At 27.9% G+C, this 50,836-nt stretch carries 43 protein-coding genes and 1 tRNA gene (1 of these 44 running past the window's edge); 18 read left to right on the plus strand and 26 right to left on the minus strand.

What is annotated here, in order from left to right:
* The 9 genes from C4S76_RS09520 to C4S76_RS09560 all read right to left on the minus strand — a co-directional run.
* On the minus strand, positions 1 to 940 hold the 5' end (the start) of the coding sequence (locus tag C4S76_RS09520) for a transglutaminase domain-containing protein (RefSeq protein WP_105194239.1). Its footprint begins 2,807 nt before the window's first position; the window shows 940 of its 3,747 coding nt (coding positions 1-940); the start codon lies at positions 938 to 940; its stop codon lies beyond the left edge, outside the window.
* Between the two features lie 76 nt (positions 941 to 1,016).
* Positions 1,017 to 2,288 carry a serine hydroxymethyltransferase gene (gene glyA, locus C4S76_RS09525; protein ID WP_105194240.1) on the minus strand — a complete coding sequence of 424 codons (1,272 nt, stop codon included), beginning with the start codon at positions 2,286 to 2,288 and terminating at the stop codon, positions 1,017 to 1,019.
* A 108-nt stretch (positions 2,289 to 2,396) separates the two neighbouring features.
* Positions 2,397 to 3,422 (minus strand): UDP-glucose 4-epimerase GalE, encoded by a 1,026-nt coding sequence (gene galE, locus C4S76_RS09530; RefSeq protein ID WP_105194241.1) that lies wholly within the window; start codon positions 3,420 to 3,422, stop codon positions 2,397 to 2,399.
* Positions 3,423 to 3,454: 32 nt separating this feature from the next.
* A complete protein-coding gene (locus tag C4S76_RS09535) occupies positions 3,455 to 5,359 on the minus strand; it encodes a KUP/HAK/KT family potassium transporter (RefSeq protein ID WP_105194281.1) in 1,905 nt (634 codons plus the stop codon).
* A 145-nt stretch (positions 5,360 to 5,504) separates the two neighbouring features.
* On the minus strand, positions 5,505 to 6,344 hold the full coding sequence (locus C4S76_RS09540) for an endonuclease/exonuclease/phosphatase family protein (RefSeq protein ID WP_181044099.1): 840 nt from the start codon (positions 6,342 to 6,344) through the stop codon (positions 5,505 to 5,507).
* 176 nt (positions 6,345 to 6,520) lie between these two features.
* Complete coding sequence (locus C4S76_RS09545; RefSeq protein ID WP_105194243.1) at positions 6,521 to 7,432, minus strand: rhomboid family intramembrane serine protease; 912 nt, start codon at positions 7,430 to 7,432, stop codon at positions 6,521 to 6,523.
* Between the two features lie 15 nt (positions 7,433 to 7,447).
* A complete protein-coding gene (locus tag C4S76_RS09550) occupies positions 7,448 to 8,227 on the minus strand; it encodes a rhomboid family intramembrane serine protease (RefSeq protein ID WP_105194244.1) in 780 nt (259 codons plus the stop codon).
* Between the two features lie 14 nt (positions 8,228 to 8,241).
* Positions 8,242 to 10,002 (minus strand): DNA mismatch repair endonuclease MutL, encoded by a 1,761-nt coding sequence (mutL, locus tag C4S76_RS09555; protein ID WP_105194245.1) that lies wholly within the window; start codon positions 10,000 to 10,002, stop codon positions 8,242 to 8,244.
* Positions 10,003 to 10,154: 152 nt separating this feature from the next.
* The gene (locus C4S76_RS09560) at positions 10,155 to 10,460 is read right to left on the minus strand and encodes a hypothetical protein (RefSeq protein ID WP_105194246.1); all 306 of its coding nucleotides are present in this window, start codon (positions 10,458 to 10,460) and stop codon (positions 10,155 to 10,157) included.
* A gap of 361 nt (positions 10,461 to 10,821) precedes the next feature.
* On the opposite strand from C4S76_RS09560, the gene C4S76_RS09565 reads away from it, so the two are divergent.
* From C4S76_RS09565 to C4S76_RS09575, 3 genes are all read left to right on the plus strand, one after another.
* Positions 10,822 to 11,250 (plus strand): hypothetical protein, encoded by a 429-nt coding sequence (locus tag C4S76_RS09565; protein WP_105194247.1) that lies wholly within the window; start codon positions 10,822 to 10,824, stop codon positions 11,248 to 11,250.
* Between the two features lie 190 nt (positions 11,251 to 11,440).
* Entirely contained in the window at positions 11,441 to 13,285 is a 1,845-nt protein-coding gene (locus C4S76_RS09570; protein ID WP_105194248.1) for a tetratricopeptide repeat-containing sensor histidine kinase, read from the plus strand.
* An 8-nt stretch (positions 13,286 to 13,293) separates the two neighbouring features.
* A complete protein-coding gene (locus C4S76_RS09575) occupies positions 13,294 to 13,959 on the plus strand; it encodes a response regulator (RefSeq protein ID WP_105194249.1) in 666 nt (221 codons plus the stop codon).
* A 625-nt stretch (positions 13,960 to 14,584) separates the two neighbouring features.
* On the opposite strand, the gene C4S76_RS09580 is transcribed toward C4S76_RS09575, so the two are convergent.
* Positions 14,585 to 14,658 (minus strand) — tRNA-Asn (locus C4S76_RS09580).
* A 247-nt stretch (positions 14,659 to 14,905) separates the two neighbouring features.
* Here C4S76_RS09580 and C4S76_RS09585 point away from each other — a divergent pair.
* Entirely contained in the window at positions 14,906 to 15,427 is a 522-nt protein-coding gene (locus C4S76_RS09585) for a DUF7935 family protein (protein WP_105194250.1), read from the plus strand.
* Between the two features lie 28 nt (positions 15,428 to 15,455).
* Positions 15,456 to 16,133: a RadC family protein gene (gene radC / locus C4S76_RS09590; protein ID WP_105194251.1), complete on the plus strand. Its 678-nt coding sequence runs from the start codon at positions 15,456 to 15,458 to the stop codon at positions 16,131 to 16,133.
* Positions 16,134 to 16,138: 5 nt separating this feature from the next.
* On the opposite strand, the gene C4S76_RS09595 is transcribed toward radC, so the two are convergent.
* Together C4S76_RS09595 and C4S76_RS09600 are read right to left on the minus strand one after the other, a co-directional pair.
* The gene (locus C4S76_RS09595; RefSeq protein WP_105194252.1) at positions 16,139 to 18,172 is read right to left on the minus strand and encodes a M3 family metallopeptidase; all 2,034 of its coding nucleotides are present in this window, start codon (positions 18,170 to 18,172) and stop codon (positions 16,139 to 16,141) included.
* A 65-nt stretch (positions 18,173 to 18,237) separates the two neighbouring features.
* Entirely contained in the window at positions 18,238 to 18,930 is a 693-nt protein-coding gene (locus C4S76_RS09600; protein WP_105194253.1) for a metal-dependent hydrolase, read from the minus strand.
* Between the two features lie 80 nt (positions 18,931 to 19,010).
* Between C4S76_RS09600 and C4S76_RS09605 the strand changes: the two genes are divergently transcribed.
* The 3 genes from C4S76_RS09605 (at position 19,011) to trxA (ending at position 21,448) form a co-directional block, all read left to right on the plus strand.
* Positions 19,011 to 19,610, plus strand: coding sequence for an outer membrane beta-barrel protein (locus tag C4S76_RS09605; protein WP_105194254.1), 600 nt, complete (start codon positions 19,011 to 19,013; stop codon positions 19,608 to 19,610).
* Positions 19,611 to 19,651: 41 nt separating this feature from the next.
* The gene (locus C4S76_RS09610; protein WP_105194255.1) at positions 19,652 to 21,061 is read left to right on the plus strand and encodes a hypothetical protein; all 1,410 of its coding nucleotides are present in this window, start codon (positions 19,652 to 19,654) and stop codon (positions 21,059 to 21,061) included.
* A 90-nt stretch (positions 21,062 to 21,151) separates the two neighbouring features.
* Complete coding sequence (trxA, locus tag C4S76_RS09615; protein WP_105194256.1) at positions 21,152 to 21,448, plus strand: thioredoxin; 297 nt, start codon at positions 21,152 to 21,154, stop codon at positions 21,446 to 21,448.
* Here the strand turns inward: trxA and C4S76_RS09620 are convergent.
* Positions 21,432 to 21,896 carry a regulatory protein RecX gene (locus C4S76_RS09620; protein WP_105194257.1) on the minus strand — a complete coding sequence of 155 codons (465 nt, stop codon included), beginning with the start codon at positions 21,894 to 21,896 and terminating at the stop codon, positions 21,432 to 21,434. The two genes, trxA and C4S76_RS09620, sit on opposite strands and share 17 nt — an antisense overlap.
* A gap of 102 nt (positions 21,897 to 21,998) precedes the next feature.
* Between C4S76_RS09620 and C4S76_RS09625 the strand changes: the two genes are divergently transcribed.
* Positions 21,999 to 22,403, plus strand: coding sequence for a hypothetical protein (locus C4S76_RS09625; RefSeq protein ID WP_105194258.1), 405 nt, complete (start codon positions 21,999 to 22,001; stop codon positions 22,401 to 22,403).
* A 43-nt stretch (positions 22,404 to 22,446) separates the two neighbouring features.
* On the opposite strand, the gene C4S76_RS09630 is transcribed toward C4S76_RS09625, so the two are convergent.
* From C4S76_RS09630 to C4S76_RS09655, 6 genes are read right to left on the minus strand one after another with little or no spacing between them, the layout of a single operon-like run.
* Positions 22,447 to 22,812, minus strand: coding sequence for an MmcQ/YjbR family DNA-binding protein (locus tag C4S76_RS09630; RefSeq protein ID WP_105194259.1), 366 nt, complete (start codon positions 22,810 to 22,812; stop codon positions 22,447 to 22,449).
* A 43-nt stretch (positions 22,813 to 22,855) separates the two neighbouring features.
* On the minus strand, positions 22,856 to 23,938 hold the full coding sequence (gene dinB, locus C4S76_RS09635; RefSeq protein ID WP_105194260.1) for a DNA polymerase IV: 1,083 nt from the start codon (positions 23,936 to 23,938) through the stop codon (positions 22,856 to 22,858).
* Between the two features lie 51 nt (positions 23,939 to 23,989).
* Positions 23,990 to 25,582 (minus strand): MFS transporter, encoded by a 1,593-nt coding sequence (locus C4S76_RS09640; RefSeq protein WP_105194261.1) that lies wholly within the window; start codon positions 25,580 to 25,582, stop codon positions 23,990 to 23,992.
* The gene (locus C4S76_RS09645) at positions 25,582 to 26,736 is read right to left on the minus strand and encodes an HlyD family secretion protein (protein WP_105194262.1); all 1,155 of its coding nucleotides are present in this window, start codon (positions 26,734 to 26,736) and stop codon (positions 25,582 to 25,584) included. The genes C4S76_RS09640 and C4S76_RS09645 overlap by 1 nt, the downstream gene beginning before the upstream one ends.
* A 12-nt stretch (positions 26,737 to 26,748) precedes the next feature.
* Positions 26,749 to 28,050, minus strand: a complete 1,302-nt coding sequence (locus tag C4S76_RS09650; RefSeq protein WP_105194263.1) for a TolC family protein — start codon at positions 28,048 to 28,050, stop codon at positions 26,749 to 26,751.
* Complete coding sequence (locus tag C4S76_RS09655) at positions 28,040 to 28,477, minus strand: MarR family winged helix-turn-helix transcriptional regulator (protein WP_105194264.1); 438 nt, start codon at positions 28,475 to 28,477, stop codon at positions 28,040 to 28,042. The genes C4S76_RS09650 and C4S76_RS09655 overlap by 11 nt, the downstream gene beginning before the upstream one ends.
* A gap of 172 nt (positions 28,478 to 28,649) precedes the next feature.
* Here C4S76_RS09655 and C4S76_RS09660 point away from each other — a divergent pair, with 172 nt between their 5' ends.
* Entirely contained in the window at positions 28,650 to 29,561 is a 912-nt protein-coding gene (locus C4S76_RS09660) for a polysaccharide deacetylase family protein (RefSeq protein WP_105194265.1), read from the plus strand.
* Between the two features lie 9 nt (positions 29,562 to 29,570).
* Here the strand turns inward: C4S76_RS09660 and C4S76_RS09665 are convergent, their stop codons facing one another.
* Complete coding sequence (locus C4S76_RS09665) at positions 29,571 to 30,371, minus strand: S1/P1 nuclease (protein ID WP_105194266.1); 801 nt, start codon at positions 30,369 to 30,371, stop codon at positions 29,571 to 29,573.
* 153 nt (positions 30,372 to 30,524) lie between these two features.
* On the opposite strand from C4S76_RS09665, the gene C4S76_RS09670 reads away from it, so the two are divergent.
* Positions 30,525 to 32,510, plus strand: a complete 1,986-nt coding sequence (locus C4S76_RS09670) for a S9 family peptidase (RefSeq protein WP_105194267.1) — start codon at positions 30,525 to 30,527, stop codon at positions 32,508 to 32,510.
* 142 nt (positions 32,511 to 32,652) lie between these two features.
* On the opposite strand, the gene mutS is transcribed toward C4S76_RS09670, so the two are convergent.
* Both mutS and C4S76_RS11670 read right to left on the minus strand, forming a co-directional pair.
* Complete coding sequence (mutS, locus tag C4S76_RS09675; RefSeq protein WP_105194282.1) at positions 32,653 to 35,241, minus strand: DNA mismatch repair protein MutS; 2,589 nt, start codon at positions 35,239 to 35,241, stop codon at positions 32,653 to 32,655.
* A 464-nt stretch (positions 35,242 to 35,705) separates the two neighbouring features.
* Positions 35,706 to 36,524 carry a DUF6427 family protein gene (locus tag C4S76_RS11670; protein WP_146105727.1) on the minus strand — a complete coding sequence of 273 codons (819 nt, stop codon included), beginning with the start codon at positions 36,522 to 36,524 and terminating at the stop codon, positions 35,706 to 35,708.
* A gap of 45 nt (positions 36,525 to 36,569) precedes the next feature.
* Here C4S76_RS11670 and C4S76_RS09690 point away from each other — a divergent pair, with 45 nt between their 5' ends.
* From C4S76_RS09690 to C4S76_RS09700, 3 genes are all read left to right on the plus strand, one after another.
* On the plus strand, positions 36,570 to 36,752 hold the full coding sequence (locus tag C4S76_RS09690) for a hypothetical protein (protein ID WP_105194270.1): 183 nt from the start codon (positions 36,570 to 36,572) through the stop codon (positions 36,750 to 36,752).
* Positions 36,753 to 36,796: 44 nt separating this feature from the next.
* Positions 36,797 to 37,888, plus strand: coding sequence for a CapA family protein (locus tag C4S76_RS09695; RefSeq protein ID WP_105194271.1), 1,092 nt, complete (start codon positions 36,797 to 36,799; stop codon positions 37,886 to 37,888).
* 256 nt (positions 37,889 to 38,144) lie between these two features.
* A complete protein-coding gene (locus C4S76_RS09700) occupies positions 38,145 to 39,464 on the plus strand; it encodes an alpha/beta hydrolase family protein (RefSeq protein WP_105194272.1) in 1,320 nt (439 codons plus the stop codon).
* 61 nt (positions 39,465 to 39,525) lie between these two features.
* Here C4S76_RS09700 and C4S76_RS09705 read toward each other — a convergent pair whose 3' ends face one another.
* Positions 39,526 to 39,852, minus strand: a complete 327-nt coding sequence (locus tag C4S76_RS09705) for a hypothetical protein (protein WP_105194273.1) — start codon at positions 39,850 to 39,852, stop codon at positions 39,526 to 39,528.
* A gap of 56 nt (positions 39,853 to 39,908) precedes the next feature.
* On the opposite strand from C4S76_RS09705, the gene mfd reads away from it, so the two are divergent.
* The 3 genes from mfd to pth all read left to right on the plus strand — a co-directional run bounded on the left by mfd (position 39,909) and on the right by pth (position 45,050).
* A complete protein-coding gene (gene mfd, locus C4S76_RS09710; protein ID WP_105194274.1) occupies positions 39,909 to 43,271 on the plus strand; it encodes a transcription-repair coupling factor in 3,363 nt (1,120 codons plus the stop codon).
* 445 nt (positions 43,272 to 43,716) lie between these two features.
* On the plus strand, positions 43,717 to 44,454 hold the full coding sequence (locus C4S76_RS09715; RefSeq protein WP_105194275.1) for a glycosyltransferase: 738 nt from the start codon (positions 43,717 to 43,719) through the stop codon (positions 44,452 to 44,454).
* 29 nt (positions 44,455 to 44,483) lie between these two features.
* Positions 44,484 to 45,050 carry an aminoacyl-tRNA hydrolase gene (gene pth / locus C4S76_RS09720; RefSeq protein ID WP_105194276.1) on the plus strand — a complete coding sequence of 189 codons (567 nt, stop codon included), beginning with the start codon at positions 44,484 to 44,486 and terminating at the stop codon, positions 45,048 to 45,050.
* A gap of 5 nt (positions 45,051 to 45,055) precedes the next feature.
* Here pth and C4S76_RS09725 read toward each other — a convergent pair whose 3' ends face one another.
* From C4S76_RS09725 to C4S76_RS09735, 3 genes are all read right to left on the minus strand, one after another.
* Positions 45,056 to 45,676 carry a SanA/YdcF family protein gene (locus tag C4S76_RS09725; protein ID WP_245915825.1) on the minus strand — a complete coding sequence of 207 codons (621 nt, stop codon included), beginning with the start codon at positions 45,674 to 45,676 and terminating at the stop codon, positions 45,056 to 45,058.
* A gap of 76 nt (positions 45,677 to 45,752) precedes the next feature.
* A complete protein-coding gene (locus C4S76_RS09730) occupies positions 45,753 to 47,285 on the minus strand; it encodes a phosphoethanolamine transferase (protein WP_181044101.1) in 1,533 nt (510 codons plus the stop codon).
* Positions 47,286 to 47,549: 264 nt separating this feature from the next.
* Positions 47,550 to 48,467 (minus strand): EamA family transporter, encoded by a 918-nt coding sequence (locus tag C4S76_RS09735; RefSeq protein WP_105194284.1) that lies wholly within the window; start codon positions 48,465 to 48,467, stop codon positions 47,550 to 47,552.
* 1,008 nt (positions 48,468 to 49,475) lie between these two features.
* Here C4S76_RS09735 and C4S76_RS09740 point away from each other — a divergent pair.
* A partial coding sequence (locus C4S76_RS09740; protein WP_105194278.1) for a contractile injection system protein, VgrG/Pvc8 family occupies positions 49,476 to 50,836 on the plus strand: 1,361 nt, incomplete at its 3' end.

Below are 50,836 nucleotides of genomic sequence, written 5' to 3' on the forward strand. Positions count from 1 at the left end.
ATTTTAAATTGGTAAGAGTTTGTTTATTTTCATCTGTGAATTTAGCTAAGAGTACCGATGAATCTGTTAATTCTGATTTTATTAATAATCTGCTTACACCTTTTGGTAATTTTAATTTTAAAAGAACTGATCCTGTTTCTTTATATCCTTTATTGTGGGTTGAGTAAATTTCACAATCATTTAAAAAAGCTTTAAATTCATTGTTGGTACCTAATTGTAAAAACACCGTTTGCTCTATAGGGCTTTCAATAAAACTTTGTGCATAAATAATTCCTGGGGCATACTCTTTTTCATTATCATAGGAATGAAACCCTGCATTTTGATAGTATTTTTGATTATACCATCCTACTTTTCCGTTAGCATTTGCATTAAATAATCTGTCATTTTTAGCATAGATTTCCGGTTCATACTGTATATCGATTCCGCTGCCATTAAGATTCTCAAAAACTCCACAAAATTGCCATTTATCAACATTATTCAATGCTTTTGTATAGTTTTTATAACTTTCTATATCTCCCCTCTTTTTATCACAATATAATTTATATTGAATTATAATATCTTCGGCTTCATACTTTTTGGAAGATGCTAAAACATCCATTTTTTTACATGTATATGTATCTTCTCCTAAATCCGTATTAACAAATATGAATGGTTTATTAATTAATGGATGTATATATGAAGCGTCTGGTGATATTTTCACAAAACTTTTCACAAATTTATCATCAAAAAACATCTGTCCTTCTTCTATACTTATTATTGCATCTAAAAATAAATAATTAAAATTAGAGTCTTTAGTTTTTAAGAATGATTTATCATAAAGTTCGCGAGCTTCTTTTCTTTTATTATTAAGTAGAAAATTCCATATTTTTTCTTCTGTCTTATTTTGGGAAAAAATATTTATGGCTACAAAAAATAAAAAAAAGGATGTGATTCTTTTCATAGTATATTTTTAGTATAAAAAAAAACCGGCATAATTATTTTTATACCAGTCATTGATTGTTATTTGATATTTTTAATTACCATTGAAATAAAGGTCGTGAATTCATCATTGAATTTACTTGAGATTTTATTTGATTGATTTTTATATCATTATGAGGATCTTTTATCACTTCATTTATAAATTCCGCTATTTTACCCATATCTTCTTCTTTCAGACCTCTTGTGGTTATGGCTGCTGTTCCAAATCTAACTCCGGAAGTGATAAAAGGGCTTCTATCATCATAAGGAATCATATTTTTGTTACATGTTATATCTGCTTGTCCTAAAACTTTTTCTGCTTCTTTTCCTGAAATATTTTTATTATGTAAATCAATGAGCATTAAATGATTATCTGTTCCTCCGGAAATAATTTCAAAATCTTTTTCTATCAATGCTTTTGAAAGAGCTTGCGAATTTTTAAGCACTTGCAATATATAGTTAAAATAGCCTTCACTCAAAGCTTCTCCAAATGTTATGGCTTTTGCTGCAATTATATGTTCTAAAGGTCCTCCTTGTGTACCAGGAAATACTGCACTATCTAAAACTTGTGACATTAATTTAATTTCTCCCTTAGGAGTTTTTTGCCCAAAAGGATTTTCAAAATCTTTACCTAACATAATAATTCCTCCTCTTGTTCCTCTTAGGGTTTTATGAGTGGTTGTAGTAACTATGTCACAAAAAGGCATAGGGTCTTTAAGAATACCTTTGGCAATAAGTCCTGAAGGATGGGAAATATCCGCCATTAAAATAGCTCCTACTTCATCTGCCGCTTCTCTAAATTTTGAATAATCAAAGTCTCTGGAATAGGCTGAGGCTCCACAAATAATCAATTTAGGTTTTTCTCTTTTTGCTGTTTCCAACATTCCCTCATAATCTATACGTCCATCCTCCTTGTTAACCTGATAAAAAACTGCTCTATAGTTTATTCCTGAAAAATTAACAGATGAACCATGGGTTAAGTGTCCACCGTGTGCTAAATTTAACCCCATAACAGTATCTCCCGGTTTTAGACACGCTAAAAATACGGCAGCATTGGCTTGTGCTCCTGAGTGTGGTTGTACATTAACATATTCTGCTCCGAATAATTCTTTAGCTCTGTCAATAGCTAATTGCTCTATTTCATCAATAACTTCACATCCTCCATAATATCTTTTCCCTGGATAACCTTCTGCATATTTATTGGTTAACACAGAACCTGCAGCCTGCATAACTTCTTCACTAACAAAATTTTCTGAAGCGATCAGCTCAATTCCTTTAAGTTGTCTTTCTTTTTCCTTTTTTATTAAATTGAAAATTATATCCTGACTCATAATTTAATTTTATTTTATTCAAATATACAATAAGTTGTAAATATAAAAAATGTTTACTTTATATTTAGATATTGTAATGTATTGATATTTTTATTTATAAATTATTATTTATTTTTTACTCATTATATTTTTTTCCCAATTCCAAGAATCCCTAACCATATCATCTAAAGAGAATTTTGCTTTCCATTGTAATTTTTGATTAGCTTTTTGGTAACTAGCATATATACTTTCCACGTCTCCTTTCCTTCGTTGACCTATGATATACGGAATTTTAATTTTATTTATTTTTTCAAATGTCTTTATTATTTCCAATACAGAATTTCCTCTTCCGGTTCCGATATTGAAAACATCAAAATTTAACGAATTTTCTTTTTTCAACAAATAATTACATGCTTTTACATGTGCATTAGCTAAATCAACCACATGTATGTAATCTCTAATACAAGTTCCGTCTGGAGTATTATAGTCACCACCGAATACTGTCAATTTTTCTCTAATCCCTATAGCTGTTTGTGTTATGTATGGCATTAAGTTAGAGGGAATTCCTTTAGGTAATTCTCCTATTAAAGAAGATTTATGTGCTCCTACAGGGTTAAAATACCTTAAAGACAAAACTTGTATGTTATTTGCTATAGATGTTTTTTCTAAAATATCTTCTGCCATTTGTTTAGTACTTCCATATGAAGACAAAGATTTTTGAAGAGGAGAATGTTCATCTACAGGTAACTTTTCGGGTTGCCCATAAACTGTAGCTGAAGAGGAGAATACAATACTATCTACCTTAAATTCATTCATAACCTCTAACAGATTTATTAAAGAAAGTAAATTAGTCCTGTAATAAACAAGAGGAATTTCCATAGATTCTCCAACTGCTTTTTTAGCTGCAAAATGAATACATGATTTTATATCGGAATTTTCTTCAAAAATTTTTTTTAATTTATTTATATCACAAATATCAGAGTGATAAAATTTAGGTCTAATTCCCGTAATTTGTTCTATTCTGTCCAAAATAAATAATTCAGAATTACTAAGATCATCTGCAATAATTGGATTAAAACCTGATTGTATCAGTTCTACAACTGTATGTGAACCTATAAATCCTAATCCCCCTGTTACTAATATGGAATTATTCATAATATAGTTAAATTTAAGTAAACAAAAAATATCTAGATTTGATTTGTTTTTATTCTTTTTATTCTGTTTTTATAAATTACATCTGTAAGCATAGGTACTTCTTCAACCTGTACATTATAAGTATCCAAACCCAATGCTGCTGTATCAGAAATTCCTATATACTTAACTAAATTATAAAATCTTAATATAAACCTTTCTTTTATTGATAACAAATATTCTTGATTAAAAACTCTATCAGTTAAAATATATCTAAAGTCAGAGGGTATATCATATTTCTTTAATGATGGGTAATTACTTATGAGACTAATTTTCCCTGATGCTTTAAGGTCTTCTAATACTTGATTAAAGTATATGTTGATTAAAGGTTCAACTTTAAATCCTAATTTAAAATTCACATTATACAAAGTATTTGGAATTAACTCTAAAACATCATATTCAAAAGTATAGGGGTTAGAATCATTTTCAACCCTTAAAAACCAATAATAATCTGCTCTTTTAGGATTTTTATTTATAATGGAAAAAATAATTTTTGCTTCTATTTCTACAGGTTTTTTTGTTCTGCTTACATATACTAAATTATTTGAATATTTAGGTATTTCTTTATCATTTTTCATATCCTGTATAATAGGTAAATAGGGCTTTAAACTTACATATTGGACATATTTATTTTTAAGTTTTCTACCATTATACCAAATATACATACAAAATGCTATAATTCCTGCCAACAGCATTGTTATCCAACCACCATCTTTAAATTTTAATACATTAGCATAGAAAAAACCACCTTCTAAAGTAATATAAACTACTGCAAATAATAAAATCAAAAATTTATTAACTTTTTTATAATTAAGATAGTAAATTAACAATACTGTTGTCATAAGCATGGTTATCGTTATTGCTAAGCCATAGGCTGCTTCCATTCTTGATGATTCTTCAAAATGAATCACCACTATAATACATGAAATCAATAAACCCCAGTTTATTGCCGGTATATACATTTGACCTTTTTGGTAAGAAGGATATTCTATACGCTGCCTAGGCCAAAAGTCTAATGACATAGCCTCACTAAAAATAGTATAAGACCCTGTTATTAAAGCCTGACTTGCAATAATTGCGGCTAAAGTGGACATTGTAACCCCTATTACTAAAAAACTATGGGGCATCATCATAAAAAAAGGATTCCCTCCACTATTTGCTTCCGCTGGATTTGAAAGAATCCAAGCTCCTTGCCCCAAATAATTTAATATTAAACAAGTCTTAACAAAGAACCAACTAATTCTTATATTTTTTATTCCACAATGTCCTAAATCTGAATATAATGCTTCTGCTCCTGTGGTACAAAGGAAAACCGCCCCCATAATAACAAGAGTTTCTGGTTCTGTTATGATAAGCCTAACTGCGTAATACGGATTTATAGCTTTAAATATGTAAAGATGAGGGATAACTTCTATAATTCCTAAAATAGCCAACATTATAAACCATAAAAACATTATTGGTCCATAAAATTTCCCTATCGATTGAGTTCCAAATTGCTGAACAACAAATAATACCATTAAAATTAAAAGGGTTATAAATATAACCGGAGTATGAGGATTATAAATTTTCAATCCTTCTATAGCAGAAACAATGGTCATTGACGGGGTAATAACTCCATCAGAAACTAAAGCTGCTGCCCCTAAAATTGCAACAATATAAAGCCATTTTTTTTTTAATTTTTTCACTAGTGAATAAAGTGCTAATATTCCCCCTTCTCCATTATTATCTGCTTTTAATGCAATTAATACATATTTTACAGTAGTCTGAAGAGTTAATGTCCATATAATACATGAAAGAGCTCCTTCTACAAAGTCCTGATTTATTCTACCTTTACCTACGGCTACTATGGCCTTCATCACATATAATGGAGAAGTACCAATATCTCCAAATACAATCCCCATGGTAACAATTAAACCTACGAAAGTAAATTTAGCCGTAATTGAATTATTGTTTTGCACCTTATTTATGTTTAATAAACTGATACAAATTTATAATATTTATAGAATAACCATTAATTTTATTTTATTTGATAATTTTTTAAACGAATTATTTTAATTGTAAAAAAGCAAAAACCGGATAATGATCTGAAAATTTTATATTTTTATTTACATAACTGCTTTTAGGAATAAAATCGGGACTCGTAAATATATAATCAATTCTTATTGGATAAAAATAATCATAAAAGGACATTCCTAAGCCTGATCCACATAACTCAAAAACATCTAACATATTTCCTTTTACATGAAAATATTCATAAGATAGAGGTACTGAATTTAAATCTCCACAAACAATAGTAGGATAAGGAGACTCTTTTATATATTTAATTAATAAATCTATTTGAACCTGATGTTTTTTATATCCTGTTGACAATTTTTCAACAACAACCTTTGTTTTATCTTTAGCATCATCTACTTTTTCTATTCTAAATATATTTTTTGTTAAAAACATAGGCTCTAAATAAATATTTATACACCTGATTATGGATTCGTCTTTTTGAATATCTGCCAAACAAGCATAACCATTTCCCGGAAGAATTATCTTTTGTTTATTAATTATAGGATATTTTGAAGAAATTGCTACCAAATCAAATACAGCATTATACCTATCCACTAAAAATGTTTCTTTAGACCTCCACTGTCTCGTATATATTTCTTGAAAAAAAGCTATATCTACATCTCGTTTTATTACAGAATCTTCTAAAGCCCTTAAATCCTTACTTTCGTTGGCATAACGAATATTATAAGTTAAAATTTTAAATTGCTTTTTTGATGTCTTATTTGCAATGATTTTATTTCCAAAATGTATGTATTTTTTTATAGGAAAAAGTAAAAAAATCGTAAATAATAAAAAAGGTATGAATATCAATTCTCTTTTTATTAACCACATTATTGTAAATAAAAGATGAAAAATAAATAAAATGGGAAATATCAAAGAAATAAGCCCCAAATATGGAAAATCTTTGGGCTGGACTATTTTATTAAGATATACTATACATAACAATAAAGCTATTATACAATGTAAACTAAAAAATAAATAGTTTTTTTTATTATGTGTAATAAATATCATAATTTTTTAGAAGAATTAAATAGAAATTCTTTTTCTTCTTTTGTAAGGTTTTCATATCCATATTTAGATATCTTATCTAAGATAGCATCTATTTTTTTCTGATTTTCTATTTTATTTTCATTAAAATTTTTATTTGTATGAACACCTGATTTGGTTGATTGATATTGAATTTTTTCTTTTTTTCTGTTTTTAGAAGAAAAAATCCTTACTTTGATAAACGAAAATATTTTGTAGAAAGTATTAAAATTAGGAACTATTTTTCCTAAAAAATCATTTCCTGTCTGAAATGATTTCATGTAAAAAAAACCGAAAGCTGCTGCAGCTATCCTTGCTATAAATACATTCATTGTAAGAGATGATGAACTCAAAGATGAAAAAGCATCTAATACTATAAAAATTATCCCTAATACATAAATTGGAAACTGAACGGGTAATGGAAATAAAGAAACCGGCATTCTAGGATTATAAGATATAACAGCAAATAGCACACTATATATCCCAACAATAGCACCATTTAAAAAAATATAAGTATATCCGGTAAGTAAACTAGATAATAAAAAAATTATTCCACCGAAAATATTTCCTAAAACAAAAAATTTAATAAAACTATTTCCATTGAAATAAATTCTAAAAATCTTTTCTGTAAAATATAACATTATCATGGCAAAAAATAAATCCCAAAGATTTTTTTGCACTATAGGAAAAGTAAAAAGTGTCCAAATATAAGGGATAAATTTATCTGCTGACAAAAAAATTACTGGTTCTAATGAGAAACCTGTTAGATTCATCAAAATAAAATTGAAAATCCAGTAAACAAAAGAAGAAATTATAAATATGTAGATTATTTTTACTCCTTCTGTACCACTTCTATAATAGTATTTTATTTTATTTATCCAATCATTATACATAAAAAACTTCTTTTTTTAATTCCACCTATATCTATTTTTCACCCAATAACGTGTTAAGAAAAAACCAAATACTGCTCCACCTAAATGTGCAAAATGAGCTACATTATCACCCTGAACTTCTTTTACACCCAGAAATAATTCTATTAATACCATTATAGGTATAAAATATTTAGCTTTCATAGGAATAGGGGGAAATATCAACATTAAAACAGAATTGGGAAACATAACTCCAAAAGCCACTAAAACACCATAAATAGCACCACTAGCCCCTAACAAAGGTGTTACTAAATTTAAATAAAACCTACTCGCTATATTATAATTTGTATTTTTGGGTAAAGTAGTTAACCATTGTGTACCCATTCTCTGAATATCGTTATCTGAGCTATAAATACTTAATTTAGAATATTGCCCAACTTCATTTAAAGGAATATTTTCAGCAAGTAAAGAATCATATAAATGCTTAAATTCAAAAAAATTAACTAGATTAAACAGAGCAAATGCCCCTAGGCCGCAAACAAAATATAAGATTAAGTATTTTTTTGTTCCTAATGCCTGTTCAACTGCAGAACCAAACATCCATAAAGAAAACATATTAAAGAAAAAATGAGCAAATCCTCCATGCATAAACATATGAGAAATAGTCTGATACCAATGAAAATTTGGAGAAAAAGGAAAAAAAGATGCAAAAATTACGTCTAAATCTATGCCATTCATTCCCAATATATATCGCGCAGCGAAAAAAATAGTATTTAATATTAATAAATTTTTAGTTACCGGTGGTATTACTCTATTCATTAGCAAAAAATTAATTAATCAAAATCAATAATAACAGTTTGTTCAAAATTTTTCTTTCCAAATGGATTATATTTTGGACACCCTAAAGACTCAAAATTTTTCCATATAGGATAAAACTGTGAAGGTTGGATAAATTCATTTCTTTTTTTGGCTGAAACTTTAGAAACAGATTTACTAAAAAATGTAGAAAATTCATCTTCAGAATGGTCAGAAAGCTCCATTAATAAATCATCTATAATATCAATTACCTTCTCTTGAGGAACATCTGAAGGAATTGCAGTAATCGTTACAATATCAGATTCTATATCCATATCAAAACCACAAGCAAATAAAGGGGTTTTGATAGAATCTAATTTTTCTTTTTCCATATCATATACTGGACGATTTATAGGGAATAATAACTGCTGGCTTAAAGCATTCCCTTTATAATTTTTTAAATGATTTTCATATAATACAGTCTGATGTATTCTATAAGGATCTAAAAACCATAATTTATTTTCCTTCTCTATGACCCATCTTCCATTTGAAAGCCTTAATAAAGATTGTTCTTCTATTAAAGGAGGGTTAGGTAAATCAAATATTTCAGGAGATAATATTTCCTTTCTTGATGAAGCATAAAGTTCTTGTAAATTTATCTTTTCTTTGGATGTAATAATTTTTTTTTCTTCAAAAGGATTATATGTAGGATTAATTTTGATTTTAGGTTCTGTTATAGAGGTATTTTTGTTTACAGAACTTAAATTACTCCACTCCGGATTCTGATCAAAATCCAAACTGGGAGCAACATTATATACTCCTAAAGATTTTTTTATTGTAGTTCTTAACAACATATAAATAGAGGACTCATCTTCAAACTTAATTTCTGTTTTAGTAGGATGTATATTTACATCAATTTTTTCAGGATCAATCTCTATATATATAAAAAATGACGGTAAATATTTTGACGGAATCAAATTTTCAAAAGCATCTTGTACAGCTTTATTTAAATAATTTGATTTAAAAAAACGATAATTTACAAAGAAAAATTGTTCTCCTCTTATTTTTTTCGCACTTTCCGGTTTTCCTATAAACCCACTTAAACGGATCCACTCTAGTTGTTCTGAAACAGGAATTAATTGATGCTGAATTTTACGTCCAAAAATTTCAGATATTCGTTGTAATACTCCCCCCGAACGTAACCTAAACAATTCTTCTTCATTATTAAATAATTGGAATTGTACTGTTTCATGTGCTAAGGCTACCCTATGAAATTCATCTAATATATGCCTTAATTCAACAGAATTAGATTTCAAAAATTTTCTACGAGCAGGTACATTAAAAAATAAATTTTTTACTAAAAAAACTGTTCCAGTTGCGGTATTAATAGGTTTTTGGGTTATAAATTCTCCTCCTTCTATTACCACATGTGTACCTATTTCTTCCTCGTTTTTTTTAGTTTTAAGTTCTACCTGGGCCACAGCAGAAATTGAGGCTAGTGCTTCTCCTCTAAAACCTTTGGTTTGTATATGGAATATATCTTCTGTTTTTGATATTTTTGATGTAGCATGCCGTTCAAATGCCATTCGGGCATCTGTTACACTCATCCCTATACCATTATCCACGACCTGAATCAAATTTCGACCGGCTTCTTTTACTATTAATATAACTTGAGTAGCTCCAGCATCTATAGCATTTTCCAACAATTCTTTAACCACAGATGCAGGCCTTTGGACTACTTCTCCTGCTGCTATTTGATTAGCCACATTATCTGGAAGTAAATGAATTATATCTGGCATATTTGCAAAGTTATTAAATCTTTTGAAAAGTAAATGTTATGTATACTTTTTCAAAGTAATAAGCAAAGTATAAAATATCAATTTTTTAGGGAAAATATTATACCTAAAAAATTGATATTATTTAAACTTTACAATATTTAAGCCACACTTTTTTACAAAGAAGAATCCTTGTTTATATAAACTTTATTATAAAAATCTATAAGACTTTCAAACCCAATATATTTACATAAAAAATCTATTATACGTCTATTTGGATTAGCTGTTGAACCTTCCTTTTCATTTATAAATTTATCGTAATATCTTATAAATGTTTTTTCACTAATATAAACTTTATAATGGATTTCAATTTCATGCGAAATATGTTTAGAAAGTGGGGTTTTTAATATTTGCAAAGTTTCTTTTTCAGCTTTAGAAAAAGCTAAAAAAATAATCTGTCTCATTACCTCTTGATATTCCATAAATTAAACCAGATTTAATTCTGTCTCTAAATCTTTTTTTAAACAATAAATATATCATAAAATAATGATTTTTATTCTCAATATAACATAATATTAATTTGTCCCTCAAAAGTCTTTACATTGTCCATATTTTTTGGACTTAACTCTTTTACTTTGTAAATAATTCAATTGAATGGCTATGTAGCAAATGTACAAAATGAATTAAATAAAGGAATAAAAAGTAGCTAATATTAATTATATCGGGATATTTATTATGTCAGCTATTAACTAATTTCTTAATTATCCCGAGATATTGGGTGTGATCTTACTTTATAACCATTAAAGTAAGCACGCTAATGTTAAAATTTAAAGTTGAATAAAAATGAAAAAAATTTTACTTATCGGAATTCTTATTTCCAGTTTAGGAGTAATATCCTGTGTTGGAGAGGATTATAACGATCTTACTGATGGAGAAATATCAAAAGGATCCCAACAAAAAATTCAAGCCGCTGAAACCAGTGGTGAACTTATTCAGTTGCCTAGAAGACTTGATAACAAAAAGGTTAATACAAGTGGTGAACTTATTCAGTTACCTAGAAGACTTGATAACAAACTTGATAATAAAGAGGTTAATACAAGTGGTGAACTTATTCAGTTGCCTAGAAGACTTGATAACAAACTTGATAATAAAGAGGTTAATACAAGTGGTGAACTTATTCAGTTGCCTAGAAGACTTGATAACAAACTTGATAACAAAAAGGTTAGTACTACCGGGGAACTTATACAATTACCTAGGAGACCTAATTGGTAGAAAAATTTCTTTTAAAAGAAAATTATACTATTATGCTTATAATGATCTTATAATTCAACAGCCTTAAAATATATTTTGTAAGATCTTAAAAAACCTAAAAAAAATAGATACTAATAAGAGTTAGTATCTATTTTTTTATCTTTATACTATTCTTTTTTAATAAAATCAAATTCTTTATCTTTGTTTAATTATGTTTGGTTTAAATAAAAATAATTTTTCTTTACTTTCCATCTTTAAAAAAATAAATTTATTTTGTTATATATTTTTCATTTTATATTCTTGTGATTCACCTGTCTCTATTTTAAACCCTTCTGAAACCTCCAACAATTTAAAGATACATCAATATAATGATAATAATTTTAAAGAAGTTTTTAATGACATCAAAAATGCCCGATCAGATAAAAATTCTTTATTATTAGGAAAAATATATTTTGAAGTTGGGTATTATTATCTTAACAAAAATATCAGTGATAGTGCATTTTATTATTTTAATCATTCAAAAGAAGAATTTCTGATTCAGAAAGATTCTTCCCATATTGGGGTTAATTTAATCAATATGGCTATTCTACAAGCTAATGAAGGAGATTACTTTGGAAGTGAAGAGACTGCAGTAGAAGCGTTAAAATATTTGAAATCTCCGGAATATAATTCTTTTATTTCTTCTGTTTACAATTGCTTAGCTATTTCTAAAACAGAACAAAAAGATTATGCTCAGGCAATTGATTACTATACAAAATCCCTAAATTATACAGTAAACAAACTTGACATACTATCCATCAAAAACAATCAAGCTGTCATATATTTAAAGAATAAAGAATATAATAGTGCTATTAAACAATTAACAAAATTACTTGAAACAGAACCTGAATTATACAATCACCCAATTATTCTAGCTAAAATTGAAGATAATCTTGCTTATGCAAAATGGCTGAACAACCCTAAATACAATGCAGAGCCCGAGCTTATTAAAACTTTAAAAATACGGGAAAAAGAAAATGATTTACAAGGACAAATAGCCAACCACTCACATCTTTCAAGATACTTCGCTAAAACAAATCCTTTAAAAGCTGTTTATCATGCAAAACTTATGTATAAAATAGCAAAAAAAGTGGGCACTCCAGATGATCAATTAGAAGCATTACAAAAGCTAACATTATTAGAAAACCCTTCAGAAGCAAAAAAACACTTTGTTTCCTATTTTCATCTTAATGATAGTATACAAACTAAAAGAAGTAAGGCAAAAAATCAATTTGCTTTAATACGCTATGAAGTTGAAAAAAATAAAGAAGAAAATTTACAACTTAAAGCTTTAAATGCCCAAAAAAATTATCAAATTCTTAAACAACGAGTATTAGTATTTTCAATAACAGGAGTTACAATTATAATTTTAATTATTTTAATAACATGGTATAAAAGGAGAAAGGAAAAGTTTAAACAGGAAAAATTGGAGGAAGTACATAAAACTGAAATTAAATATTCCAAAAAAGTCCATGATGAAGTAGCCAACGGAATTTATTACTTAATGATTCAACTGGAAAATAATTCTGACCTTAATTCATCAAAAATCATAAATAATTTAGAAGAACTTTATAACAGATCTAGAAATATATCTCATGAATCAGAGTTTAAGACAGACTTGAAAAATGATTTTGCAAATCTCTTGAAAGACATGCTTCAACCTTATGGAAAAAAGGACACGAAAATTATACTTTTAGGAAATAGTAAATTGATATGGGAAGATATTTCAATTAAAATAAAGGAGGAATTATATTACGTTATAATAGAACTTATGACTAATATGAAAAAACATAGCTGGTCGAGTTTAGTTACTTTAAAATTTAAAGAAAAAAATAAAGTTTTGATAATTGATTATTTTGATAATGGTGTGGGTATATCATCTTCCAAGAACTGGAAACCAGGTAAAGGATTAAAAAACATAGAAAATCGCATAAACACAATCAATGGAAAAATTTTATATAATATTGAATATAAAAAGGGATTTTCTGTAAAAATTATCATAAATTTACAAAAATAGATAATAATATGTTCAGAAAGATACTCATTGCAGAAGATTTTGATAGCTATAGCCTTGGAGTAAAAAGAACCATAGAAGAGTTAAATATAATACCTATAATTGATCAGGTGTTTTATTGCGACGACGCTCTGTTAAAAATACAAAGGGCTCTATTGGATCAGGATCCTTATGATTTATTAATTACTGATTTATCTTTCGCTTCTGATTACAGAGAACAAAGAATATCTGGAGGAGAAGAATTAATAAAAGAAGCAAAAAAAGAACAACCTCATCTTAAAATTATAGTCTTTTCGATCGAAAATAGATTTTACAAAATCAAATCAATGTTCGATGATTATCAAATTAACGGATTTGTTACTAAAGGAAGAGACGATTCTAAAGAACTAAAAAAAGCTATCATTGCAATTAACAATAACCAAACATATATTTCTCATGACAACAAAGAATCTAAACAAAGTCATGTTTATGAGTTTAGTGAATATGATATAAATCTACTTAAATTATTATCTCAGGGATTTACCCAAAAACAAGTAGAATTATATTTAAAGGAAAAACATATAAGTCCTAATAGTGAGAGTTCTATTGAAAAAAGGTTGGCATTTTTACGAGAATCTTTTGATGCTAAAGACACTAAACAACTTTTAGGCATTGTTATTGAATTAGGATTTATATAAAAATACTAACCCAATTTTCTTCTTTTAATTTAATGCTCTTTTTTACGGAAATCCGTAAGGAATGAAGTACATGCTGCATTACCTTTGCTACAAGATTAAACTTTTAGGCTTAATGTAAAGCCATTAAACCTAAAATTAACCTTATTTAAAAATCAAACATAAGTGTACAAATGTTACTTAATGATGTTTTATTTTATTATTTAATAGGTTTAAGCGTCAAAAAAATCTATATTTCATAAATAATCATAATAAACATATAGTAACAAAACTTGAAAGGGTGTTGATCTCTCAGATCAATGCCCTTTTTTTATCGATTCAAATATATGATATTTTTTGGATATACAAACATAAAAAATTACATTTATTATACAATTATTACATAACATAAGCTTTATTTTATAACAATAAAATATACAATATCTTTTTTTGTAGAAGAAGTATTAACATATTATCTAACAAACACAAAAAAAATTTGAAAATCTGTTAAAATATTAATCTAAATTTATTAATTATTAAATCAATTTTCATCTATGAATTTAATATAAATTTAAATTTAAAATAGTTTGTTTTAATTACCATAAATATAAAAAAGGGTTGTAGTAAACTACAACCCTTTAAACCAAGGCTCCTCCTGCTGGGCTCGAACCAGCGACCCTCTGATTAACAGTCAGATGCTCTAACCAACTGAGCTAAGGAGGAATTTGCGTGTGCAAAACTATAATAAATATCTTTAACTACCAAATGATTTTTTTAAATAATTTTATCCATTTGGGATTTAATACATTTTTTACATTCTTTTTTATTACAAGCCATATACTTAGAATGTTCAAATACAAATAATTAAATTGAATATTCATTGTTAGTATTAAATTTTTTATTATTATATTTATTTTAAAAATACTTCCTTTACAATACAGAATATATTATTTTTGTAAAAAATAGTTATATGGAATTTACTTATTTATTTATTTTATCATATATTTTTATTTTGATAATTATAATAGGTACATTTATTTATCTTTTTAATAGATATTGTAATTCAGAAAAAGAAAAAAGGGATTTTGAATTAAAACAACAAAACTTACATCAAATTCTACCCAATAAATTACAAGCTTATGAAAGAATGGTATTATTCTTAGAACGTATAAAACCCACTGCCTTAGTCAAAAGAATTCCCATTACTCAAGATTTAAAGAGATACGAATATTCTTTAATTGAAACTATACAAAATGAATTTGATCATAATTTAGCACAACAAGTTTATATTCATCCTGAAACATGGAAAATTATTTTTTCAGCTAAGAATGCAACCCAATTACTTATTAATGAAATTTCACAATCTTTAAATGAGGAGTCTACAGGAAAAACACTACAGGAAGAAATAATCAAATATTCACTTAAGGAGCATCCATTCCCTTCTTCATCTGCTATCATATATTTACAAAAAGATCTCCAAAGTTTAGGATAATTTTTAATTAATTTAAACTGTACTTGACATGAATATAAAATCTCTTGCTGAAGATGACCGACCTAGAGAAAAACTTCTAATTAAAGGCAAAAATTCTCTTTCTGATGCAGAATTATTGGCAATTATTATCGGTAGTGGTTCTAAAAAAGAAAGCAGTATACATTTATCTCAAAGAATTTTATCTTCTGTAAATGGTAATTGGAATGAATTAGCTAAACTATCAATTAAAGACCTCTGCAAATTTAATGGTATTGGAAAAGTAAAAGCTATTGAAATAATAACTTCTTTAGAAATTGGAAGAAGAAAATCTTTACAAGAAGCCCTGAAAAAAGAAAAAATTTCTTCTTCTAAAGATGCTTTTAAATTATTACATCCAATTATTGGTGATAATATGATAGAAGAGTTTTGGGTCGTCTTTCTAAATCAATCACATACTATTCTACATAAAGAAAAAATATCTCAAGGAGGCATTACTGGAACTGTAGTAGATATGCGGTTAATTTTTAAACAAGCTTTAGAACTCAACGCCGTATCATTAATTATTTCTCATAACCATCCATCAGGAAATACTCAACCTAGTAAAGCTGATCTACAACTTACCCAAGAAATAAGAGATGGAGGTAATCTCTTAAATATTAAACTTATAGATCATTTAATTATTACACAATCTTCTTATTTAAGCTTTGCTGATGAAGGGCTTTTATAAATATATCAAACATCTTGGGTAATTAAGCCTGCTCTTTTAAGCAATGCTTCCGGCTGAGGCCTTCGTCCTCTAAATGCAATATACAGCTCCATAGGATCATCAGTTCCGCCTTTACTTAATAAAGTTTTAAATTTATCTGCAGTTTCAGAATCAAAAATTCCATTTTCTTTAAAAAAACTAAATGCATCAGCATCTAAAACTTCCGCCCATTTATAAGAATAATATCCAGCAGCATATCCGCCTTGAAAAATATGAGAAAAGGATGGGCTAATAGCAGTTTTTTTAATATGAGTATATAACTGAGTTTTCTTTATGTGTTTTTCTTCAAAATCTTCAATAGAATCGGAAGGTTTTAATTGATTTGTATGATATGCCATATCCAATAAACCGAAACCTATTTGCCTTAAGGTTTGATAACCTTGTAAAAAATTTGCTGAAGCTACTATTTTATCTATTTTATCTTCTTCTAATACCTCTCCGGTTTGGAAATGTTTAGCAAAAGTAACTAGAAATTCCTTTTCATAGCAGAAATTCTCCATAAATTGAGATGGTAATTCCACAAAATCCCAATATACATTAGTACCTGATAAAGACTCAAATGTTGTGTTTGCTAAAATACCATGAAGTGCATGACCAAATTCATGAAATAATGTAGTTACTTCTGAAAAAGTAAGTAAGGATGGAATATCTCCATTAGACTGAGAAAAATTACAAACTATAGAAATATGTGGTCTTATATTCTCTTGTAAAGTTTTGTACTGCCCTTTATATTGAGTCATCCATGCACCAGCCCGTTTCCCTTCACGAGGAAAAAAATCTGTATATAATAGCGCATATGTTTTTTTCTCTTCATTTAAAACTTCATAAACGTCTACTTCGGGGTGGTATTTTTGGATATCATTCCTTTTTTTAAAAGATAATCCATATAATTTATTAGCCGCATCAAAGGCTGCTTTTAATACCTGTTTCAGGGGAAAGTAAGGTTTTAATTCTTCCTCTGATAAATCATATTTATTTTTTCGTAAAACTTCTGCATAATATGCATGATCATAAGCCATTATTTCATTAATTCCATCTTGCACTGCCAATTCTTTCAACTCACTTACCTCTTTTTCAGCAAAAGGCTTTGCTTTATTCAAAAGATCTAAAAGAAAATCTAAAACAATCTTAGGACTAGAAGCCATTCTTTCTTGTAAAATTAAATCTGCATAAGTGCTGTATCCTAATAACTCTGCTTTTTGCTGTCTTAACTCTACAATCTGGTGAATAATTTTTTCATTATTATTTTCATTATCTTTGAATCCTTTTTGCATAGATGCTATGTAAATTTCTTTACGTAACTCTCTATGTTTAGAATATTTTAAAAATGGAACATAACTAGGAAAATGTAAAGTAAAAACCCATCCGTCTAGTTTCCTTTTTTTTGCTTCCTCCCGAGCCATGCTAATAATTAAATCGGGTAGACCCTCTAAGTCCTTTTCATTTTTAAGATGTAAAATATAATCATTTGTATCTCTCAATACATTTTGACCAAATTTTACGGTAAGAGTTGCTAATTCGTTAGAAATTTCCCTTAATTTCTGCTTATCTTCTTTAGATAGTAGCGCCCCATTTTTATAAAAATCTTTATATGTTTTATCTAGTAATCTATATTCTTCTTGAGTTAGCTTAGATTTAAGGGTTGTATCATAAACTATTTTTATTTTTTCAAACAGTTTTTCATTTAAAATAATATCATTGCTATATTCTGCAAGCATAGGAGATATTTCCTGAGCTAAATTCTGTAGATAATCATTGGTTTCAGCTGAATTTAGATTAAAAAAAACAGCTGAAATAATATTAAGCTTTTTACCGCTATTTTCTAAGGCAACTATAGTATTGATAAAACCAGGTGGTTCTGTATTATCAATTATTTTTTGTATTTCTTCTTTTGATTCTTTGATTGCCCATTCTATTGCAGATTTAAAGTCTTCTTGGTTTATATTTTCAAACGGTATACTATCAAATGGCGTCTCAATTTTTTTCAATAAACTATTCATAATCGTTAAGCTACAAAACTCAATTTTAAATGATTTTATAGCAAAAGTATAATATTTTATTTAGATTAAACAAATTTAGAAATATCAATAGAGCCTCCTATAGGTAAAAAAGTAAGATGTTTTTCATCAGCCAAGAAAGCATGTTTGGCTTTTTCTTTGTGAACTTTAATTTCCGGAAAAGTATCATAATGAGATGCTATCACATTACGGGTTTTAACAAATTTTGCAGCTGCTACTGCATCATAAACACCCATTGTGAAAGTATTTCCTACAGGTAATATAGCTACATCAATATAACCGTATACGTAAGGAAGATTTTTCATATCCTGAGTTAATGCAGTATCGCCTGAAAAATAGACTACTTTTCCGTCCATTTTCATTAGAAACCCAGCTGCCAATCCTCCATACATTCCATCTGGAAAAGTAGAACTATGAACTGCCGAAACCATTTTAACTCTTCCAAAATCAAATTTTTTAACTCCTCCTATATTCATTGGGATAACTTTAAATCCCAATTTTTCATAATGCCTTGCTATTTCTACATTAGCCAATATAGTTGCATCATTATTTTTTGCAATAGCTTCTACATCTAAAATATGATCAAAATGAGCATGGGTAAGAAAAATATAATCTGTTTTAATATCATTTATATTTATTTCTTTAGCTAATTCATTAGCTGTAATAAAAGGATCTATAATAATTTTTGATGTGCTTGTCTTAAAGCAAAAACAGCCGTGACCATAATATACAATTTCCATAATTATCTTATAATTTAATATTAGTTCAAATATAATAATTATTAATTATCTTTGAAAAATTTTCATTTAAAAACATTCTTATGAAAAAAGGTTTTTCTATACTTATTTTACTAATAATTCCTACTGTGTGCTTTTCTCAAATAAATTTTGGTATTAAAGGTGGAATGGCTTTTGGATATGATGGAAATTTAAAAAATTTAGTAACTGATATTAAAGAAAGTCATGCAAAAAATAATATTGGATGGCATATGGGAGCTTATAGCAGAATTCATTTTTTAAACTGGTTTTTACAACCTGAAATATATTTTTCTTCAATGAAAACAGATTTTAATTCTTTTTCTCAAGGAGATTTTACTGCTCATTCGAACAGGTTGGATATACCTGTGCTTGTAGGTCATAATTTTTTGGGAATAGGCCGAATATACGCCGGACCTGTTTTTTCTACTTCTTTAAATGAAGGAATTTCTCTAAAAGGTATAAAAAAAACAAAAACTGATGATTTTTCATTGGCCGGACAGGTAGGAACTGGTTTAGATATTTCTTCTTTTACATTCGACGTTAGATATGAGTTCGGATTTAATGATAATGAAACAAAATTTATAAATAAGCATTCCGGACAACAATTTCAACTTGAAAAAAAACAAAATTCATTAATTTTAAGCATAGGTTATAAGTTTTAACTTTAAGTAACATTTATTATAAATTTTTTTATTATCATACCATGAAAAAATTATATTCTGTAGTTTGTATATTATTAATCAGTATTATTTTTTTTTCTTGCCGGGATGATTACAATTACGATTTAGCCAGTCAACCCCTACGATTTTCCAAAGACACCTTGATACTAGATACTGTGTTTTCTGAAAATCGTTCAAATACTTATGTCTTAAAAGTTTATAACCAACAAAACGAAGATGTTACTATACCCAGAATTTATCTGGAAAAAAATTTAGACTCACAATTTAAAATTAATGTAGACGGTGTTTCCGGAGGAAATGCCAATAATAACAATTTTCAAAATGTCTCCTTACGTGCTCACGATAGTCTTTATATTTTTATTGAATTAGCACCGAAAACTATAACCTCTCCTACTGCTTTAGTTGATGAAAATCTTATTTTTGAAACTGTAGGAAACATACAAAAAGTTAAACTTATTTCTTTAGTTGAAAATGCTGATTTTTATTTTTCTACTTCCGGTACTAAAGAAATCAAATCTAATGTGATATGGGATAGTTCTAAATCTAAAGTAATATATGGAAACTTGAAAATTGTTAATGGATCCAAGCTCACTATAAATAAGGGCACGAAGATATATTTACATAAAAATGCGGCTTTAATAATAGATAAAGGATGCCAACTTATTATTAACGGAACTTTAAATGAAAAAGTATTAATACGTGGCGACAGACATGATATTGAACATGATACACTACCTGCTAACTGGAATAAAATTCATTTAATGGAAAATACTAAAGCCAATATAAACTATGCTATTATAAAAGGTGGTAATCAAGGGTTATTTTTAGAAAAAAATTCTGAGTTAAATATTTTTAATTCTCAAATTGTAAATTTTATGGATGCCGGAATTCATTCTATAAAAGGATCTATAAAAGGGGAAAATATAGTAATGAATAATTGTGGCAAAAGTGACTTAATTATAGAAAATGGCGGTAACTATGATTTCACACATTGTACATTTTCAAACTATTGGAATTTAAATTTATCTCCGGGATATGCCGTTTATCTTTCAAATTATTATTCTAATAAAGGAAGCATTTCTTATAACCCATTAAATATTATTTTCAAAAACTGTATTCTTTGGACTCGAAACTCTAATAGCTTATTTATGGATATCAATAAAAATGCGACTTTTAACTATACTTTTGATACAAATCTTATTAGAAACAATTCAGACAAAATAACTATTCAAGGAAATCCAAATTTTAAAGATATAATAGTTAATCAAAACCCTCTTTTTTATAAAACCGGATATAATAATCCTAAATTAAATCTAAAACCTGCCTCGCCAGCTATAGGTAAAGGTAATTTAACCTATTCTATTGCTATTCCTAAAGATATAAATGGTGTATCCAGAACTATAAACCCTAATCTAGGTGCTTATCAAAAATAATTACTCCCTAGATAATTACGTATTGAGATTTTTGTCATATTGTATAAATAGGATTGATTTTTGAGGGGATGTAATAAAAATTGATTGGATATGGGAAATTTTTCAGAAATAATTAATAAAAATAAAATTGTACTAGTAGATTTTTCCGCGGAATGGTGTGGACCTTGTAAAACTTTGGCTCCCATGCTAAAAGAAGTAAAAAATAAAGTAGGAAATAATGCTAATATTATAAAAATTGATATTGATAAAAATCCTGGATTGGCAAATTTTTATCAAATACAATCGGTTCCTACACTATTATTATTTAAAAATGGAAAACTAAAATGGCGGGAAAGTGGAGTAAAACCTGTGCATGAGCTAGTTGAAATAATTAATCATAATATTTAATTTTTATTAAATCATAAATTAATTGATTTTCATATCCTTTCTGAATAAGAAATGATATAAGTTTCTTTTTTTTGGAAATGGCTGTATTTTCAATTAGTGAATTCCATTTTTTATCTGCAACTATTTCTAAGGTTGCTTGGTATGCTTCTTCATCAATTTCATTTAATGCAATATCTATTAATTTCTCAGGTACTCTTTTTTGTTTTAATCCTATAATTATTTTATTTCTTCCCCATTGTTTCTGATTAAATTTTCCTTTTACGTAAGCTTTAGCAAATCTTTCTTCATTCAAAAAATTATTTTGAATCAGCCATATAATAATTTCCCCTTTTTCTTCTTCATTTAAATAAGAAGCTTCTTTTATTTTTTTTTCTACTTCCCAATGACTTCGATCTTGATAGACACAATAATCTGCTAATTTCTTTTTAATTTTTAAAATTGAATTCATTGAAATTTACTTTATATAAGCGATTGTAAAAATATAAATTTCAACTAAAACTAAATAGATAAATTTATTTTAGTAATTTTAGGATGTTTAAATCATATATTTATGAATAATAAAATCTGTATTTTTTCATTTATTTTCACTTTTTGTTTAAGTTTTTTCTTAATTGCTCAGGACAACCCAAAACTAGATGTGAAGGACCTTACTGATAAACAACTGGAAACCTTAGATAAAGATGTAAGTTTGGATGACTTTCAGAAACTTGAACTGTATGATATATATATGGAAAGTAATAAGAAAATAAAATCGGCTATAGATAAGGGTACCGACGCTACTGAATTAAGATTTATGATTGAAAACAATGACAGAGAAATCGATTCCAAGCTTAAAGAAATATTACTTCCTGAACAATTTGAAAAATATATAAAAATAAAAAGGGAAAGGGCTATAAACGGAGAAAAAGATAAAACTACAAAAAAGAAAAAAAAGAAAAATGATTACCATAATTAAATGAATTTTTTCTATTAAGTTATCTTTTATTTAACGTTTTTTTTCATATTTCATTATTATATTCATTTTGTTTTTTTATAGGTAATTTTTTTATTACTTCACTTACGGAATGATTAATTAAATCTTTAATTAAAGGATCTGGTACATCTTTATTTAAATACACAGATATCCAATATTTTTTATCTGAATGATATCCAAAATCTATTCCGTCATATTGTTCTCTTAATTCTTCTGATTTTTCCGGGTCACATTTCATATTAGCAAAAAATTCATTGTTTTTAGGTGAAAGAGAGAAGTATAAAAACATTTTATTCATTACCTTAAATACTAAGGTATATTCGTCAAAAGGAAAACTTTCAGAGGCACCTTTTATTGAAAGACAAAATTCTCTTAATTCTTCTATATTCATATTTCTAATTATATAGCAAATAAAAATACTAATAAAAATTTATTTATTTAAACTCTTTAAAAGGTATTTTAAACTGATATCCTTCTTTAATAAATTGTTCTGTTTTTATTTTAGAGTTTTTAATGCTTAAACCAATAAGGCGCACTTTATTGTATAATTCTACTTCACTGAGGAGTTCTAAAGCGATTTTATATAAAAGTGTGTATTCATTTATATAAGTTATATGCGTTTTGCTTTTAGAAATTAATTTAAAGTCGGAATATTTAATTTTCAAGGTTACGGTCTTTCCTTTAAAAGAACTTTTTTTTACTCTTTGTATTACCTCTTGTGCTATAATTCCCAGCTCTTTATAAAGTTTAGGTAAAGAATCTGTATCATACATAAATGTATTTTCTGCTCCCACAGATTTTCTTATCCTGTTAGGATTTACTTCTCGATTATCTTTACCTCTAGCATTAAGATAATATTGTTTTCCTATCTTTCCAAACCAATTTATAAGCTCTTCTTCCGTTTTCTGTTTTAAATCCCAACCTGTATTTATTCCTAAGCGGTGCATTTTCTCTGCTGTCTTTTTCCCTATTCCAAAAAATTTTTCGATAGTTAGTTTTTCAATAAATTTTTCTGATTTTTGTGGGGTTATAATGAATAGCCCATTGGGTTTATTATAATCTGAAGCTATTTTAGCTAGAAACTTATTAAATGAAACACCTGCTGAAGCCGTTAAGGAAGTTTCCAGAAGAATTTTTTCTTTGATTTCTTTAGCAATATCCATAGCAAACTCCATATTCTTATGGTTTTGTGTAACATCTAAAAATGCCTCATCTAAAGATAACGGTTCAACTAAATCTGTATATTGAAAAAATATATCTCTAATCTGCTGAGACACCTTTTTGTAGACTTCAAAACGTGAGGGAGCAAATATTAATTCCGGACATTTTTGTTGGGCTAATTTTGATGACATAGCAGATCGTACTCCATATTTACGAGCTTCATAACTTGCTGCAGCGACTACTCCTCTTTCTCCTGAATAACCTACAGCCAAAGGCTTACCTCTATATTCCTCATTATCTCTCTGTTCTATAGATGCAAAAAAAGCATCCATATCAATGTGAATAATTTTCCGCACTTTACAAAATTATCAATTTTTACCCTATTATTTTTTACTATTATTTGAAATTTATCCCATATCCTTGCCAAATTTTATAAACTTAAGTTTTTTATGATTATTAAATGGATATATAAAGATAAAAATAAGAAGAATAATTCCTATAATAATTAAAATTCCTAAAATAACTTTTAACGATGTCGTTATTGCTTGTATTTGTATAAGATTATATAAATTGGTTGTAGCGTATTGTTGTGCTTCATTTACACCTAAACCTTTTGCTAAACCACTTTTGTAGTACTGTTCATACCTTTCTGTTGCTATAGGATTAGTATTGGTAATATTTTCTGAATATTTAACTATAAAATGTTGTTGTAAACGATAAATAGCATTGGTAAAAATGGAGGAACTAATTGCCGGGGCTAAGGCTGATCGAATACCTATCAATAAGAAAGCATTAAATATTATTTTAGTAACGGGAATTCCTTGTACTACATAAACACCAAACACAACAAAAATTATAAGCATTCCTATTCCTCTTAAAAACATAGGGAGATAAAGTAACTTATATTCCCCTTGTGGACTTATGGTAAAATATAATAGTACACAAGAAGTTATAAGACATAAATATCCTATAAAAATTATTAAGTTTACTCTTCTTTCTTTTTTAAACCACCATAAACAAAGAAAACTACCTAATATAAATCCCGGTATAGTTATAATATATAATTCATATAAACGATTACTTTCTAATCTTAAAACAGAAGTCACATAAGAGGATACTAAAACGCTCACAGAAACATAAAACATTCCAATAAACATAATCACATAGCCTAACCAAGTATTAGTATTTTTTAATATAGTAAGGTCTGCGTAAGGTTTTTCTCTTAAAAATTGTCTCCTAATAAAGAGTAAAAGACTGATCGGAATAATAAAAAATGTGGTAATGGAAATAGATCTTGAATAAAACCAGTCATAAGTTTTGCCATAAGTAAATACATAAATGACTGAAATATAAAATATGGATATTAAAACTACACTGATCCAATCTGCATCTAATAGTGGGATTATAGAAGGTAATTTCACATATCTAAAAGTAAGTAAAACAGCAATAATAGCAATTAGTAAAAGAGCCACCATAAAATAGTACATATGTTGCCAATTGTAACGATAGGCTAGTTCTGAAGTAAGCACCATAGACAATTGACTCAAACCTAATGTTATTGGGTAAAATTTAGCATAAAATACGCTACGCTTATTATCCGGACTCAGAATCGGCATAAGAATAGATAATGTTTCTAATAAAGCAAATGCTTTAAAGAAGCCAATTAAAAAACTACATCCGGTTATTATAGTCATATTGTCAGTTTCTGCACAAATAATACTTAAAATTACCTGCATAAGTAAAGTCAGTAATAAAGTATTTTTTATTGCAAATACAGGCCTTAGCTTTATAATTAATGGATAGGCTACAGACATACCTGCAGATGATGAGAAGTAAGCCATGTTAATATCTTCAGACATAACTCCTAAAGTCCCGGATATATCAATGGAACTTCCTGTATAAGCTCCATTTATAAGCATTATCGGCGCCATAATAGTGTAGGCTACTACACTCATAAGCCATTTTGGTACTTTATTACGAAATATATGTCTTTGTAGCATTACCTTACATGTGCTTCTGTTTCTACCATCATACCTGCTCTTAATTTATCTTTATCTTTTTGAGGTAGATTAATAAACTCTATTCTCACCGGAATTCGTTGTTGTATTTTCACAAAATTTCCAGCAGAATTATCTGTAGGAATTAATGAATATTTAGATCCTGTGGCTTCTGAAATAGCTGTTACTTTACCCTCAAAAACTTTATTTTTTATAGCATCTACTTTGATATTTACTTTTTGGCCTATATGAATATTTGCAATTTGTTTTTCTTTGTAATTAGCCGTCACCCATTTATTATTATTTTTCACAAGGTTAGTCAATACTTGCCCAGCCTGTACCAATTCACCTTTTTCTAAATTTCTTCTGCCTACATAACCATCATAAGGAGCTGTTATAACTGTATACGATAGATTTAGTTTGGCCATATCTAAATTAGCTTTGCTTCTTAATATTAAAGCTTCTGCGTTTTCTTGTTTTTTACTTACTCCTACAGTTGAAGAAATGTTTGTTTGTTTTTGTCGTCTTAAAGATTCATATTTTGCTTTTGAGGCTTCATATTCTGTTCTCTTTTGATCGAATTGTTGTTGTGGGACAGACTCTTCCTTTAATAAATTTGCATATCGTAAATAATCTCTATAGGCATTATCCATCCTTATTCTGGCTTCTGCTATATTGGCTTCTGTTACTGCCTCGGTATTTTCCGATGTTTCAATATTTGAACTTAGAACATTTTTAGAGGCCTCTGCATCTCTAAGGGCTGCCTGTGCATCCATGACTTTAATTTTAAATTCTCTATCATCAATAATTACCAAAGTATCTCCTGCTTTTACTTTTTGATGTTCATTAAACCTTATTTCTTTAATATATCCGGCTACTCGAGTATTTACAGGCGTAATATATTGATCGATAATTGCATCATTTGTAACTTCATACTGATAATATCTCCAAAAATAATGAATTACCCAACCTATGCCGAATAAGGTAATAATAATACAAAATGTATTAACTATAATATTTCTTCGTCTCTTTTTTTTTAGTTTAGTATGTAGTTCCCTTCCTTCTTTAAGTTTTTTGTTTGTAATTATATTCTTACTTTCCTCAGCAGAAGGGGTTTCAGAGGATCCTTTCTGCGAATTTCCTTCTTTTACACTCATTTTTTTATTAAATTAAAGATTACCACTTGCTTGTAATAATAAATAATAGGTATATATGAAATTGGCTTTGGCTGTTGTTAATTGTAATTCTGCATTAAGTTGAACTGCAGACGCATCTAATAAATCAGTAAGTATTGACAATTGATTAAAATATTTATTATTGGTAATTCTGTAGTTTTCTTTGGCTTGCTGTATAGTTTTAGTTAATACCTCTATCCTATCCATTGCTTCTTTATTTTTAATATAGGCAGATTTTACTTTCATCCTAATATTTTCGCGAGTTTGTTTTTTTAAATTTTCCTGCAAATTTATATTGTATTTTGCTTCGTTTAATGTGTGTCTATGATCGAACCATGAAGATATTTCATAAGATAGACCTAAATTAATTCCCCAAGAATTAATGTATAAATCTTGTACCGGGCTAGTATTTGGTAAAGGTCTTACTAAATTATTACCTGCACTTAAAAATAAATTGGGTAAATATTTTGATTTTGCAATTTTTTCATCAACTTTTGCCTTTTCTATATTATAATCTGAAATTCTTAATTCAGGATATTTTTCGTAGCCTTGTTGCACGTAATAATCTTCATTCTCAACAAAAATCTTTTTTTCTAAAAATAAGGTATCAGGTACAATTATATTTTTTTCTTCTATCCCTAAAACAATATCTAATTGTTGAGATATTATAATTATATTATCTTGAGTTTCTTTTAATGACAATTCATAATTAGATACATCAATCTGACTTCTTAATACGTCATTATTTGTTACAATACCTTCTTTTTTTAAATTTTTTATATTATTTAACCTTTTCTTAGCTTCTTCTATATTTTTTAATAAAACATCTTTCTGTTTATATAAACGAAATAATTCTAAATAATTATTAATTAATATCAACTTTATATCCGAAACATCTTTTTCTAAACTAAGTTCGGATATTTGTCTGGATATAGATGCACTTTTTATGTTATTTTTAATTTTTCCTCCCTGATATATAGTTTGCTTTAACTCTAAACCATAGTTCTGTTTCCAATCTGGAATATCAGGATGCTCTGCAAAGGAAAAATTTTTATCATAAATAGATGCTTTTCCTACATATCCATTAGTTGCAGTAAAAGAAATTGATGGTAATTGTTCAATTTTAGTTAAAGCTTCTTTTTCTATTGAAATACTATTTTTTATATGAGAGGCTTTTAATTGGGTACTATGTTCAATCCCTAAATTAAATAACTCTTCAACTCCTAAATAATAATTATTCTGTGCTTTTACTAAATATGTAAACAAAATAATTAAATAAGCAATTTTATACTTCATTTAATTTATTTTTAAATGCTAATTCTATATCTTCCAAGTATTCTTTACAGAGCGACACCTTTTTATCTATTCCTTTTGTCCGCAAAATATTATTATATACTCCTTTTACTACATTTTGTATCTTTGCTTCCATATCTACCCCTTTAGGTGTTAAATGAATTAATTTATTCCTCTTATCTTTAGTATCTTCTACCCTTTCAATAAGTCCTTTTTTTTCTAAATTTTTTAAAATATATGATAAGCTAGATTTGTCTCTAAATGTTTTATTGGCAATATCCTGTTGATTCATCAATTCCTCATTAAACAAACAAGTCATAATCTGTAACATTTCAAATGAAATGCATATTTTCTCCTTTCTCATTTCCCTTTGAAACACCTGCCTATAAGCAGTTTGAGTTCTCAATAATGCATATATAAAATCTCTCATCAGTACTTCTTTTTTCAGCTTGCAAAGTTAAAAAACAATAGTTGAATATTCAACTATTGTTTGAGTCTATTTTTTATTTAATATCCTTAATACTAAGAATGAATATCTGGCATGATTTATGATAGTTAAAAAAATGTTAAATATATTATAATTATTTGTTAAATTTATATGAATGAAATCATATACTTTCCCTTTTCAAATACTTATATTTTCACTAATCATCATCAGCTGTAAAAAGGAAATGCAGTTAAAGAGTGAATTTTCTAAAATAAAAGAATCAATAGCTCTTCATCCTAAGGAAAATTATTATGATTCTACTCAATCTTACAATAAAATCGATAAAAAAAATGTCAGTATGCAAACCAGAAGCATAAAGCAAATTCATCCCATAAAAACTGATTCCGGTAAATATCATATCTTTTTCACTCTGGATGATGGACCACAATTACCCGGAACTCAAATATGTAAAAATATTCTAAGAAAAAATAAGGTCAAGGCCACTTTCTTCATGGTAGGCACTCATGTTTACGGAAAAGAAAGACAAAATTTAATAGATTCAATCCAAGCTGATTCTCTATTCATTATAGGAAACCATAGTGATACTCACGCATTTAGGAATAAATTTAAGAATTTTTATCAGAGCCCAAACGTTTCTGTAACTGACTTTATTACTGCGGAAAATAAGTTATGTATAAAAAATAAAATTGCCCGGTTGCCCGGAAGAAATACCTGGGCTATAAATAAAAAGGTAAAAGGTGAATCTTCCGCCTATACTGTTGCCGAAAAATTGGATTCAATAGGGTATTCTGTGTTTGGATGGGACGTTGAATGGAGATTTAAAAATGGTAATATACCCATTGAAACTACTAACGAAATGATAAAAAAAATACAGACACAATTAAAAAACAATAAAACTAATATGCCGGGAAATATTGTAATTTTAGTCCATGACAGAATGTTCAGTAAACCTCAATATACAGATTCGTTAACAAAATTCATTACTATTCTGAAAGAAAATAATCAGTATACATTTGAAACTATAGATAAATATCCGCTATACACTTTTCAAGAAAAAATCAACTAAAATATTTGTTTACGTATTAAACAATAAATTTAGCAATTTAGCTAAACGCAATCCCCCTTTTAATAACTGGTTTTCTAAAATCTCTTTATTATAATAGGCATATTCATAATCTAATTTTTTATAAGAATTCAATTCAGAATATATTCGAGTAGCAAGCAAATAAGAATCGTAAATCCAGTCTTCCAAAGTTCCCTTTGAAAATACTTTATTTTGATCCTTAGAATTGGTATCTAATACTGAGGCATACTCGGTATAACTATATTTATAATAATCTATTAACTTAGAATCCCATATAGAATGTAGGTTTGTAGGATGCGAAAACCACTGGAGCTTTATTTTATTTCCTCCCAAATCCTTTTCTCTGCCAATATGCAAGGGTTGCTCTAAATCCCCTATTATATGTATCAGAAACAATAAAGCAATTTTCTTATTTTTTGTTAAAGCTGATTTGTCTTTTATTGTTTCCTGACATTTCTGAATAGCAGAATATAAGTTTTCTGTTGGATAATTTTTTAATTTAAAGGAAAATTCATCAAAAGACAAACCTTGAGAAAAATTTATAAAATGCCATTGAAAGGTTTTGTCCCATATTTTGAGAGTATCCGATTTTATTTCGTCAGGCCAATTAGCATAGTAAGCCATAGGTTTGCCTCCTAATAATTTCTGTACTTTTTTTAATGTTTTGCGATTTAAGTGTCTTTCTGCTATTTCAGCAATTACCCTATGCCCAGTAATACCCCATGCATAAGAAAATGTACTATGTAACATACATGACATAAACAAAAATAAAGTACAAATATTTTTAAACATTAGCTTACATAATTTACATGTGTACAAAAATACTCTATATAAAAATAAATTACAGTTATTATTTATTACTATTCTCATTTATGAATAATATCATATAAATTAATTGTAACAAAAAATACTAAATTAACTACTTATCAATAAAATCTCTATGAAATGAAAAAATTAATAATTTGTATAGCCATGGCAACAACTGTTGGATATAATAGTCAGGAAATAAAGGAACTCCCTGGCGATATTTCTTTACCCTCCAGTAAAGATGAACTTCAAAAAATAGCAAGCTATGATAAATCGAACTATAAATATAGTGTTGAAGATTATTGGTCGAAACCTAAACAGTCCGGATTTAAGTTCTCTCCGGATGGAAAATATTTTTCTTACCGAGAGAAAGATGAAAAAGGTAAAAATCATCTATATGTTAAGAATACCTCTAATAACGAAGTAAAAAGAATACTGGAAGAAAAAGAGGAACTAATACGAGGATATGCTTGGGTAAATAATAAACGGCTTATTTATATTCAAGATCAAGGAGGAAATGAAAATTACCAATTGTTTGCCATAGATCTTACCGGTGAAAATAATAAGGCACTCACTCCTTTTGATAATGTGCGTGTAGAAATTCTACGTGTGCTTAAGGAACAACCGGATTATGTGATTATTATGATGAATAAAGATAATCCTCAAATATTTGAACCTTATAAGCTGAATATAAAAACAGGAGAATTGGTCAAATTATTTGAAAATAAAGATATTTCCGCTCCTATTATGGGGTATGAATTTGATAAGGACGGAAATTTAAGAGCTTATACCCAACAACAAAACGGAACGGAATATTCCTTATACTACAGGACCAATGATAAATCTCCTTTCAATAAAGTTGTTACTACCACATGGAAAGATAGTTTTAGCATATTAGAGTTTGACTACCAATCTTCTAACCCTGATTATGCTTATGTGGCGTCAAATCTAAATAGCGATAAATCCGAAATAATACTTTTTGACCTTAAAAACAATAAAGAAATTAAAAAGATTTATAATGATCCTACCTATGATGTTTCTGATGCTTCTTTTTCCCGTAAAAGAAATTATGAGTTAGATTATATCTCTTTTACCGGTGAAAAACCTGAAATAATTGCAGTAAGTCCTGAATTTAAAAAAATATATAGTAAATTAGAAAAGCAGTTTAACGGATATTTTTTCACACCGGTAAACAAAACAGACAAAGAAGATAAATATCTTATTTATGTAGGAAGTGACAAATTATATGGAAAATATTATTTATATGATATTACCGCAGATAAAGTAAGTCTTTTAATGGATCTAATGCCTAATCTTAAAGAGCAAGACATGGCAGAAATGCGTCCTGTGACCTTTAAATCACGGGATGGACTAACTTTACACGGATATATAACTATTCCTAAAGAAATCTCTAAAAACAACAAAGTACCTTTAATTGTAAACCCTCACGGGGGACCTTACGGGCCTAGGGACAAATGGCATTTCAATCCTGAAACCCAATTATTTGCCAGTAGAGGATATGCTACACTCCAAATTAATTATAGAGGTTCCGGCGGATATGGAAAAGATTTCTTATTGGCAGGAAGTAAACAAATAGGACGTAATATGCTGAATGATTTGGAAGATGGAGTAGCATATGCTAAAAGCTTAGATTTTATTGATGAAAACAAAATAGCAATTTATGGGGGAAGCTACGGAGGATTAGCTACTTTAGGAAGCCTTGTAAAAACTCCTGATTTATATACCTGCGGAGTAGATTATGTAGGAGTTTCAAATTTATTTACATTTTTTAATTCTTTTCCTCCATACTGGAAACCTTATATGGGACAGTTTAAAGAGCAATGGTATGATTTTGATAGTGAAGAAGATCAGAAAATAATGAAAAAGGTTTCTCCTGCTTTGAATATCGACAAAATTAAAAAACCTTTATTTGTTATTCAGGGAGCTAATGACCCAAGAGTGAATATTAATGAATCTGATCAAATTGTTAAAAATCTAAGAAATAAAGGATATGAGGTTCCTTATATGGTAAAATATAACGAAGGGCATGGTTTTGGACATGAAGATAATCGTATTGAACTTTATAAAACTATGATGGGATTTTTTGCTAAATATCTCAAATAAAATAATTGTTGTTTTTTTTCTTTATACAAGAAACAGGCTGTTTATTTACATTAAAAGCAGCCTGTTTTTTTGCCTTTACCTTAACATATAAAAAAAACTTTTATTAAATTGAATTATTAAAAATATCAATTCTTTAACTATTTTATCCTCCAATCATTTTTTTTATCTGATTTAATTTCATTAAGGCTTCAATTGGAGTTAATGAATTTATATCAGTTTTCATAATTTCTTCTCGTATATTTTCTAAAATCGGATCATCCAATTGAAAAAAGCTTAACTGCATATTTTCTTCTGTTAAGTTTTTTGTACGGTTTTTCAATTCTTTTCTTGAATTATTTTTTTCTAAGGTTTTTAATATTTCTTCTGCCCTATGTGTTAATTTAACAGGCATACCTGCTAATTTGGCTACATGAATACCAAAACTATGTTCACTTCCTCCCGGCACCAATTTCCTTAAAAAAACAATTGTATCTTTTAATTCTTTAATGCTTACATTAAAATTTTTGATTCTGTCAAAAGAATTCGCCATTTCATTTAATTCATGATAATGTGTAGCAAAAAGTGTTTTAGGACGGGTTGGGTGTTCATGCAGGTATTCTGCAATTGCCCAAGCTATAGAAACTCCATCATAAGTGCTGGTACCTCTTCCGATTTCATCTAAAAGAATTAAACTCCTATCTGATATATTATTTAATATGCTTGCTGTTTCATTCATTTCTACCATAAAAGTAGATTCTCCTTTAGATAGATTATCAGAAGCTCCCACTCGGGTAAATACTTTATCTACAATTCCTATGTTTGCATTTTTAGCAGGCACGAAACTCCCTATTTGAGCCATTATAACAATAAGTGCAGTCTGTCGCAATAAAGCCGATTTTCCTGCCATATTGGGTCCTGTTATCATAAGTATCTGTTGCTTCTCATCATCTATATATACAGAATTAGCAATATAAGATTCACCTAAGGGTAATTGTTTCTCTATAACGGGATGCCTACCCTCTGTTATATCTATTATTCTAGATTCATTTAAATGTGGATGGGTATAAGAATTTTCCAAAGCTACATTTGCAAAAGTTAAAAGTATATCTAATATAGATATGATGCGTGTGTTATATTGTATATCTACTAGTTGTTCTTTAATCTGAGAACATAATTCTATATACAAATTCCCTTCTAATAATGCTATTTTTTCTTCTGCTCCTAATATTTGAGATTCATATTCTTTTAGTTCTTCTGTAATATAACGTTCTGCATTTACTAAAGTTTGTTTTCTTACCCATTCCGTAGGAACTTTACTTTTATGAGTATTCCTAACTTCTAAATAATACCCGAATACATTATTGAAATCTATTTTTAAACTCGGAATCCCGGTTCTTTCAGATTCTCTTAAGCATAAATTATCTAAATACTCTTTACTGTGATTTTTAATTGCCCTTAATTTATCCAGTTCTTCTGACACCCCTTCTTTTATCACCTCTCCTTTAGCCAATGCTACCGGCAAGTCTTCCTTTATGTGATTTGCCAATAAAAAATTTATCTTTTGTAGATCTTTAAATTCGCCTAAATATGTAAATGTGAATTTTTCATCTTTTTTTAGTATTTCTTCAATCTTTTCATAATGTTGCAAAGAGTCCCTTAAATAGCCTAATTCTTTAGGATTTATACGTTCTCCTGCCAATTTACCCAATAATCTTTCCACATCTGAAATTCCTTTTAACTCTTCTTCAATCCTATAAGATATATCGGTTGATTTTACAAAAAAATCTACAATAGACAATCTATTATTTATAGTTTCTATTTCTTTCAAAGGCATTAAAATCCAGCGCCGAAGCATACGTCCACCCATATTCGTTCGGGTTTTATCTAAAATCTTTAAAAGAGATACAGATTGTGAATCTGCGTTTCCAACCAATTCTAAATTACGAATGGTAAAATCATCCATCCAAACAAAATTATCTTGCGGAAGCCTTTGTATATTTGATATATGATCTAGTAATTTATGATGAGTATCTTCTGTTAGATAAGCAAAAATAGCTCCTGAAGCTATGATTGCTAGTTTCATAGCCTCCACCCCAAAACCTTTTAAATTATGAGTTTTAAAATGATTAGTTAATTTATCATAGGCATAGTCATATTGAAATGCCCAGTCCTCTAATTGAAAAGAATAAGATTGTATTTTAATGGGTAATGAAATCCTTTTTTGATAAATAATTTCAGTAGGTTTAAAGTTATCTATCAAATGTTTTAATTTACTTATTTCTCCTTCTGTGACCAAGAATTCACCCGTTGACACATCCAACAAAGCCATACCATACAGATTTTTTTCTTGATGTATTGATAGTAAGAAATTATTACTTTTGGCTTCTAATACCTTATCGTTAAAGGTTACTCCTGGTGTTACCAATTCCGTTACCCCTCTTTTTACAATTCCTTTAGCTAAAGAAGGATTTTCTAATTGATCACAAATTGCTACCCGCAACCCTGAACGCACTAATTTTGGCAAATAAACTTCTAAAGAATGATGTGGAAAACCTGCTAATTCTATATGGGTGGCTTTTCCATTGGCTCTTTTAGTAAGAACAATTCCTAATATACCTGCTGCTTTTATAGCATCTTCTCCAAAAGTTTCATAAAAATCTCCTACTCTAAAAAGTAATATAGCATCCGGATATTTAGCTTTTATAGAATTATATTGCTTCATTAATGGGGTTTCCTGAATTCCTTTACTCATTCTAGATTTTTGACTTTTAATATATTTTTTTGCTAATTTAACGAAAAAAGCCTGTTTTATCTTTACATATACTACATAAAATATCAAGTAAATTTCTTTTTGATAATTTTCAAAGAAAAATAGGTTTTCATAATCAGAATTTTTTGATTATCTTAAAATACTTAAGATCTAAAAAAGTTGTGGGAAATAAGTGATTTGAAATTAGGAACTTTTATTTTTATTATTATATTTTTTTGTTAATAAAGTTATATTTAATTTCTTTTTGTGCACAATGAAAAATGAACATGTGATTCATTTTTATGATAGATGGATTAATGAATACCTATTTTATTCAAGAATATACCTTCAAGGAGAGATCTATAACTATTATAAAAAATGCTTTAATATGTTATTTCTTAATATGTAGGAATTATGATTGAAAGTTTAACCTTTTTTATAAAAACCCGACAATACAAAAAATAACCCTATAAAGATTTAGATACGATTAGACTGATAGGCAAACTAACAAAAAGAAGTAATCCATAATTTTCTCCCATAAAAAAAGCATAAATAACAATCCAGGAAAATAAATAAAGAAGTAAAACCGAATAGCCATTTAAGATTTTTAAATCATGAATATCTTTTTTATTAGTATATTGATTAACAAACCCATAAATTAAAATAAATGCCAAAACAATTAAAATGGGAATTTGATATTCAAAATGAAATCTGGGAAATTCAAAATGATTAACCCAATCTAAAATTCTATAGAATTGATCGGTAAGATACATAATTTCAATAATGAGAATTAAAGTAACAAATATCCCTGCTAAGTATTGAGAAATATTGATCTTTTCTTCATAATATAAAACCGTAACTATAAAAAATAAAAGAAGAAGAATGGCTGTAGGAAAATATAAAAAAGATGAAATTGTTACTAACATACCTATATTAAAATATTTCAAAGAAGAAGACATAGGTAAAGTACCTAAAATAAGTGATGATACTACCGATAAAAGTAAATATACTATCCCTAAAGTAATAGATTCGAAAACTTGTAAGGAAGATATAAATAAAAGTGAAAAAATAATAAGTACAAATAATTTCGTTTTATTTTTGAAATTGATTGAAACTATAATTCCAATATTAATAATAAAAGATAGACAACTTATAATAAATATTTCCCAAAAAAAAGATTGATTATCATTTTTTAGATTAAAAAAATAAAAAAAAACTCCTAAGAATATAGCAAATAGACCTAAGATTACAAAAATATAATTTCGAGGTGAGGAGTTTGAATACATTTTTATATATTTGTTACAAAAGTAAAAATAAAAATACATTTAATCATGACAGAAATAATTATTGGAATCGGTAAGTTTTTTACATGGACATTTAAATTACTTCCAATTATTGGTACTTATATTGATTGGATTTTTGCATCGGCTATATTTTTGTTTTTATTATATTGGAGTAAGCGAATATTTAAATTTGGTCAAAATGATAAAAAATATGATGGAGATCATTTATAATATATTTTTTTCATCAGTATCGTTTATTTAGTATAAAAATTTTAATGTTGAGAATATTCATTTCATTTTTTATTATTTTTTCAATAATTTCTTGTAAAGGAAAAACCGAAAAAACTGAAGTTCTTCAAAAAAAAGACACACTACAATCATTAACCAAACAAGATACCGTAACAATCACAGCTGTTGGTGATATAATGTTAGGAAGTAATTATCCTACTCCATCCTTATTGCCCAAAGATAATATTTTAAAGAAAATAACTCCGTTTTTAAAAGATAATTCTGATATTATATTAGGAAATTTGGAAGGAACTCTTTTCGATAAAGGAGGCGTTCCAAAAAATTGCAATAATCCAAATTTATGCTTTGTTTTCCGTACTCCTTCTTCTTATGGGAAATATTTACAAGAAGCCGGCTTTGATTTTTTAAGTATAGCTAATAATCATAGTGGAGATTTTGGAGTTATAGGAAGAAAGAAAACTCAAAAAAATTTAGATAGCTTAAAAATTCAATATGCAGGAATTTTAAATACCTGTGAATATACTATAAAAGAAAAAAAAGGGGTTCGTTATGCTTTTATTGGAGCCGGACATAATCCTGGATTAGTTAGCATAAAAGATTATTCTGATATTAAACGTATTATTTCAAAAGTTAGACCCCAAGCTGATATAATTATAGTTATGTTTCATGGTGGCGCCGAAGGTTCTGCTTATCAACACGTTCCGCATAAAAAAGAAACATATGCTGGGGAAAATCGGGGAAATGTTGAAGAATTTTCTCATATATGTATAGATGCCGGTGCCGATATAGTTTTTGGTAGTGGCCCTCATGTTACAAGAGCTGTAGAATTATATAAAAATAAATTTATTGCTTATAGTTTAGGGAATTTCGCAACTTTTGGTAATTTAGTTTTAAAAGGAGCCAATGGTAAAGCCCCTATTCTGAAAATTACCTTGGATTCTAAGGGAAATTTCATATCCGGAAAAATAATTTCTACTTTCCAAATTGAAGACTCAGAAATAGGACCTGAAATAGATCCTCAAAATCATGCGTTAAAATATATACAAAATTTAACAAAAGAAGATTTCCCCAAAAGTAACGTTATTGTTTCCGATAACGGAGAAATAAAAAAATTATAATCTTATTAATTTCCCCCTTCATTAACCTGTATTTTTTATAAATTAAAAAATACGGATTTCATTTATTATTACTCATTATATATAGATTTTTAGGCACCTATATTTACATTATTGTAATAATAATCCAGAAAAAATATATCTTATCAATATATAAAAAATGATATAAATTAATATTTTATAAAATAATAAATGTAATTTATATTGTTTAATCAAATAATTATTACATTTATATCATTAACAAATAAAATAATTATATATGAAACATTACTTTAACAGAATTTTATTATTTACTACAATAATAAGTTTTACTTTATTAACAAATTCATGTAGCAATGACGAAGAGATAAACGATGCTACACATGCTAACAATCAAAAAATAATCTATAAAGGAGAGGAAATAAATTCTTTTAGTTATTCGGATTTGAAATTGATGAAATCTCAATTAGAAAAATCTAATATTGAAGTTTCAAATGTAGACTTAAATGTAAAATCTGAAAATTCCATTCAGTCTAAAGAAGCTATAGACAACAATCCATGTGTAGTTGCTTTAAAAGTTACATGCAAAACCCCTCATCCTGATCGCTCAGGAAGATACATAGATGCATCCGGAGTATTATTGGTACCTAAAAAAAACCTCCTCACCGATTTAAAAAACTATCGAATTATTATAGCTACTCCACCCACTTACACCTATAATAATTTAGCTCCATCAATTGCTTTTAAAAAAGTATCTTTAATTGACGGAAACAATGAATTAAACTATTTATATTTCTGGACCTTACAGGCCCAGTCGGGATTTGCAGTCCTTATTCCCGATTACCCAGGTTTTGGAGATTCTTACGGACAATGTTTTCACCCCTATTTAGACTCTAAAGCAATGGTAAATTCTACCATTGATCTTCTAAAATCAGCAGAATCTACTTTATCTGCAAATGGATATAGATATAAAAAAGAATTAATGATTACAGGATACTCTTTAGGAGGGTATGTAGCTGCTTCCTTAGCCAGAAAAATCGAAACAGATTTATCTAACAAATATACAGTCAAATTATTGTTTACAGGCGGAACTCCGTGCAATCTTAAACAAATTGCCGATATTGTTCGTCATTCCAACTATACACAACATACTTTTTTCTTAAGCTATGGACTTTGGGGATACAAAAAAAATGCATATCCGCAAATTAAGATCACTGATTATCTTAAACCTCCTTATGATACTCAATCTTTAACATACTTTAATGGAACATATGTTTATGTTAACGAATTTTTCCCACATAATCCTGCTGATATTTATACAGAAAAATTTATTAAATACCTTGATACTGATCCTGATTTAGCAATCATGAATTCCATATTAGATGAAAATAGTGTAAAACCTTGGAAAAATAAATGTCGATTTATTATGATTCATGGAGTATCCGATGTTTCTGTATATTACCAAAATGCAAAAGATTTTGCAAACCAACAAAACCAATATGGTGGAAATGTTACCTTTTATAATACAGTGGGTGACCATATTGTTGCAGTTGAAGGGTACTATTTAAAAGCGTCTCAATACCTAAAGCTTTATGAATAAATAATAAATAACCAATAAAAAAGACGGATATTATATTATTCCGTCTTTTTTATTGGTTATTCTAATAATATGAAAGAAATTGCCAAAATTTTCTTTGTTTCAAATAACATATTTTTTTCTCATTTGCATATGCTTCTTTCTCAAAACTTATTTCCCTATATGCCTTATCTAAATTTTTATATCTAATTAATTTAATTAAAAACTCGGCAAAATAAAGAATAAAAAAGAAAATCCATAATAATTCTAGTTGTTGCCTGATATGAATTTTTTCATGATTAACAAGAACTTTATCTTTCCTCATAAATTTATATCGAACAAAAATAAAAGGAAAAACAGCCATTCCTTGAAAATCTCCATAAAATATATATGGAAAACATACTACTAACATTTCTATATTTTTTTAACAAACAAAATATAACAATTCCTTACCTTTGCTCTGTTTTTATGACAAATTTCATTCCGAAAAATATTTTTCCGCTCCTAAAAAATAGCATTTTAGGCAGAGAATTGTATGCATCTATAAATCAAACTCATTTCAATCTCAATATAAAAAATGCTTGCGGATCTTATCCATCCCTTATAACTTCTCTTTTATGGAAGGAATTTAATATTCCCATACTTATGCTTTTTTCTAATCAAGAAGAAGCTGCTTATGCCTTAGATGAAATAGAAGATATATTGGGAAAAGAAAATGTTTTATTTTATCCTTCTTCCTATCTTATTCCTTATCAGACCGAGGAAGTTCAGAATGCTAACGTAGTATTAAGGACCGAAGTTATAAATCAATTATCTAAAAATAGCAGCCCTAAATATATTGTTTCTTACGCTGATGCAATTTTTGAGAAAATAATCAATAACACAAACCTAAATGAATTAAGTCAATCGATCAAGATAGGTGATAAAATTGATACTAATTTTTTAAATGAAGTCCTTTTTAGTTATAAATTTACTCGTACAGATTTTGTTACTCAGCCAGGGGAATTTTCAGTAAGGGGCGGAATTATTGATATTTTTTCCTATTCTGATGAAATGCCTTATAGAATAGGATTTTTTGGGAATGAAGTAGAAAGTATACGTAAATTTAACATTGAAAGTCAATTATCTGAAGAAAAAATCCAAGAATGTATCATTATTCCTAATATTGATCATCCGGATCATGACACTCGTAAAATCCCTTTTTTTGATTACCTTCCTAAACAAACAATTATTTTTAGCAAAGATTTACAACTAATCTATACTATTATTAATGAAAAAAACAATCTGGCAAATCAAATTTTTAAGGAATTAAATTCTACCATAAAAAGAGGTACTCCAAAACAACTTTATATAGATTCAGAAGAATTACTCCAAAAAATTAACCAATTTTCTTGGGGTGAATTTTCTTCTATGCCTTATTATCCTGATAAAAAAACTATCATACTTTCTCAAAATGAGCAGCCTAGTTTTAATAAGCAATTTGATATTCTGGCAAATGATTTACATGATAAAGAAAAATTAGGATTTAAGAATTATATATCTTTTACTTCTGAAAATCAGGAAGCACGATTAGAAGAAATATTTCAGGAAAAAGAAAAAAATTCCCACTTTACCGGATTAAATGCCAATATACATCGAGGATTTATAGATAAAGACACAAAATTTCTACTCTATACAGATCATCAAATTTTTGAAAGATACCATCGTTTTACCTTACGTAACTCTTTTTCTAAATCCGAAGCCTTGACTTTAAAAGAACTTACTGATTTACAAGTAGGCGATTATGTTACTCATATTGATCATGGCGTAGGTAAGTTTATGGGACTAGTTAAAATTAAAAATGATGATAAGATTTACGAAACTATAAAATTAGTTTATAAAAATAATGACATATTATATGTAAACATACATTCTTTACATAAAATATCTCGATATTCTGGCAAAGATGGCGCACAAATTACTTTAAATCAATTAGGCTCTCCGGCATGGAAAAATCTTAAAAATAAAGCAAAAAGAAAAGTTAAAGAAGTTGCTTTTGATTTAATTAAACTCTACGCGGATAGAAAATCTAAAAAAGGCTTTGCTTTTTCTCCTGATGGTTATTTACAAAATGAATTAGAAGCTTCTTTTATGTATGAGGATACTCCTGATCAAGAGAAAGCCACAAAAGAGGTTAAAAAAGATATGGAACAACCTATTGCAATGGATCGCTTGGTTTGTGGAGATGTAGGATTCGGAAAAACAGAAATAGCAATAAGGGCAGCTTTTAAAGCCGCTACAGACGGGAAACAAACAGCCATTATGATTCCTACTACAATTCTAGCCCTGCAACATTATAAAACTTTTAGTAAACGTTTAAAAGAGTTTCCTGTAAGAATAGAATATCTTAATCGTTTCAGAAGTTCTCAACAGAAAAAAGAAATTATCAAGGATTTGGCTGAAGGGAAAATTGATATAATTATTGGTACCCAACAACTGGTGGGCAAAGACATTAAATTTCATGACTTAGGATTATTAATTATAGATGAAGAACATAAATTCGGAGTTTCTGTAAAAGATAAATTAAAAACTTTAAAAACTACTGTTGATACTCTTACCTTAACGGCTACTCCTATCCCCAGAACTTTACAATTTTCCTTAATGGCTGCAAGGGATCTTTCTGTGATTAAAACTCCTCCTCCAAATCGTCAGCCTATACAAACCCAGCTCATAGGGTTTAACGAAGAACAGATTAGGGATGCAATTATGTATGAGCTTAACCGTAATGGGCAAGTATTTTTTATAAACAATAGAATTGAAAATCTGGATATTTTAGCGGGTATGATAAAACGCTTAATTCCACAAGCCAGAGTAGCCATAGGACATGGACAAATGGATGGCAAAAAATTAGAGGATGTCATGGTAAAATTTATGGAAGGTAAATATGATGTATTGTTATCCACAACAATTATTGAATCGGGTTTAGATGTTCCTAATGCAAATACCATTTTTGTAAATGATGCCCAAAAATTCGGATTAGCAGATTTGCATCAGATAAGAGGTCGCGTAGGAAGATCTAATCGGAAAGCTTTCTGTTATTTGATTACTCCACCTTTTGATGTTTTAACCTCTGAAGCTCGAAAAAGATTACAAGCTTTGGAACAGTTTTCTGAATTAGGTTCAGGTTTTAATATTGCAATGAAGGATTTAGAGATTAGAGGTGCAGGAGATTTATTAGGAGCAGAACAAAGTGGTTTTTTTGCAGATATAGGTTTTGAAGCCTATCAACAAATATTAAATGAAGCAATTGAAGAATTAAAAGAAAATGAATTTTCTGACCTTTTTAAGGAAGAAAATGAAACAAAGGATTTTATTTCCGATGTTCAAATAGATTCTGATTTTGAATTACTAATTCCGGATGAATATGTAAATAAAGTGGAGGAAAGATTTTCTTTATATCAAAAACTTTCTGAAATAAACACAGAAAAAGATCTTTCAAAATTTTCAGAAAATCTTATAGACCGTTTTGGACCAATTCCGCCACAAACTCAGGATTTATTAAATAGTATACGTATTAAAGAATTAGCTAAAAAAATTGGAATAGAGAAATTAGTTTTAAAAAACAAAATCATGTTAGCTTATTTTCCTTCTAATGCACAATCTGCCTATTATAATTCAATGATTTTCAAAAAAATTATTGAATACTTACAACAATATCCGAAAGAAGCAACACTCAAACAAAAAAATGGGAATGAGGAAATTTTACTTTACCTTAAAAAAGAAAAAATAAACACTATAGAATCGGTTTTAGAATTTTTTCATCAAATATATAATTTTATACTAAAAGAGTAATATTTTTTTCTTACATTCATATTCAATTCACCAGATACTTTAAATTTATTGTTTTTATATTTATTTTTCAAAATTATAAATATAAATATTTATCTAATCATCCAATTCATTAATATCCCATTGCAAAATATATTTATTTTTATATCATTATTATACATTGGTTTTAAAAATATCATTATATTTCAATTGTATTTACTTAATAAAATATTTTTTTTAATTTTATCACTGGTTTATAATTATATAATATAGTATAATTCATAAATTTTTTAAAATAAAACAGAATAAAGATAATAATAGATTAAATTTTATAATAAATATACTTTATATTTACCATTTATTATAATAGACTTAAAAACTATTTTTTAAATCTGATTTAAAGAAATCACTGTTATGCTCATTTTTAAAATATAGTTATCAAAAAGTTCTTTAGAAAGTAATATATAAAATGAAAAAAAACTGTATTGTCGTTCCTTGTTATAATGAAGAAAAGAGAATTCCCATAATCGATTTTGAAAAAAAACTGCTTGAGGATAAAAACCTTTATATTTGTTTCGTAAACGATGGTAGTTCTGATAAAACCCTTGATATATTAAAAATATGTAATCAAAAATTTCCGGATCAAGTATTAATTATTGATCAAAATCCCAATCAGGGAAAAGCTATGGCTATATATAATGGAGTAAATAAAGCTTTAAAATGGAAATCATTTGATACTTTAGGTTATTTGGATGCCGATTTAGCCACTTCTATAGATGAATATTTAAAACTTTGTTCTTATTTAAATAATAATTTGGTCTTCACTTTTGGGTCAAGAATACGTAGGATAGGCTCTCAAATAAAAAGAAAACTCTATAGACATTTAATAGGAAGAGGTTTTGCTACCTTCTCTAGTATTTTACTTGATCTACCGGTATATGACACACAATGTGGAGCCAAAGTGTTCACTACAGAAATAGCTGAAAAAGTATTTAAAAATCCTTTTATTTCTAACTGGAGTTTTGATGTAGAAATATTTTTTAGGTTTATTTCTATTGTAGGAAAAAATAATGTGGAAAAACGAGCTAAGGAGATTCCTTTAGAAAATTGGAGAGATGTAGGTGACTCCAAAGTTAAATTTTCTTATTCTTTAAAACTTCCTTTTGAATTGTTAAAAATTAAAAGACATTATAAAAACTTAAAATAAATTATATTTTTGCAATATTATATTTTAGTATGAATAAATATTTAATTGTGGGTTTAGGTAATGTAGGTTTAGAATATGAAATGACCCGTCATAATATAGGTTTCCTTATTGTAGACCAATTATCGCAAAAATTAGGCAACTCTTTTAAAGCATCTAATTTTGGGCAAATTAATGAAACTTCATATAAAGGAAGAAAAACTTTTATTCTTAAGCCTGATACTTATATGAATTTAAGTGGAAATGCCGTAAAATATTGGATTCAAAAAGAAAATATAAAAATAGAGAACATTCTAATTATTTGTGACGATCTAAGTCTGCCATTTGGAACCCTTAGAATTAAATCGAAAGGTAGCAATGCTGGACACAATGGCTTAAAAAGTATAGAATCTGAATTACAAACGCAGCAATATCCAAGGCTGAAATTTGGAATCGGAAATAACTTTGCTAAAGGAAAACAAATCGATTATGTTTTAGGAAAATGGAGTGATGAAGAAAAAAAACTTCTAGTTCCCAGAATTGATCTAAGTACAGATGCAATAATGAATTTTATTTTTACAGGAATTACTCATACTATGAATGAGTTTAACGGAAAATAATTTTGTTAGATTTGAATTTTATCTCCTAAATATTTAGGTTTTTTTCCGGTTAAAAAGTCTAAAAATACTTTTACTCTAGCCAGCTTTTCTCTAGCCATTGTCTTAAATCCATAATAAGAATTAACATCTTTTGCATTATAACCTACCACATCCATATTATAATGCCTGGCTATAAGTATTGCTCTTTCATTATGAAATTTTTGAGATATTATAGTAAATTTATTCTGCCCGAAAATTTCTTTCATTCTGACCACCGAATCCAAAGTTCTGAATCCGGCAAAATCTAAATAAATACTATCTGATGGAATACCTAAAGCGATAAGATCATCTTTCATATCTTGAGCTTCATTATATTCTTTTCGGCTATTATCACCACTCACTATAAAAATATGTACTTTACCCGCATCATAAAGTTGTTTTGCTGCCTGTATTCTATAAGAAAAATATAAATTATTCCATCCGTTATTTAATTTTTTAGAGGTTCCTAATAGTAAACCTACTCTATTATATGGGATGTTTTGTGTTTGGTTATAAATATAATTTTCAGATTTAAATGAGATAATTTTATCTATAATGAATAATATCAAAATAATAGCTAAAAAAATCAAAATCAAACCTTTTAACATTTTACTTTTTAAAATTTTCCTCAACATATATTAAGTTTACAATTCAAATATATAAAATATTAATTACTACAAACAACTATAATCTATTATCTTCTCTTTGTATTTTAGAATATGGATATACTTGTGAATCAACATGGAAAATATATCTACCTTCATATATAGCCTGCTTTTTATATTTATCTGGAACATGATATCCTAATGCTTCAGCTAATACATAAATTGAACAAGAACTGTTTAATAACCGGGTATTTTTGTTTATATATTTCAAAATAACATTATCAACATCAAAATTACTTTTATTAACAGTTATATATGGAATTTCAAATTGAGGTGTACCATCTTCCATAAATCCATGACCTTTTCCAATTTTTTCTCCATGATCAGAAAAATATATCATTAGTGAAGAAGAGCTATTTTTCATTAGATTATTTACTCCTCTAAGAACCCTATCTGTCTGATGAATTGAACGATCATAATCAATTGTAAAAAAATCTTCACTTTTTTTAATGGCCTTCATATCTGCTGAATCATACCTCTCATTATATAATATATGGCTACCCATTAAGTGTATAACAAAAAACTGCTTCTTCTTTTTGTTATAGTTTTTCTTCAATATATTTAATAAAACTAAATCATGATTTTTTTTATTCCTTACTTGTGATTCTGGAAAGTATTGCTCAGTAGCACCTGAAGAAATAAACCCAACATAACTTTCAAACATTCCTATCTGATCTTGATTAGAAATCCATATAGTTTCATATCCTGCATCATTTGCTAATTCAACAATATTTTTTTCTCTAAAAAAAGGTTGAATAGTAAATTGTGTAGAAAAACTTAATACGATCCTAAGTGCCTCCCTTGTAATTGGAGCCGGACTAATTGCATCGTAATATTTAAAATCTACATTTTTTTCTTTATTTAAACTATCTAGAAAAGGAGTAGTAATTATTGAATATCCATATAATGAATAATGTTTTCTCCAAGAGCTTTCTCCAATAATTAAGAATATTTTCTCAGGAGATAAATTGTTTTTATTTAAATAAATACCATTAGGTAATACTCTTTTTTCTTTTCCATATTTATGAAACTTGGACATCTCCTGCCGATATGCTATAAAGGTCAACCAATCATTATAAACTAAAGGAAGAGTTTGCAAAGATAATCGTTGAAGGGTAAGAATAGGATTAGCAGGAAATTCCTGACGTAGTCTTTCTACCTTAGATATTATAAAAAAATAACTTACTGGTATTATAATAATTAAATAAACAGTTAGTAATATGATTGATTTTTTTAACAATAATTGAGATTTTTTTAATTCTCTTTGTGACATAAAAATGAGAAAAAAACTCAATAAAAATATAATTGTAGCCGGAAATACAACTTGCCCTAGGGCCTCTTTAGCTTCCGATAAATTTGTTTCAAAAATCGAAGCTAAGCCCCCCAAAAATATTGGATTATGATATGCATAAGCAAAATAGGCATCAAAAGCTATGAAAAAAGAAAAAATAAATGTTACAAAAAATGTATATTTTATTCTTCCTAAGATATTTATGATTATTAAAATACTGACTATATTTAATATAATCAGTAAACCGTAAAAGGAAGTCAAAAAATTTTTATCAAATAAATAACAAATACCTCCTAAATAAAATGAACAAATCAATGTATATTTATAAGAACATAAAAATTTCAATATTTTTAACATGAACGTTATTTGCTAAATTAAAAACAAATATATATAAACTATATATATATAAAGTTAAATCAATTATATATAATTATTATACAAAAAGCTAAAAACTACTCTTAACAATAATATTATATTTATTATGTTGTAAATAATTTTTTATTAATCCTTCAAAAAATAAGTTCCTTATTTTTTTTCTTTAATTAAATTACTCATTATTATAGATATAAGTATAAGTATAACCCCTAACCATTGAAGAGTTTGTACTTTTTCTTGCAATATAAAATAAGAAGAAAGAACTGCTATCGGCAATTCCGCGGCACTTAATATAGTCCCTACAGAAATGCCAACTTTAGGAACCCCTATTGAAAAGAAAAGTGGAGGAATAACTGTTCCTAATAAAGCCAAAGCTATCCCCCATTTATATAATCCGGAAATAAAAACACCATCAAATAAAAATGTAGGTCGAAAAACAACCCAGGTCAAAATAAAAGATCCGGTAATCATTAATGCACTTTTTTTGAATACAGGTAAATCATTACCTACCCTACCACTACATAAAATAAATAAAGCATAAGACAACGCAGCCAATAAACCATATATAATACCCACCATATTGAGGGTAATTGTCTGATTAAATATTCCTCCTGCGAATATAGTTCCTATTAAAACTACAACTGTCGCTAAAATTTGAATACGTGTCGGTTTCTTCTTAAAAACTAATGCATCCAGAATTATACTCATCCATAAATATTGCATTAATAATATAATAGCTATAGAAGCCGGTAATAAACTTACACATTTATAATAAAACATTCCCACTAAGCCTGTGAAAGTACCGGCAAATAATACTTTCCACCATTTTGTAGCGTTTTTTTGCACCTGTCCTGAAAATCCATGCTTTCTTGTTTTTTTTACTATTCCAAAATTTAATTGCAAATAATAAATTAACCATAAAAAAAAGGTTCCGAATAAAGTTTGAGAACCTGTAATTTCACCTAAATTATAATCTTGCGCATAAGCTTTTTTTACAATTGTCGATAATAACCCAAAACTACATGCCCCTAAAAAGACAAATATACCTCCTCTTAGTTTTTTATTCATCTGTATATCATTTTTTCTCGGAGCAAAAATACGGAACATTACACAAAACGGAACAATGATAATTATAATACTTTTTAGCTATTAATTAAATTGTTTAAAAATATTTATTATAAATATTAAATAACAAATAATGTATATTGCATACTCTCATTATTGAAACTGCGAACATATACTAAATCATTTACATAACTAACTGATATTGCTTTCGATTCAGATATTGCATTAAACTATAAAATAAAAATTTTCTGTTTATAATTTCTATTTTACCAATAATTATTATTTTAAATTTTGTTTCAAGAAAATGAAGATTTAATATGGAAATAATTTTCAGACAGGCAAAAAATGAATAATTAAATCGAATTTGGAAAATTTTAGATAAAGATATTCAAAGAAGAAAAAAGATAGAAGCAATCAATTGTAAGACAGCTTACCTCCATCTTTCAATTATAATAAAAGACCTTGAAAAAAGTTGGGGATATGCAATCAATAATTATCCATTGCCGGATATTGTTGTCCTCATTATTAATAATGAACAAACATACCAACATATAAAAGGTCCGTGGAAAACAAATTCAAAATATGTTGTATTTCACAGATTAGTCATATTGCATAAATATTTAAAAAAAGGGATAGCTCAAAAAAATGCTTTAATTTATTGAAAGTTCTGTGCTTAGTAAAGCTCTTTACAGTATAAAAGCTAATACAAATTTAGACAATGTAGGTAACATCCATATATTAAATAAAATATTTGATTTTCTATCTCCTTACCTATTTTCTATAACTTCCACATAAACAATAAATTTATTAAAACTGATTACAAAAATACACTTATTCCTATTAAAACATAAATAAAATATATAAATATAACATATATTTATTAAAAATATATTTAATATCCCTAAATAATTATTTTTATAGTTTTTTTATTTTATATTAAATTATTTTATATATTTGCTCCTATATGATAATATATTTGTTATTTATTTAACTCTTTATAATTGACTATATATGGACACACTTAACCCCAATGAGGAGAAAAACCCTCTTTTTCAAATTAATCCACCCCAAAATAAATCCTCTTATTTTGCAAAATACGGAGGAACAAAAGAAGACTTATACGGAGATTCCCACTTAGTATCAGTTCAAATAAAGATCAATGGAGTTGATTTTTTCACTCAAACAAATATCCAATTAGAAATCAGGCAAAAAATCAATGACCTGCACGAATTTACCCTTATTTGTGACCCCGACGAATTCGGAGAGAATCATACCACTTACCTTTTACAAAACTCCAGAGAATATTTAGGAAAAAGGATTAGTTTCCAATTCCGACAGTTCGGGAAAACCACCTCTATTTTTACCGGAATCATTACCCAACTTTCCATGCCTAAAAAAGAAGGAATTCGCCAGATTGTTTTTCGGGGGACTTCTCCTTCCATTCTTATGGAAAACGGGCTCCATTGCCGCAGTTTTGAAAACCAGACCTTTGAGGAAATTATTAAAGAAGTAATTAAAGACTATCCGCAAAATGTTATAAGCTTTCATATTAATCCTAATTACAATGAAAGGCTGAATTATATAGTACAATACAACAGCACCGATTTTCAGTTTTTACAGCAGCTAAGTAAAAGGTTTGGAGAATATTTTTACTACAATGGAGAACAGTTTTGTTTCTCTGCCTGGGGAGGTAAAATTATTGAGTTAATGGAAGGAGAAGATGTTTACGATTATGAAATTAAGATGGAAGTGCAGCCCCAGAATTTTTCCTATACGGTCTATGATGCCAAACAAGGAACAGACTATTTGCTAGATTCCAAAACCCAAAGCATACAATCCTCTAACAACCCTTTTCAGCAATTTGCCTACAATGCATCCAAAAACCTATATAATGTATCTCCTACGGCCCATTACGATCAGAGCTTATTGCTTAACGGCTCGTTGGATATGCAACGATCATTGGAAAGAGATATGAAGAAAAGGCAGAATTTAGTCTATGTGGAAGCTACCAGTAATAATCCTTGCTTACGTGTCGGTGATGTGGTTAAGATGATGGCTTGGATTCCGGGGCATGAAATATTCAAAAACGGACGGGTACCCATAGAATCGTATAAGATTACCGAGATCGTCCACACCTTTGCAGACGGAGAAGGGTATACCAATACCTTTGTCGGAGTACCTAAAGACTTACCGGTTCCTCCATACTATAACGAGGTTGAAGCTCCCAAAGCCCAGATACAACATGCCACTGTAAAGGACAACCGAGACCCCCTGAAAATGGGAAGGGTAAGGGTGCAGTTTGCCTGGCAAAGGAGGGCTAACAGCCAGACTCCTTGGGTACAGGTAATACAGCCCCATTCCGGAGGAGGCAA

It is taken from the genome of Apibacter adventoris (assembly GCF_002964965.1).
Classification (GTDB): Bacteria; Bacteroidota; Bacteroidia; order Flavobacteriales; family Weeksellaceae; genus Apibacter; species Apibacter adventoris.

What these genes read in the sequence shown, in the direction of transcription:
- radC (WP_105194251.1), top strand. Translation starts at nt 15,456, where the DNA reads ATGAATATAAAATCTCTTGCTGAAGATGACCGACCTAGAGAAAAACTT.
- mfd (WP_105194274.1), top strand. Translation starts at nt 39,909, where the DNA reads ATGACAAATTTCATTCCGAAAAATATTTTTCCGCTCCTAAAAAATAGC.
- C4S76_RS09545 (WP_105194243.1), bottom strand. Translation starts at nt 7,432, where the DNA reads ATGTATAATGATTGGATAAATAAAATAAAATACTATTATAGAAGTGGT.
- C4S76_RS11670 (WP_146105727.1), bottom strand. Translation starts at nt 36,524, where the DNA reads ATGTATTCAAACTCCTCACCTCGAAATTATATTTTTGTAATCTTAGGT.
- galE (WP_105194241.1), bottom strand. Translation starts at nt 3,422, where the DNA reads ATGAATAATTCCATATTAGTAACAGGGGGATTAGGATTTATAGGTTCA.
- C4S76_RS09660 (WP_105194265.1), top strand. Translation starts at nt 28,650, where the DNA reads ATGAAATCATATACTTTCCCTTTTCAAATACTTATATTTTCACTAATC.
- C4S76_RS09575 (WP_105194249.1), top strand. Translation starts at nt 13,294, where the DNA reads ATGTTCAGAAAGATACTCATTGCAGAAGATTTTGATAGCTATAGCCTT.
- C4S76_RS09585 (WP_105194250.1), top strand. Translation starts at nt 14,906, where the DNA reads ATGGAATTTACTTATTTATTTATTTTATCATATATTTTTATTTTGATA.
- C4S76_RS09700 (WP_105194272.1), top strand. Translation starts at nt 38,145, where the DNA reads ATGAAACATTACTTTAACAGAATTTTATTATTTACTACAATAATAAGT.
- C4S76_RS09725 (WP_245915825.1), bottom strand. Translation starts at nt 45,676, where the DNA reads ATGTTAAAAGGTTTGATTTTGATTTTTTTAGCTATTATTTTGATATTA.
- trxA (WP_105194256.1), top strand. Translation starts at nt 21,152, where the DNA reads ATGGGAAATTTTTCAGAAATAATTAATAAAAATAAAATTGTACTAGTA.
- C4S76_RS09625 (WP_105194258.1), top strand. Translation starts at nt 21,999, where the DNA reads ATGAATAATAAAATCTGTATTTTTTCATTTATTTTCACTTTTTGTTTA.
- C4S76_RS09620 (WP_105194257.1), bottom strand. Translation starts at nt 21,896, where the DNA reads ATGAATTCAATTTTAAAAATTAAAAAGAAATTAGCAGATTATTGTGTC.
- C4S76_RS09735 (WP_105194284.1), bottom strand. Translation starts at nt 48,467, where the DNA reads ATGAATAAAAAACTAAGAGGAGGTATATTTGTCTTTTTAGGGGCATGT.
- C4S76_RS09670 (WP_105194267.1), top strand. Translation starts at nt 30,525, where the DNA reads ATGAAAAAATTAATAATTTGTATAGCCATGGCAACAACTGTTGGATAT.
- C4S76_RS09645 (WP_105194262.1), bottom strand. Translation starts at nt 26,736, where the DNA reads ATGAGTGTAAAAGAAGGAAATTCGCAGAAAGGATCCTCTGAAACCCCT.
- C4S76_RS09630 (WP_105194259.1), bottom strand. Translation starts at nt 22,812, where the DNA reads ATGAATATAGAAGAATTAAGAGAATTTTGTCTTTCAATAAAAGGTGCC.
- C4S76_RS09665 (WP_105194266.1), bottom strand. Translation starts at nt 30,371, where the DNA reads ATGTTTAAAAATATTTGTACTTTATTTTTGTTTATGTCATGTATGTTA.
- C4S76_RS09650 (WP_105194263.1), bottom strand. Translation starts at nt 28,050, where the DNA reads ATGAAGTATAAAATTGCTTATTTAATTATTTTGTTTACATATTTAGTA.
- C4S76_RS09655 (WP_105194264.1), bottom strand. Translation starts at nt 28,477, where the DNA reads ATGAGAGATTTTATATATGCATTATTGAGAACTCAAACTGCTTATAGG.
- C4S76_RS09690 (WP_105194270.1), top strand. Translation starts at nt 36,570, where the DNA reads ATGACAGAAATAATTATTGGAATCGGTAAGTTTTTTACATGGACATTT.
- C4S76_RS09640 (WP_105194261.1), bottom strand. Translation starts at nt 25,582, where the DNA reads ATGCTACAAAGACATATATTTCGTAATAAAGTACCAAAATGGCTTATG.
- C4S76_RS09565 (WP_105194247.1), top strand. Translation starts at nt 10,822, where the DNA reads ATGAAAAAAATTTTACTTATCGGAATTCTTATTTCCAGTTTAGGAGTA.
- C4S76_RS09560 (WP_105194246.1), bottom strand. Translation starts at nt 10,460, where the DNA reads ATGGAATATCAAGAGGTAATGAGACAGATTATTTTTTTAGCTTTTTCT.
- C4S76_RS09605 (WP_105194254.1), top strand. Translation starts at nt 19,011, where the DNA reads ATGAAAAAAGGTTTTTCTATACTTATTTTACTAATAATTCCTACTGTG.
- mutS (WP_105194282.1), bottom strand. Translation starts at nt 35,241, where the DNA reads ATGAGTAAAGGAATTCAGGAAACCCCATTAATGAAGCAATATAATTCT.
- C4S76_RS09540 (WP_181044099.1), bottom strand. Translation starts at nt 6,344, where the DNA reads ATGTGGTTAATAAAAAGAGAATTGATATTCATACCTTTTTTATTATTT.
- C4S76_RS09595 (WP_105194252.1), bottom strand. Translation starts at nt 18,172, where the DNA reads ATGAATAGTTTATTGAAAAAAATTGAGACGCCATTTGATAGTATACCG.
- C4S76_RS09715 (WP_105194275.1), top strand. Translation starts at nt 43,717, where the DNA reads ATGAAAAAAAACTGTATTGTCGTTCCTTGTTATAATGAAGAAAAGAGA.
- C4S76_RS09570 (WP_105194248.1), top strand. Translation starts at nt 11,441, where the DNA reads ATGTTTGGTTTAAATAAAAATAATTTTTCTTTACTTTCCATCTTTAAA.
- C4S76_RS09610 (WP_105194255.1), top strand. Translation starts at nt 19,652, where the DNA reads ATGAAAAAATTATATTCTGTAGTTTGTATATTATTAATCAGTATTATT.
- C4S76_RS09535 (WP_105194281.1), bottom strand. Translation starts at nt 5,359, where the DNA reads ATGGGGATTGTATTTGGAGATATTGGTACTTCTCCATTATATGTGATG.
- C4S76_RS09550 (WP_105194244.1), bottom strand. Translation starts at nt 8,227, where the DNA reads ATGAATAGAGTAATACCACCGGTAACTAAAAATTTATTAATATTAAAT.
- C4S76_RS09600 (WP_105194253.1), bottom strand. Translation starts at nt 18,930, where the DNA reads ATGGAAATTGTATATTATGGTCACGGCTGTTTTTGCTTTAAGACAAGC.
- C4S76_RS09695 (WP_105194271.1), top strand. Translation starts at nt 36,797, where the DNA reads ATGTTGAGAATATTCATTTCATTTTTTATTATTTTTTCAATAATTTCT.
- mutL (WP_105194245.1), bottom strand. Translation starts at nt 10,002, where the DNA reads ATGCCAGATATAATTCATTTACTTCCAGATAATGTGGCTAATCAAATA.
- C4S76_RS09705 (WP_105194273.1), bottom strand. Translation starts at nt 39,852, where the DNA reads ATGTTAGTAGTATGTTTTCCATATATATTTTATGGAGATTTTCAAGGA.
- glyA (WP_105194240.1), bottom strand. Translation starts at nt 2,288, where the DNA reads ATGAGTCAGGATATAATTTTCAATTTAATAAAAAAGGAAAAAGAAAGA.
- pth (WP_105194276.1), top strand. Translation starts at nt 44,484, where the DNA reads ATGAATAAATATTTAATTGTGGGTTTAGGTAATGTAGGTTTAGAATAT.